Consider the following 57,671-nt stretch of genomic DNA (forward strand, 5'->3'; position numbering starts at 1 on the left):
TTTGATTTTGCTTTTGATCTACACCACTCAAGCCGGCCGGTAGGCCGCTGTGCTGTTGATCTGCTTTTGATCTTGATCTTAGGCGCCCCGTTAAACCACGCTGGCCGAACGCAGGTAGTACGGAGCGGGTAAACCGGCAGGACGCCGGTTTAGCCGCGACGGGGCAGGGACGCCCCGTCGCGGCGGCCCGCGTAGTAATACCGGAGAGAGGGCACACCGAGCCTAGGCGAGGTGCCGAGTGGTGGGGCAAGAGCGTTTTGCTTACTTTTGCGCTGTTCAAAAGTGACCCGCTGTAAGAGCGGAACCCATATCAGCCATCACCCAAATAACGGATATGCCCCCTCAATCCGCCGCATTGGCATACAAATAATCAGTCGCCAACGATGCCAACGTCCGAACCCCAACCACCAACGCCGACTCATCCACAAAGAACCCCGGATTATGATTCGGCGCCGCCTTGCTCATATCCTGATCCCTCGGCGTCACCCCCAAAAACACAAACAACCCCGGCGCTTCCTTGGCATAAAACGAGAAGTCCTCAGCCCCACCCACCAACGGGGCGTTGACCACATCGCCATTCGCCGCCCAACGCAAACTCGGCAGCATCTTCTCAGTCAGCGCCGGGTTATTAATGGTCGGATCGTACTTCTCAATGATCGTAACCTCAGCCTTGGCCCCACCACTCTCGGCGATCTTCTCCACGGTCTGGCGCACATCCGCATGCAGTTTCTGGCGAATACCATAATCGTAGGAGCGAATGGTCCCACTCATATCCACCGACTCAGGAATGATGTTGTACCGCGTACCACCGTTGATGGTGCCAATACTCACCACCGCCGGAAACGACGAGATATCGGTACGCCGGCTGACCACCGTCTGCAGCCCCACAATGGTCTGCGCCCCGACAGTAATCGGATCGATCCCGTCCCACGGCCGCCCGGCGTGCGTCTGCTTGCCCAGGATCTTGATCCGCAGGTCATCCGAGCTAGCCAGGGTAGGCCCCGGCCGATACGCGATCTGCCCCGCAGGCACACCAGCCCAAACATGAAGGCCAAACACCGCGTCCGGCTTGGGCGACTTCATCACCCCTTCCTGCACCATCATCTTCGCGCCCCAGGTGTTTTTACCATCGGGGATAAAATCGCTAGGGCCCTCTTCGGCAGGCTGGAAGTAAAACACCACGGTCCCAGGCAGACGATCACGCATACCGGTCAGGATTTTCGCCGTGCTCAGCAAGATGGCAGTGTGGGCGTCGTGGCCACAGGCGTGCATCACGTCGACTTCTTTATCGAGGTACACCCTTGGCCTTCGAGGCGAAGGGCAGGCCGGAAACTTCCTTGACCGGCAGCGCATCCATGTCGGCGCGCAAGGCAACGGTCGGGCCGGGCAGGGCGCCTTTGAGCACCGCGACTACGCCCGTGCGGGCGACGCCGGTCTTGACCTCAAGCCCCATCTCCCGCAGTTGCTTGGCTACAAGCTCCGCGGTGCGATGTTCTGTGTTGCCCAGTTCAGGATGGGCGTGGATGTCGCGCCGGGTTTCCAGCAAGGCCGGTTCCAGTACTTTCGCCTGGGCGGCGATTTCTTCACGGGCACTGTCCTGGCCGCTGCTGGCGGCGATGACCGCGCTGCTGGCGACACCGCACAGCAGGCCGAGTACCCATTGATGTGTAAGACCGGTTAAACGCATAAGGACTTCTCCATGATTATTGTTGTTGATCCTGACGTCGTCCGGGCAGCGCTTATTCTTTCTCCTGCACGCCTCCCGCCGCCGTCACCACTTGCACGCTCAAGCGCGGGGTGGCCAGGTCCAGCCCGGCCTCATCCAGGTGACGCTTGAGCGACAAGTTGAACGCCCGCGAAACCTCCCACTGCTTGATCGGCGCGGTCTTGAAGCGGGCGCGAAGAATCGCACTGCCGGACTCGAAACTTTCTACACCCTGAATCTCCAGCGGCGACCAGATGTTGCGCCGCTGCAACGGGTCGTTGCGCATCTTCTGCCCGACATCGCGCATCAGCTTGATGGCGTCGTCGATTTCCATGTTGTACGGAATCGCCACCCGGAAGATCGCGTAGCCGAATTCCCGGGAGTAGTTCTTGATGCTTTTGATTTCACTGAACGGAATCGTGTGCACGATGCCGTCGATGTCCCGCAGGCGCACCGTGCGGATGGTCAGGCCCTCGACCGTGCCCAGGTGACCGCCGACATCCACGTAGTCATCAATCGCCAGGGAGTCTTCGATAATGATGAACAGGCCGGTGATCAAATCCGCCACCAGCGACTGCGCACCAAAACCGATGGCCAAACCGATCACACCGGCACCGGCTAGCAGTGGCGTGACGTTCATGCCCATGTTCGCCAGGGCGACGATGGCGGCGATGATGAAGATGGTCACGAACAGCACGTTGCGAATCAGTGGCATCATCGTCTGCGCACGCGCATTGGCCAGGCCTTTGCGCGAACGGGTCAGGGCGTGGTGGATGGCGGTGTCGCTGAGGATCCAGATCAACCAGGCGAACAGTAACGTACCGGCGAGCCCGAACAGCTTGACGCTGATTTCATGGCCGTCGCCTTCGGTAAAGCGGATCAGCGACAGGCCCCAGACCCGCAGGCCCAGTTCGATAAACACCAGCCACACCACCAGGTGGGCGAGGGTGTAGACGAAGCTTTTCAGGCGCTCGGAGTACAGCGCATGGCGCTTGTGCCCACGCTGGGGCTTGAGGGAATGGCGCCGCACCAGGCCGTTGATCACCATGCACAACACCAGCAACACTGTGCACAACAACGATTGGCGCAGGGCGGTGCTGGTGTCTCCGGCGGAGACGAAGGTGGCGAATAGCGAGATGCCCACCAGCAGCAATGCCGGGAGGTACCAGAAGGTGCCAACGATTTCGATGGTGTCGCTCAGGGCGCGGCGGGTCAGGCGGCGGGACAGCGGCTGGTTGCGGATGAGGTGCGCAATGGGCCGGCGGAAACGCAGGATGAACACGCCGGTGGACAGCGCGGCCATGACATTGGCGATGGTCGCGGCGACATGGGACAGGTGCTGGCCCAGGCTCTCGGCCAGGCGCGGGTCGCTGACAGCTTCACCAAAGGCGGCAAAGCTGCCGATCAGCCACAACGGCCGGAAGGCCTGGTGCCGCAGGATGTAAAGCGCGCGGTGGCGGTGCGGGCCGTCGAGCACGGAAAACGCAACGACGCAGATCGCCGAGAAGCACGTGCCCACCACCAGCGCGTAGGCCAGCACCATCGCCAGGGATTTGCCGAGGGACGAGGGCAACACGTAACTCATGTAGACCGTGATCACCAACGCGATCAGCCATGGCCCTAGCTTGCGCAGGGCAAAGCGCAGCAGGTCCCAGGTCTTGGGGTGTTGGGGCAGTTCTTCGGTCAGGCCGAAGCGCTCGCGCACCCGGTGGCTGAGCCAGATCAACACGGCGGCCAGCAGGCTCCAGAGCATCAGGATCATGGCAAAGGCAAAGATGATCGGCAGCCACTCACTGGCCGGCAGCATCAGTGCCCGCAGTTCATCCTTGGCCTGGTCGAACTCGCTGGACCATCGATTGATCGGGCTGTCGGCACCGGTGAACTGTTGCTCCAGGCTGGACAGGGTGCCACCGATCAAACCGAGCACACCCTGTTCGGCGGCGGGCTGGGCTTTTTGCGTGGTTTCCCGGAGCTTTTTCAGGTCGCTCAGCAGCTTGGTGCGCTGCTGGTCGTTTTCCAGGGTCTTGATCACCTCGTCCAGGGACTGGCCCAACGGGACGTCGGCTTGCGGTTGGGTTTTGGTGCTGCTGCCCAGCAGGCCCGGCAGGCTCACGGCGTGGGCAGGCGTCATGGGCAGCAGGGTCAGCAGGCAGATAAACAGGCAACAGGGCAGGGCAAACAGACGGGCAAGCACGAGGCGGTCAACCTTAAAAACGACGAATTTGCCGAGTGTACGAGGCCGTCATGTTCAATGCGAGTGAGATTGTCATTCAGCGAGTTTGGCGAGGATCTTGTAAATCACGGTGCCGAGGATCAGCAGCATGCCGATCCACATGCCGAACACACCGAGGTTTTTGTCACGAAAGTTGAAGCCGATGGCCAGGAGGATCATGCCGGTCAGGATGGGGATGAGCATGGAGTGGAAGGCGGACAGGGTGATCATGGGGCGACGGCCTTGTCGGGTGGGAGTGGTTACAAGTCTAGGTCGATTTAGCGAAGTGCGAGTTGATCAGTGTCAGAAACGCGACAAACCCCGATTAATTTCTACACCCAATGGCTTTTTTTCGATTGGCCACGGTCAACATCCCTCAGGAACCTTTAAACCCAGGAGCATCCATCCATGAGCACACCCAAGGCACTGTTGATTCTGCACGGCAAGCAAGCCCTCAACGAGCAGGTGCGGGCGGCGGTGCAGGGCAAGCGCGACCAGGGCTGGGACTTGGCCGTGCGGGTGACGTGGGAAGGCGGCGATGCCCAGCGGTTTGTCGATCAGGCCCTGGCCGATGGCTATACGCGGATAATTGCCGGTGGTGGGGATGGCACGCTGCGGGATGTGGCCGAGGCCATGGCCCGGGCCAAGACAGAGGCCAGCCTGGTGTTGATGCCCCTCGGCACCGCCAACGATTTTGCCCGCGCCGCCGGCGTGCCACTGGAGCCCGAGCAGGCCCTGGAGCTGCTGGATGTGGCGGCCCGCGCCATCGACCTGGGCGAGGTGGGCGGCCAGATCTTCCTTAATATGGCCACCGGTGGTTTTGGCAGCCAGGTTACTGCCAATACGTCTGAAGACCTGAAGAAGGTCCTCGGTGGCGCGGCGTATCTGTTTACCGGCCTGTCACGCTTCAGTGAGTTGCGCGCGGCCTACGGTGAATTGCAGGGCCCCGACTTTCACTGGCGCGGCGAGTTGCTGGCCTTGGGTATCGGCAACGGGCGCCAGGCCGGCGGCGGCCATGTGCTGTGCCCCGGTGCGCTGGCCGATGATGGTTTGCTGGATATCAGCATTTTGCCGGCGCCGCAGGAAGTGGTCGGCACCCTGCGTAACCTGATGACGGACGGCTGGGGCCTGGACAATATGTTTGTGCGTGCGCGTTTGCCGTGGGTCGAAATCAAAGTCGCCGAGGGGCTGGCGATCAACCTGGATGGCGAGCCGCTGCAGGGTGACGACCTGCATTTCTCGGCCTTGCCCCAGGCGCTGCGGGTGCATTTGCCGGTGGATTCGCCGTTGCTGACTAATCGTCCAGGCTGATGATCTGTTCGCGCACCGCGAACAACACCAGGCCCGCCACGTCGAAAATCTGCAGGCGCTTCATGATCTGCGAGCGATGGGCTTCCACGGTCTTGATGCTCAAGCCCAGGCCATTGGCGATTTCCCGGGTGGACTTGCCGCGCACGATCAAACGCAGGATTTCCAGCTGGCGTGCCGTCAGGTTGTGGCTGTGGGGCGGCGGGTTGGCCTGGGCCTGATTGCGCACCAGCGCCTGGTTGATCACGGTGTGGGCGATGGCCGGGCTCAGATAGCGTTCGTTGTTGCTCAAGGCCAGCAACGCGTGTTCCAGCTCATTGGCGGTGGTGTCCTTGAGCAGGTAGCCATGGGCGCCGGACTCCAGGGCGCACATGATCAGTTCCGGGTCGGTGTGCATCGACAGGATCAGCACTTTGCTCTTCGGATAGGCGCGCTTGAGGGCCTTCAACGCGTCGAGCCCGCCGGTGTGTTTCATCGACAGGTCAAGCAGCACGATGTCGGGTTGCAGCGCGTCGAAGCGCTCCAGCAACTGGGCGCCATCGCTGGCTTCGCCGACGACTGCGTAGCCGGGAATATCCATGACCAGCGCACGCACGCCAGCCCTGATCAGGGAGTGGTCATCCACCAGGAGTAAGTTGCACGTCACTCTAGAACCTTATTGGGGTTGGCCCGTTCGAGGGCACGGGGCGCCCAGGGGAAAAGCGCTTCGATCCGTGTCCCAAAGCCTGGCTGGCTATTGACGGACAATGTGCCGCCCAGTTGATCAATCCGTTCGGACATCCCGGCCATGCCCCGTTGGCCTTCCAGGGCGGGGTTGATAGCGGGCGAAAAGCCCTGGCCGTCATCACTGATAAACAGCGACAGGCCTTCAGGCAGGCGTTGCAGGCGCACCAGCAGGTTACGTGCCTGGGCATGGCGCAGCATATTGGTAACGGCTTCCTGGGTAATCCGAAACGCGGCGACGGCCATCTCTTCCGGGATACCGGTCAGCCGTTGATGGCATTCCAGGCTCCAGCTCACCCGAGTGTTTTCCAGGGTCTTGAGCAGGTGCGCCCGCAGGCTCGCCTCCAGCCCCAGGCTCGCCAGTTGCCGGGGGTTGAGAATGGCGGACACGTCCTGCACCTTGGCCAGGGTTTCGTTCAGGGTGTTGCACAGCACCGCACAATGGCCCTGCAAGTCTTCTGGCAGGCGGCGCTTGAGCCATTCACTTTGCAACTTGGCGGCGGTCAACAGTTGGCCGATATCGTCGTGCAGTTCGCGGCTCAGGCGATGACGTTCGTTTTCCTGCACCTGCAACAAGCGATCGGCCAATTCCTGGGGCTGGAACTTGATGGACTTGCGTGAGCGCCACTGTTGCAGGCCTACCACCAGCAGGGTGGCCAGGTTCAATAACAACAGGGCTAAAGGGAGATCGGCCGAGCGCGTATAAGCCCACAGGCTGAACAGGCACGAGCACAGGCATAGCGCGAGGGTCATCCAGCGTGCATTGCTTCGGGACACGGACCTTGCGATGAGTGACTTCAGGCTGGCGTACATAGGAGGCGCATTTCACGTTTATATGCATCATGAAGTTGAGTCACTTCGAGCGGGGCATGGTACCACCACTATTACCGTTGGTCGCCTGGCGCCGAGCTTGATGAGGATTATTAATCATGGCAGCGCCCCGGGAGGTAGTCCCGGAGTTCAAAGAGTGGGGGAGTTGTATCATTGAAGTTGTTTTGTATCGGTATTGTCGTTAGTGGCTTATTGATATTTTTCTGCTAACGACGACGTAATGCATGATTAGTTGTGGCTGTCGTTTCTGGATAAGTCGGTCATTGAATGCGACATTTTTGTCGATTAAATGCAAAGGATACTCAAATCGCGTAAGGCATGCGGTGCTGTTGCTTATAGCCAAAATCGCTTTGCGGGATGTGTTGGACGACAGTGGCAATCAACACGGTTTGTTCCGTTTCATCCAGGCCAAGTTTTCCGGTTTTGGCGTCGATCAATTCAAGTTGCCAGGCCAGCAATGTCAGGCAGGCATTCAGGGCGTCCAGCGCCTCGTCATGCAATTGCAGCGGGCTGGCAGCATTGCTGATCAGGTACTGCACATGCCGGGAAAACTCGCCAATGGCGCGCAGGGCAAGGGCGTCTGACTTCTCCGCAAGCTTGATCAGGCTGTTTTTCATGCAGTCGACAGCGTCACTGTCGTTGCGGATCAAATGCAGGTGATTCAGGCACTCCTGGGATTTGTCCAGCAGCATTTGCGCCTCAAGGAGGAACTCGGGAAGTGCAAGTTGCCACTCTTTGCCGTCGTTCATCATGCAAGTCTCCACAACATACGGTCGGATAATGAGATGTCGCACTGGGTCAATGGCTTAAAAGTACCGCTGAAATATGACGAAGATCTGTAGGTCGCTTCCGACTTTTCAGTAGGCCTTTTATTTGAATGATGACCGGGCTCGCCCGAGCTCCCCACAATCTCCAGGGTTATTCGCACAACTTCTTCCGTTGCCAAGACGTAAGTCTTTGGGCGACCCGTGGGCCGTGGGCTTGCGGTAGCAAACAAAAGCCTGACTCCATTCATGCAATGAGAATGGCGTCACATTAATGGCTATTAGATATCGCGAATATCAGGTTGGTCCTGATTGTGGATAGGGGAATCCCTTACATGAGGGAACCTCGCGGTCACTTAGTGGTCGCGCGGTGGTGGGGAGGGGCCTTGCGTTGAAGCTGGCTCAGTTAAGCATGATGTCAGTGTGACATCAATGGATTTGCATGGCATTTTAGTGGGGTCAAGGTCCGGCGTTTACGGCCGATAACCTCTTTTAGTGACCAGCAATATCCATCCGCTTACCCCAGGAGTCTTTAATGGCCGGCATTCTCGACACGGTAGATCAACGCACACAATTGGTGGGCGAGAATCGCCTGGAGATCCTCATGTTTCGCCTGGCCGGGCGACAGCTGTTCGCGATCAACGTGTTCAAGGTGCAGGAAGTGCTGCAACTGCCCAAATTGACCCTGATGCCCCAGCGCCATCCGTTTGTCTGCGGCGTGGTCAACCTGCGTGGCCAGACGTTGCCGGTGATCGACCTGTCCCAGGCTATTGGCATGCGCCCGCTGATTCCGGGGCCCAACAGCACCATTATCGTCACCGAGTACAACCGTTCGGTGCAGGCGTTCCTGGTGGGCGGCGTCGACCGCATCGTCAACATGAACTGGGAGGCGATCCTGCCACCACCGGCCAGTGCCGGGCGCCAGCATTACCTGACGGCCATCAGCAAGGTCGACGATCAGTTGGTGGAAATCATCGACGTGGAAAAAGTCCTCGCCGAAATTGTGCCCTACAACGCCAAGGTCTCTCGCGAGAAACTCGAAGACCCAGTGCTGGAGCGCGCCCGTGGCCGCGAAGTGCTGCTGGTGGATGACTCCAACGTGGCCCTCTCGCAACTGCGCGATACCCTCGGCCAACTGGGGGTGAAAATGCATATTGCCAGCGACGGCCTCAAGGCCCTGAACATGCTCAAGGGTTGGGCCGACAGCGGCCAGGTGATGACCGACAAACTGTTGATGATCTTCACCGACGCCGAAATGCCCGAGATGGACGGCTACCGCCTGACCACCGAGATTCGCAACGACCCACGCCTGCGTAGCCTCTATGTGGTATTGCACACTTCGTTGTCCGGCAGCTTCAACGACTCGATGGTGAAGAAGGTCGGTTGCGACAACTTCCTCTCCAAGTTCCAGCCCGACAAATTGGTGGACGTGGTTCGTCAGCGCCTGATGCTGGACGAAGTTCCGGCTTGAGCTTAGGGTGACGGCTTTGCCCATCAGGAATGCAGGCCCATGCTTCGTCTCAGCGCGTTGTACCGATACCCCTTGAAGTCTGGCAAGGGTGAACCCTTGCAGCAGATCGGCCTGGATACGCTCGGGCTCGACGGGGATCGCCGCTGGATGCTGGTGGACGAAGCCAGCGGGCGGTTCCTGACCCAGCGCGCCGTGGCCAAAATGAGCCAGTTGTCGGCGCTATGGAACGGCGCCGGTGGTTTGACCTTGAGCGCCGAAGGGCAGCCGGCCATCGACGTGTCACTGCCCGGCAGCGATGCCGAATTGCGCGGCGTGACCATCTGGCGCGACACCTTGCGCGTGCCGGATGCCGGTGATGAAGCGGGCGCCTGGCTCAGCGAGTTCATCGGCAAGCCCACGCGGCTGGTGCAAGTACCGCTGGCGCGGGCGCGTACCACCGAGGCCGGTTATGGCAAGGATGATGACAAGGTCGCGTTTGCCGATGGTTTTCCGTTGCTGCTGATCGGCCAGGCATCGCTGGATGACCTGTCGCAACGCATTGGTCGCCCCATGGAGATGCTGCGTTTTCGTCCCAACCTGGTGATTGAGGGCAGCGAAGCCTTTGCCGAGGACGGCTGGAAGCGGGTGCGGATTGGCGACGTGGAGTTTCGCGTGGTCAAGTCCTGCTCACGCTGCATCCTCACCACGATCGACCCGGCGAGCGGCGAGCGCAGTGCCGACCGCGAACCACTGGCCACGCTCAAGACATACCGTGAGCAAGAGGGCGATGTGATGTTCGGTCAGAACCTGGTCAACGATGGTGTAGGCCGCCTGGAAGTCGGCATGCCGGTGACGATCCTGGAGTAAGCAGCCTTGAAATAAAAAATGCCCGTCTTGCAAGAGACGGGCATTTTTTTGGTTCAGCGAAAAGTTTAGCCGCGGTATTCGCACAGGTAGGCCGTGTCGACTGCCACTTTCAGCTGGAACTTGCTGTTGGCGGGTACGTTGAACTGGCTGCCGGCTTCGAAGGCTTCCCAGTCAGTGCTGTCTGGCAGCTTGACGGTCAGTGCGCCCGACACCACGTGCATGATTTCGCGCTGGGCGGTGCCGAATTCGTATTCACCCGGGGCCATGACGCCGATGGTCGCCGGACCTTCTGCAGTGCCGAAAGCGATCGACTTGACAGTGCCGTCGAAGTACTCGTTGACTTTAAACATGGGCGAATCCTCGGAAAAGGGTCAAGAAAGGTCGGCCAGTATGCCTTCTACACGGGCAAAATCAACGGCAGCAGCCGTGCGGTATTGCGCGCATCTTCCAGCGCCCGGTGCTGCTGGCCATGGAACTGCATGCCCGCCAGTTGCAGTGCGCCGTTGAGCCCCAGCGGCTTGTCCAGGCGCCGGGCCTTGGCGAAGCGTTGCTTGAGGTTCACGTGGGGCGTCTGGCCCAGCACGCTGCTCAAGCCATGGCGCTGCCACTCCAGCTCCAGTTGCTGGCGGTCGTAGTCGCCCCAACTCGCCCAGCCTTCCAGGCGGGCCTGGTGTTGACCGAGCCAGCGTTCGAACAGCGGCCACACGTCAATCAACGGCGCGGCAGCATCGATATTCGCCTGGGTGATGTGGGTCAACTGGCGGCAGAACGGCGTCAGCAACGGCCTGCGCAATGGCCGCACAAAACGCTGGAAATGGTCCAGTTCACGGCCCTGACGGTTGACCAGGCTCACGCCGATTTCGATGATTTCCATCTCGGTCACGGGCCAGCCGCCTTCATCCGTTGTGGCTTCAAGATCAATAATCAGCCAATGAGGCATCGCAGGTTCCCGTACTCTTCCCGTCCTGATGGGGATAGAGCGTAGCCAAGCCTGCTAGTTCCGCCCAGGGGTTACTCGATCTCCAGCAAAATCTGACGGTTCCTGACCTGATCTCCCGCAACCGCCTGGATTCGCTTGACCACGCCGCTCATGCCTGCCTTCAGTGGGTGCTCCATTTTCATCGCCTCCAGCACCAGCAACAGCTGGCCCTTGCTGACCGAATCACCTTCGCTGACCCGTACCTCCACAATCGCCCCATCCATCGGCGCCTTGACCGTGCCGTTGCTGGCTTCGGCCTGGCGGGTGGCAACGGCTTGGGTTTGGTTAGTGAGGTACGCGCCGGGCAGCCAGAGTTGGGTGCCCTGCAGGTGATAGGCGATACGGCGACGGATGCCGTTGACGACGGCTATGGCCCAGCGTCCGTCGGTGGTGAGGTCGCGTATTTCGATGGCGTGCCGGTCAATCTCGACTTGCAGGCAATTGTCTGCCAGCACACTGAGGCTGATTGCCCGGGACTCATCCTGTTCGGCCAATTGCCAGGTCCACGGCACGCTGGCGTTGTTGCGCCAGCCGGATAACGGTTGTGGATGAGCGTTGGCGCTGTGTTGATAAAACAGGGCGGTGGCCAGGGCCAGTTCATCGTTGGTGGCGTTGGTGCGGGCGATGTCGCTGAAGTGTTCGGCAATAAAGCCGGTGCTGAAATCGGCGGCGATGAATTGGGGATGCTTGAGCAGGCTGGCCAGCAGGCGCTGGTTGGTGGATACGCCGAGCAGCAGGCAGTCTTCCACGGCCCTGACTAACTTGCGCCTGGCCTCTTCACGGGTGGCGCCGTGGGCGATGATTTTGCCCAACATCGGGTCGTAGAACGGGGTGATGTGTTGGCCTTCGAATACGCCGTGGTCGATGCGCACACCGGCCGAGGGCTCCCAGCGCAGCACGTCGCCGGTTTGCGGCAGGAAGCCTTGGGACGGGTCTTCGGCGTACAGGCGCACTTCCATGGCGTGGCCGTTGAGGGTTACTTGTTCCTGACTCAAGGGCAGGGGCTGGCCGGCGGCGATGTGCAGTTGCCAGGCGACGAGGTCGAGGCCGGTGATCAGTTCGGTGACGGGGTGTTCGACCTGGAGGCGGGTGTTCATTTCCAGGAAGTAGAAGTTGCCGTTGCGGTCGAGCAGGAATTCGACCGTGCCGGCGCCGACGTAATTGACTGCACGGGCGGCCTTGAGTGCGGCTTCGCCCATGGCCTGGCGCAGCTCAAGGGTCATGACGGGGCAGGGGGCTTCTTCGATGACTTTTTGATGGCGGCGCTGGATGGAGCAGTCGCGTTCGCCGAGGTAGATCAGGTTGCCGTGGGTGTCGCCGAACAGTTGGATTTCGACGTGGCGTGGGTCGATCAGGGCTTGTTCGAGGATCAGTTCGGCGCTGCCGAAGGCGTTTTGTGCTTCGGAGCGGGCGGTGCGCAGGTGTTCCAGCAGGGTGTCGGCGCTGTGCACCAGGCGCATGCCACGACCGCCACCGCCGGCGCTGGCTTTGATCATCAGTGGGTAGCCGATGTGGGTGGCTTGTTGTTGCAGGGTTTGGTCGTCCTGGTCGGGGCCTTGGTAGCCTTTGATGCAGGGGACGCCGGCGTTGAGCATGGCGATTTTTGAGAGGCGTTTGCTGCCCATCAATTCGATGGCTTCGGGGCTGGGGCCGATGAAGGTCAGGCCTGCTTTGGCGCAGGCTCGGGCGAAGTCGGGGTTTTCGGAGAGGAAGCCGTAGCCGGGGTGGATGGCGTCGGCGCCTGTAAGGTGAGCCGCTTCCAGGATGGCCTCGATGTTGAGGTAGGACTGGTTGACTGGGGCGGGGCCGATGTTAACGGCTTCGTCGGCGATTTGGACGTGCAGGGCGTTGGCGTCGGGGTCGCTGTAGACCGCTACGGTGCGATAGCCCAGGGCTTGGGCGGTGCGCTGGATACGGCAGGCGATTTCGCCACGGTTGGCGATCAGGATTTTGTTGAACATGAGTTGGTCCTTGGTCTGTCGGTCGAGTACATATCCATTCCTGCGGTAACGGCTGCTATTGGTTTCGCTCTTACAGCGAGTCACTTTGCAAAAGCGGCAAAGTAACCAAAACGCTCTGCCCCGCCTGTCGGCGCCTCGCTTAGGCTCGGCGTACCCTCACTCCGGTATCGCGAAGCGGGCCGCCGCGACGGCCTGTCCCTGGCCCGTCGCGGGTAAACCGGCGTCCTGCCGGTTTACCCGCTCCTCAATACCTACGTTCGGCCTCGGGCTGAATGGGGCAGTCAGATCAAGATCAAAAGCAACAGCACAGCGGCCTACCGGCCGGCTTGAGTGTTAGAAGCAAGGGCCAGATCCAGAGCGAAAGCAGAGCTGCTTTTCTGTGGGAGCGGGCTTGCTCGCGAAAAACCCGAGAACGGCGCGTTCATTCAGAATGCCCGCGTCATCGTTAACGACCTTCGCGAGCAAGCCCGCTCCCACATTTGGACCGTGCCCGCTTTAGCTTTTGATTTTGCTTTTGCTCTACACCACTCAAGCCGGCCTGTAGGCCGCTGTGCTGTTGCTTTTGATCTTGATCTTGATCTTAGGCGCCCCGTTAAACCACGCTGGCCGAACGCAGGTAGTACGGAGCGGGTAAACCGGCAGGACGCCGGTTTAGCCGCGACGGGGCAGGGACGCCCCGTCGCGGCGGCCCGCGTAGTAATACCGGAGAGAGGGCACACCGAGCCTAAGCGAGGTGCCGAGTGGTGGGGCAAGAGCGTTTTGCTTACTTTTGCGCTTTTCAAAAGTGAGCCGCTGTAAGAGCGGAACCCATAGCGGCCATCACCCAAATAACGGATATACCCCCGATTCATCGCGCCCACCGAGGCTTGCGCTTCTGCACAAAAGCCTGAGTCCCCTCAATCCCTTCCTCCCCACAAACCGCCTCGGCAAACCATTCTGCAGCCTGATCCAACAACGGCCCCAAAGCCTGCTCAGCACTGGCCAACACCAGCGCCTTGGTCCGCGCATTAGCCCCCGGCGCACACCGCAAAACCTGCCCCAACACCTCATCCACCCGCTCCGCCAACGCCTGCGAATCGTGCTCCACAAAATGCACCAACCCCAACCGCTGCGCCTCAACCCCATCAAACCGCGCCGCCGTCAAAGCCAACCGCCGCGCCTGAGTCAACCCAATGCGCTTCACCACAAACGGCGCAATCTGCGCCGGCAACAACCCAAGGCTCGTCTCCGGCAAACCAAACTGCGCCTGATGATCCGCAATCGCCACATCACTGACACACACCAACCCAAACCCACCCCCCAACACCGCTCCCTGAAGCACCACAATCACCACCTGCGGCAGTGCCTCAACCTCCTGCAACAGGCTGCCAAACGCCCGATTCAACGCCTGCAACCCACCCGTGGCGCCCGCGCGAGCCATATCCTTCACATCCCCGCCCGCCGAAAAATGCCCGCCCGCGCCACTGATGACCAACGCCCGCACGCCTTTATCCCCAGCCACATCGGCCAGCACAGAGCGCAACTCGGTCACCATCTCAAGGCTCATGGCATTACGGCTTTGCGGCCGATTGAGCGTCACATGCAACACCCCGTTATGCGGCTCCAGCAACAACGTATTCACGACTTATTCCCCGGCAAGGTGCCCATCAGTTTGCAGATGATCCCCAGCATGATCTCGTCCGCCCCACCGCCAATCGACACCAGCCGCACATCGCGATAAGCCCGGGCCACCGGGTTGTCCCACATGAATCCCATGCCCCCCCAATATTGCAGGCAACTGTCGCTGACTTCCCGCCCCAGGCGCCCGGCCTTGAGCTTGGCCATCGAGGCCAGGCGCGTCACGTCCTGGCCCTTGATGTACTGCTCGGTGGCCTGGTACACCAGCGCCCGCAGGCACTCGATTTCGGTGGACAGCTCGGCCAGGCGAAAGTGGATCACCTGGTTGTCGATCAACGCCTTGCCGAAGGTCTTGCGCTCCTTGCAGTACTCGATGGTGCTGTCGATGCAGTACTCCAGGCCCTTGACCATATTGGCCGCACCAAACAGCCGCTCTTCCTGGAACTGCAGCATCTGCATCATGAACCCCGCGCCTTCATGGCCGATGCGATTGCGCTGGGGGATGCGCACGTCATCGAAAAACACCTGGGCCGTTTCCGAGCTGTGCATGCCCAGCTTTTCCAGCGGCGGGCTGACGCTGACGCCCGGCGTGTTCATTGGCAGCATGATCAGCGACTTGTTGATGTGCGGCTTGTCGTCCGAGGTGTTGGCCAGCAGGCAAATGAAGTCGGCACTGGGGGAGTTGGTGATCCACATCTTGCTGCCGTTGATCACATAGTCGGTGCCGTCCTTGCGGGCGTGGGTTTTCAGCCCGGCCACGTCGGAGCCAGCGCCGGTTTCCGAGACGCCGATACAGCCCACCTGCTCGCCGCTGATGGCCGGGCGCAGGAACTCGTCGCGCAGTTCATCGGAGCCGAAGCGCGCCAGGGCCGGGGTGCACATGTCGGTTTGCACGCCGATGGACATCGGGATGCCGCCGCAACGGATGGTGCCGAACTCTTCGGCGGCGACGATGGAATAGCTGTAGTCGAGGCCCATGCCGCCGAATTTCTCCGGCTTGGAGATGCCCAGCAAACCGAGGTCGCCAGCCTTGCGGAAGATCTCGTGGATTGGAAAACGCCCGGCTTTTTCCCATTCATCGACGTGAGGGTTGATCTCGCGCTCGACAAAGCCCCGGACGGTGCGGCGCAGTGCTTCGTGTTCCTGGGTGAAGATCATTTTTATTGTTCTCCCTATGGGGACGCGAAGCGTCCCAGGCTGCATTCCCACGCAGAGCGTGGGAACGATCAAAACCGCGCCACACCAAAGCTGTTGGGCTGTAGCTGCCGCACCTCGGCCTCATGGCAGATGTCCAGCAGGAACCCCAGCAAGGTCCGTGTATCCCGTGGATCAATCAGCCCGTCGTCCCACAGATTCGCGCTGCCGTAGAGCGCGGTGGACTGGCTGTCGAGTTTCTGTGCGGTGACCTGTTCGAGCATGTCGAGCACCTTGGGATCAGGCACCAGGCCGTCTTTCAATTGCTTGGCTTCGGTGACGATCCGCAGCACCTTGCCCGCCTGGGCGCCGCCCATCACGGCGGTGCGGCTGTTGGGCCAGGCGAAGATAAAACGCGGGTCGAGGCCACGGCCGCACATCGCGTAGTTGCCTGCGCCGTAGGAGCCGCCGACGACGATGGTCAGTTTCGGCACCCGGGCATTGGCCACCGCCTGGATCATCTTCGCGCCATGCTTGATCACGCCTTGCTGTTCCGATTCGGTGCCCACCATGAAGCCGGTGGTGTTGTGGAAGAACAGCAGCGGCGTCTGGCTCTGGTCGCACAGCTGGATAAATTGCGCGGCCTTGCTGGCGCCCTTCGGCGTGATCGGCCCGTTGTTGCCGATAAAACCGCAAGCGCGGCCCTGGATATGCAGGTGGCCGCAGACGGTGTGCGGGTCGAACTCGCCCTTGAATTCGAGGAAGTTGGAACCGTCTGCTAACCGCGCCAGGATTTCGCGCACGTCGTAGGGCTTTTTCGGATCGTCGGGGATCAGCCCCAACAGCTCTTCAATCGGGTACAGCGGCTCGGCATACGCGCGCTTTTGCAAAGGCGGCAAGCGGTCATCCCACGGCAACAGGCTGACGATCTCGCGCACGATGCGCACACCGTCAGCATCGTTCTCGGCCAGGTATTCAGCGGTGCCAGCGGTTTGCGCATGCATCTCGGCGCCGCCCAATTCTTCATCGGTGGCGACTTCGCCCGTGGCGGCCTTGAGCAGCGGCGGGCCGGCCAAAAACAGCTTGGCCTTGCCGCGTACCACCACCACGTAATCCGAAAGCCCCGGCTGATAAGCACCGCCCGCCGTGGCCGAGCCATGCACCACAGTAATCTGCGGCAAACCCATGGCCGACATTCGTGCCTGGTTGGCGAAGCTGCGTGCGCCTTCGACGAAAATCTCGGCGGCGTAGTTGAGGTTGGCGCCGCCGCTTTCCGCCAGCGTCACCACCGGCAATTTGTTCTCCATGGCGATCTGCTGCAGGCGCAGGGATTTTTTCAGGCCCGAGGGGGAAATGGTCCCGCCCTTGATCGCGCTGTTGTTGGCCACCACCAGCATGCGCACGCCGCTGACGTAACCGATGCCGGCGATCAACCCGCCGCCAGCGGCGCTGCCGTCCTTGTCATCATGCAGCTTGTAGCCGGCCAGGCTCGCCAGTTCGAGGAACGGCGCGCCGGGGTCGAGCAATAAATTGAGGCGTTCGCGTGGCAGCAACTGCCCACGCTTGTTGAACTTGGCCTTGGCTTCAGCGGCCTTGCTCAGCAGGTTTTGCTCCAGCTGGCGCAGTTGATTGACGCCTGTGAGCATCGCTTCGCGGTTCTGCGCGAATGGCGGGCTGTGGGCGTCGAGTTGCGAGTCGATCACCGGCATGGCTTATTTTTCCTCCTTGAGCACATCCGGCAAGTAAGCCCGGTGGAAACCATTAAAGGACGCACTCGGCGGTTGCGCCTTGTGCAGCGGCCAGGCGCGGCTGCCAAGGCTGGCAGCACCGTCGATGCGCAAGGTGCTGCCGCTGACGAACGCGGCGGCGGGGCTGAGCAAAAATACAATCGCCGCGCTGACTTCCGATTCGGTGCCGATGCGTTTCAGCGGTACATGCTCGCGCAAAGTTGGAATTACCGCCTTGAACGCGCCTTCGTAGGTGTCCATGCCACTGGACGCAATCCAGCCCGGCGCCACGGCGTTGACCCGCACCCCGGCGTAACCCCATTCGAAGGCGGCGGTCTTGGTGAAGTTGTCCATGCCCGAACGCGCCGCGCCGGAGTGGCCCATGCCGGGCATGCCGCCCCACATGTCGGCGAGCATGTTGACGATGGACCCGCCGTGTTTGCTCATGCACTGGTTGAACACTTCCCGGGCCATCAGGAAACCGCCCACCAGGTTGGTGCGCAACACGGTTTCAAAACCCTTCTGGTTGATCGACGCGAGCGGCGAGGGATATTGGCCGCCGGCGTTGTTCACCAGGCCATGAACCGGGCCGTGCTCCTGGAGGATCTGACTGACCAGCGCCTTGACCGCCTCTTCATCCCGGATATCGCAGGCCTGCCAGCTGGCGCGGCCGCCGTCATCACTAATTTCCGCCGCGACCGTTTGCAGTTTTTCCGGCTTGCGGCCCACCAGGATCACGTGGGCGCCGAGGGCCGCCAGCTCGTGGGCGGTGCAGCGGCCAATGCCACTGCCGCCGCCGGTAACGATGATGGTTTGCCCCTGGAACAAGTCGGCTTTGAAGATCGAGTCGAAGGCCACGGCGTGGGTCCTTTAAGTGAATTGATCGGCAATGTGTTGCGGCACGGCAATCGGGATTTCCAGCAGTTGCTGGGCGAAGGCCTTGCCTTGGGGGTCGATGCGCAGGCTGGCAATCCCGCCGCCGCCCAGGGCGTTTTCCAGCAGGAAGTTCAGGCTGTGGCTGCCGGGCAAATACCAGCGCTCGACGCGGCCGTGAATCGGGTCGAGCACGTGGCTCATCCAGTCAACGATTACTTCGGGCGTTAGTGCTTCGGCGATCCACGGCAGGTATTCGGGCTCGCGGGCGATCACGCCGATGTTGCTGTGGTTGCCCTTGTCGCCGGAGCGGGCCACGGCCAGCTTGACCAACGGCACGTTGGCGTCGGCTCGGCCTTGGGGTTGGGGCGGGTCGATCAATGCGATCGAAGTGTTCAGCGGCTCGGCCACCGGCAACTCGCAGGCATGCCGCTCACCAAGAAAGCCGACCTGCAATTCACAGGCGTTTTTGTCGATCAGGAATGAAAACAGCCGAATCAGCGGATACACCGTCGGCCGCCCACCGACGATGCCGGTGAGCCCCGGCGCCATGCCGGTGGCCGCTTGGGCAATCTCCCGAGCGAACAGCACCAGCGCTTGTTTGCTGGGGTGACGCACCGCCAGTTTCACCACCACTTCGCGGCTGTCCTGGCGTTGGGCGTGGGGGCCGTAGGTGGCTTCGCTGCCCAGCAGTTCGATGTTGACGTCGGTGTAGGGGGCCCAACCGCGCAGGCGGAACAGCTCAGACGTCTTGTTGATGATCGCCTGGCTGACCCGTTCGGCCTTGGCCACCGCGTCGATCCCCGCGATCAGGCAACTGGCGGTGCAGCGAAAACCATCGGGGTACGTGGCGCTGACCTTGTATTGATCGGTGGGCGGCAGGCCTTTGGCGCCGTGCAGGTGCACGCGGTTTTTGCCTTGTTGCTGCAGTTTTACCTGGCTGAAGTCGCAGATCACGTCAGGCAACAGGTAGGCGCGCGGGTCGCCGATTTCATACAGCAGTTGTTCGGCGACGCTCAGCTCGCTGATCAGCCCGCCGGTGCCGTCGACTTTACTGACGGTGAATTGGCCGTCGTCGCTGACCTCCACAATCGGGAAGCCGATGTGTTCGTAGTCCGGCACCTCGCGCCAATCGGTGAAATTACCGCCGGTGCACTGGGCGCCACATTCGATGATATGCCCGGCCAATGCCGCCTGGGCCAGGCGGTCGTAATCCTGCCAGGACCAGTCGAACTCATGCACCAGTGCCGCGCTGACCACCGCGCTGTCGACCACGCGGCCAGTGATGACGATATCGGCGCCCAGCTTCAGCGCCTGCACAATGCCGGGCGCGCCGAGGTAGGCGTTGGTGGATACGCACATTGGTGGCAGAGGCTCGCCGCTGAACATGTCGGTGATGCCGCGCAGTTGCTTGAACTGCGGTTGCAGGTCGTCTCCCAGTAGCACGGCGATTTTCAAGGGGATTTGAGCCTGGTCGCAGGCGGCCTGCAACGCGGCAGCGCAGGCTTGGGGGTTGATCCCGCCTGCATTGCTGATCACGCGGATGCCCTGGCGCTGGATATCGGCCAGCAGCGGCGTCAGCACGTCGACGAAATCCGTGGCATAGCCGGTCTGGGGATCCTTCATCCGTGCCCCGGCGAGGATCGACATGGTGACTTCCGCCAGGTAGTCGAACACCAGGTAATCCAGCGCGCCGCCTTGTACCAACTGCGCAGCGGCGGTGCAGGTGTCACCCCAGAAGGCGCTGGCGCAGCCGATGCGTACCGTCTTGTTCATGAGAAGTCCTTCTCTGAATGGCTGGGCTGAGACTACCAAGCAAGCGCTTGGTTTGTAAACTCTGGTCACAACTTTGTCCCAAGCGCTTGCTTGGTTGGCTGCCACGGCCTAAATTGCCGCCCAAGACGTAACCAGAAGTTAAGGAGAGCAGCATGGATGAGCAAAAAGCCCTGCGGGTGATGCACACCATGGTAGACGCCGGGCAACTGACCGACCCCGACAGTGCCCGTGGCAAGCTGCTGCAAACCGCGGCCCACCTGTTTCGCAACAAGGGTTTTGAGCGCACCACCGTGCGCGACCTGGCCGGCGCGGTGGGGATCCAGTCCGGCAGCATCTTTCATCACTTCAAGAGCAAGGACGAAATCCTGCGGGCGGTGATGGAGGAAACCATCCACTACAACACGGCCCTGATGCGCGCTTCCCTGGCCGAGGCGAACAACGTGCGCGAACGCGTGCTGGCGCTGATTCGCTGCGAATTGCAGTCGATCATGGGCGGCAGCGGCGAGGCCATGGCGGTGCTGGTGTACGAATGGCGCTCACTGTCGGCCGAGGGCCAGGCCCAAGTGCTGGCCTTGCGCGACGTGTACGAAGACATCTGGTTGCAGGTGCTGGGGGAAGCCAAGGAGGCGGGTTATATCAAGGGCGACGTGTTTATCACCCGGCGTTTTTTGACCGGCGCCTTGTCCTGGACCACCACCTGGTTTCGTGCCCAGGGCAGCATGACCCTGGAGCAATTGGCCGATGAAGCCTTGCTGATGGTTTTGAAAGCTGACTAGCCCGTTCGCGCAAGCTATTAATTGTGTGGCAGAAAGTTGTCTCGATAGACAAAAACGCCTAGCTTAGCGGGATCAAAGTTTTCGACGGTGTGTGCCTTGATGTTTTCGCCTTGGCGATTGGCTGCAGGACTCTCAATTTTGGCGCTTGGCGCACTGTGGCTGATGCCGGTTTCGGCCGCTCAATTGGTGAGGATCGGTGCTGCGCATTTTCCTCCGTACACCGTGCGCCCGGAGCAGGGCGCCGACACCGGTTTGCTGCCGCAACTGGTAGAAGCCTTGAACGCGCTGCAAACCGACTACCAGTTTGTGCTGGTGCCCACCTCGATTCCCCGGCGTTTTCGCGACTTCCAGCAAGGCCGGGTCGACATGGCGATCTTCGAAAACCCGAAATGGGGTTGGCAGGATATTCCCCACACCGCAGTCGACATGGGCCTTGAGGACGCGGAAATCTTCGTTGCCCAGCAGGAACCCGGTCGCGATCAATCCTATTTCACTGACCTGGCCGGCAAGCGCCTGGCGGTGTTCAGCGGCTATCACTACGCGTTCGCCAACTTCAACCCCGACCCCAAATACATGGCGGAGCACTTCAACGCCACGTTGACCTATTCCCACGACAGCAACCTGCTGATGGTCGCCCGGGGCCGTGCCGACATCGCCCTGGTGACGCGCTCCTACCTCAGTGACTTTCTGGTGCGCAACGCCGATACGGCGGGGCAGTTCCTGGTGTCCGAGCGAATTGATCAGGTGTACCACCACTACGCATTGCTGCGGCCCAAGGCGCCGATCACGGGGCCGGCGTTCGCCGGGCTGCTCAAGCAGTTGCGGGACAATGGCCAGTTGCTGAAGATCTTCGAGCCTTACCGCATCGATGTGATGCCGGTGCCCTGATCGTCTAAATTTTTGCCCTTGGCTCACGTCACTTGTTGAACTGTCGACGATTCGTGAGCCCATCCCATGTCCAATCTGAATGACCTGTCTGCCCTGCCATTGCCGGCGGGGCCTGCCCTGAATGCTGATGAAACTGACAGCCGGCTGAGCCTCACGCTTGAGGGTCAGCCGCTGATTCGCTTGCGCCTTGAGCGGGTCGATGAGCTGCAGGTGCATTTGCAGGAGCCCGGCAGTGTGCCGGCTGCCCGTGCGTTGTGGGCGGCCTGTTACTGGTTGTTTGCCAAAGAGCCTGGGCGTCAGCGTCTGGTTTGGCGCCTTGAGCATGCGCCGGATGATGCGTTGCGCAGTGGGCTGCTGGTGGCGACTGAGGTTGCCGGGCAGTTTTATTGTGAGCGCACGTTGTTTTGGCAATTGCCGCAACCTTGGTTGGGGCAGTCCCTCAGTGGTAGCTATCCGCAGCAGATGATCATCAGTGGCGGCAAGCGTCATCCTGCCCGTGCGCCGAAGCCGCGGGGTGAGGTTTATCGGCGGTTTGATGCGCGGTTGGGGGCGTGGATTTCACTGCGCACGGTGGAGATTGATGTTGATCTGGCGCGGTTTAATCGTTGGCAGAACAGTACGCGGGTGGCGAATTTCTGGCAGGAAAGTGGCAGCCTGGAGCAGCATCGGGAGTATTTGGACAAGCTGGAAGCGGATCCCCATGCGTTGACGTTGATGGGCTGTTTTGACGATGAGCCGTTTGCTTATTTCGAGGCGTATTGGGCGAAGGAGGATCGGATTGCGCCGTTTTATGATGCGGGGGATTACGATCGCGGGATTCATATGTTGGTAGGGGAAGAGCATCACCGGGGGCCGCATAAGGTAGCGAGTTGGCTATCGGCGTTGGTGCATTACCTGTTTCTTGATGATCCGCGTACGCAGCGTGTGGTGGCTGAGCCTCGGGCGGATAATGGGAAGATGATTGGGTATATGCAGAATCAGTGTTTCCACTGTGAGAAGGAGTTTGATTTTCCGCATAAGCGGGCGGCGTTGATGATTCTGGGGCGGGAGCGGTTTTTTGAGCGGTGTGGGTTGGTTTGACCGAGTACATATCCGTTGCTGCGGTAACGGCTGCTTATGGTTCCGCTCTTACAGCGGGTCACTTTTGAAAAGCCGGAATGCCGGCCCAGTCAAAAGTAACCAAAACGCTCTGCCCCGCCTGTCGGCACCTCGCCTAGGCTCGGCGTGCCCTCACTCCGGCATCGCGAAGCGGGCCGCCGCGACGGCCCGTCCCTGGCCCGTCGCGGCTAAACCGGCGTCCTGCCGGTTTACCCGCTCCGCAATACCTGCGTTCGGCCTCGGGCTGAATGGGGCAGTCAGATCAAGATCAACAGCAGATCAAGAACACAGCGGCCTACCGGCCGGCTTGAGTGTTAGAAGCAAGGTCAAGGTCAAGGGCCAGAGCGAGAGCGAAAGCAGAGCTGCTTTTATGTGGGAGCGGGCTTGCTCGCGAAAAACCCGAGAACAGCGCGTTCATTCAGGATGCCAACGTCATCGTTAACGACCTTCGCGAGCAAGCCCGCTCCCACATTTGGACCGTGCCCGCTTTTGTTTTTGATTTTGCCGTTGCTCTACACCACTCAAGCCGGCCGGTAGGCCGCTGTGCTTTGCTTTTGATCTTGATCTTAGGCGCCCCGTTAAACCACGCTGGCCGAACGCAGGTAGTACGGAGCGGGTAAACCGGCAGGACGCCGGTTTAGCCGCGACGGGGCAGGGACGCCCCGTCGCGGCGGCCCGCTTCGTACTACCGGAGAGAGGGCACACCGAGCCCAAGCGAGGTGCCGAGTGGTGGGGCAAGAGCGTTTTGCTTACTTTTGCGCTTTTCAAAAGTGAGCCGCTGTAAGAGCGGAACCAATCGAAGCCATCATCCAAATAACGGATATGTACTCAACAGCAGAGCCAATCAAACCCGCCGCGCAAACGTGTCGCTATGGGTCCCGGAAACCTTCCGACAATGCACCAACGCATCCCGAATCATAAAGTTCACGAGCGTCGGCGAAACCCCCAGCTCCTTGGCAATATCCTTCTGCGGCACCCCATGCAACCGGTACATCTCAAACGCATACCGCGTGCGCTGAGGCAGCTCGGTCAACGCATCCGCGATGTTTTCCAGGGTGGAGAAATTGATGTGCGAAGTCTCAGGTGAAGCCCCGTGAATAACCACATTCAAGCCTTCCTCTTCAGTGCCGGAGTACTTCAACTCCAGCGCCTGCTTGCGGTAGTGATCAATCGCCAGATTACGCACGATCTGGAACAGGTAACTGAGCTGTGCCTTGAACGACGACGTAATGGTCGGTGCCGATTGCAACCGGAAGTAGGCGTCTTGCACCACATCTTCGGCGCGGGAACGACAGCCGGTAATACGCGCTGCGATCTTGACCAGGATCAGCCGATTATCGACAAAGGCCTGGAGGAGGGGTGAGTCGCACCTGCCTGTGGATACTTGTTCCGTCATGGAAGTCACCTTGTTGCAAGAGAAGGTTGGGGGAGGGCGTCCTTGCTGAGGCCTCCTACACATCGGGCAACAAATTATGCTTAATGATAATGATTGTCAAATGAGAAGACGAACTAATCTTATGCATTATCGAGAGAGGTGAACCGCGTCTGCTGACTAATTATTTCCAGGTGCCATCCGTTCTCATGGGTGAAAGGCCAGTTAACAAACCGGCCAAGGATCAGCACCTGGAGGAAGACAAAATGGGTTTTTATCGTGTGAGCAGAGGGGTGGTCTGAAATGAACACACCGGCTCGATTACGCCTGTTTTGCCTGCCTTATTCCGGCGCCAGTGCCATGGTCTACAGCCGCTGGCGGCGGGCGCTGCCCGAGTGGTTGCAGGTGCGGCCGCTGGAACTGCCGGGGCGCGGCATGCGCATGGACGAGCCCTTGCAGCGCGACATCAAGGCATTGGCCGGGCAACTGGCCGATGAGATCAGCGCCGAGCTGGACGGCCCCTACGCCTTGTTCGGCCACAGCCTCGGCGGCCTGCTGGCGTTCGAGTTGGCCCATGCCCTGCGTGAACGCGGTGTACCGCAACCACTGGCGCTGTTCGCCTCGGGCACCGCCGGCCCGGCCTGTCGCGATGTGAGCGAATACGCCGTCGAGAAAAACGACGAGCAACTGATCGCCCGCCTGCGTGAACTCAAAGGCACGGGCGAAGACGTGCTGGCCAACGCCGAACTGATGCAGTTGATGCTGCCGATTCTGCGGGCCGACTTCCTCCTGTGCGGCAGTTTCGAGTACGGCGAGCGCGAGCCCCTGACCCTGCCGATCCACGTATTTGGCGGCAAGCAAGACAGCGTGCGCGCCGATCAACTGCTGGACTGGCAACAAGACACCGCCAGCGGTTTTTCCCTCGACATGTTCGACGGTCACCACTTCTTCCTGGTGCAGCACGAGAGTTCTGTACTGCGCTGTGTGCGGCGTTACGCCGACGAACACCTGGCCCGCTGGCGCAATGGCGCGGCGCGGCAGATGGCCCGGGCGATCGGCTGAACAAGCCACCTGGCCACACATTCCCCGATTTCCCAGTAAGCCGATTTCAGGCAGGAACCCCATGATGGACGCCTTCGAACTTCCCCGCACCCTGGTCCAGTCCCTTCAACGCCGCGCCGCGCAAACCCCGGATCAACTGGCGTTACGCTTTCTCGCCGAGACGGCCGAGCAGAGTGTTCTCCTCAGTTACCGTGACCTCGACCTGCGCGCCCGCACCATCGCCGCCGCCTTGCAGGCCAACGCCGACCTGGGCGACCGCGCGGTGCTGTTGTTCCCCAGCGGGCCGGATTATGTCGCGGCGTTCTTTGGTTGCCTGTACGCCGGTGTCATCGCGGTGCCGGCGTATCCGCCGGAGTCCGCCCGCCGTCATCATCAGGAGCGGCTGCTGTCGATCATCGCAGACGCCGAGCCCCGGTTGCTGCTGACCACCGCCAGCCTCGGCGATTCGCTGGCGCAGCTGGAAGGCGCGCCACAGTTGCTGTGCGTTGACCAACTGAGTGCCAACATCGCCACCGACTGGATGGCCCCGAACCTGGAAGACGATGACATTGCCTTCCTGCAATACACCTCCGGCTCCACTGCGTTACCCAAGGGCGTGCAAGTTACCCACGGCAACCTGGTGGCCAACGAGCTGCTGATCCGCCGGGGCTTTGGCATCGACCTGAACCCCGACGACGTGATCGTCAGCTGGTTGCCGCTGTACCACGACATGGGCCTGATCGGCGGCCTGCTGCAACCGATCTTCAGTGGTGTGCCGTGCGTGCTGATGTCGCCGGCGTACTTCCTCGGCCGGCCATTGCGCTGGCTGGAAGCGATCAGCGAATACGGCGGCACCATCAGCGGCGGGCCGGATTTTGCCTATCGTTTGTGCAGCGAACGGGTCAGTGAATCGGCGTTGGATCGCCTGGACCTGAGCAAGTGGCGCGTGGCGTATTCCGGCTCCGAACCGATTCGCCTCGACACCCTCGAACGCTTCGCCGAGAAGTTTGCCGCGTGCGGTTTTACCTCGAATAATTTCTTCGCCTCCTACGGGTTGGCCGAGGCCACCTTGTTCGTTGCCGGCGGCACCCGTGGCCACGGCATCCCGGCGCTGCGCCTGGACGAACAGGCCCTGGCCGCCAACCGCGCCGAGCCTGGGCAGGGCGCGGCGATCATGAGTTGCGGCACCAGCCAGCCTGAACATGCAGTGCTGATTGCCGAGCCCGCCACCCTGGCGACGCTCCCAGACAATGCCGCCGGTGAAATCTGGGCCACCGGCCCGAGCATCGCCCACGGTTATTGGCGCAATCCTGAAGCCACCGCCAAGACCTTTGTCCAACACGAAGGCCGGACTTGGCTGCGTACCGGCGACCTGGGGTTTATCCGCGAAGGTGAAGTATTCATCACCGGCCGCCTGAAAGACCTGCTGATCGTGCGGGGCCACAACCTCTATCCCCAAGACATTGAACAAGCCATCGAGCGCGAAGTGGAAGTGGTGCGCAAGGGTCGGGTCGCGGCGTTTGCGGTGAATGACCAGGGCCTGGAAGGCATCGGCATCGCCGCCGAAATCAGCCGCAGCGTGCAGAAAGTCCTGCCGCCCGAAGCGCTGATCAAGGCGATTCGCCAAGCGGTGGCCGAAGCCTGCCAGGAAGCACCGAGCGTGGTGGTGTTGCTCAACCCCGGCGGCTTGCCGAAAACCTCCAGCGGCAAGGTGCAGCGTTCGGCGTGCCGTACACGCTTGGCGGATGGCAGTCTCGACAGTTATGCACAGTTCCCGGGCGTGCAAGCGCAGGTCGGCGACGCGGCGCTGGAATCCGAACTGCAAAGCCGGATTGCCGCGATCTGGTGCGAGCAATTGCAGGTGGCGCAGGTCGCCGCTGATGATCACTTCTTCCTGCTGGGCGGCAACTCCATCAGCGCCACCCAGGTGGTCGCTCGCCTGCGGGAAACCCTCGGCCTGGAGCTGAACCTGCGCCTGTTGTTCGAAGCGCCAACCCTGGCCGCCTTCGCTACCAGTGTTGCGCAATTGCAGCAGGACGGCGGCGTTGCCCAAGGCGCGATCCATGCCCTGTCGCGCCAGGAAGACCTGCCGCAATCCCTCGCGCAAAACCGCCTGTGGATCAACTGGCAACTCGATCCGCACAGCAGCGCCTACACCATTCCCGGCGCCCTGCGTTTGCGCGGCGAGCTGGCTGAAGATGCGGTGCGCTCAAGCTTCCAGCAACTGATCCAACGCCACGAAGCCCTGCGTACGCGCTTCTTTGAACGCGATGGCCAAGGCTTCCAGCGGGTCGACCCCAAGGTTGATTTCGACCTGCAAGTCATCGACCTCGGCGACCTGCCTGCCGCCGAGCGTGAAGCCCGCGCGAACCAGATCCGCGAAGACGAAGCCCGCACCCAGTTCGACCTGGAGAAGGGCCCGCTGCTGTGGGTGACGCTGGTGCGCCTGGATGACGAAGATCACCAGTTGCTGGTGACGATGCACCACATCATCGCGGACGGTTGGTCGCTCACCGTGTTGATCGACGAATTCTCCCGCTTGTACGCCGCCGCCTCCCAGGGCCAAACCCTGGAGCTGCCGGCGCTGGCCCTGCAATACGCCGACTACGGCAGTTGGCAGCGCCAGTGGCTGGCCGAAGGCGAGGGCCAGCGGCAACTGGCTTACTGGAAAGCACAGCTTGGCGACGAACACCCAACCCTGAGCCTGGCCACCGATCACCCGCGCTCGGCACATCACATACGCAGTGCTTCCCGTCACAGCGTACGCGTAAGCGCGAACCTCGGCGAAGCCATTCGCAAGACCGCCCAAGCCCACGAGTCCACCCCGTTCATGCTGTTGCTCGCGGCGTTCCAGAGCCTGCTTTATCGCTACAGCGGCCAGCGCGATATCCGCATCGGCGTGCCCAACGCCAACCGTCCGCGCCAGGAAACCCAAGGCCTGATCGGCTTCTTCATCAATACCCAGGTGCTACGTGCAGAGCTGGACGCGCGCCTGCCCTTCAGCGAATTGCTGACGGCTACCCGCAACACTGCCCTTGGCGCCCAGGCCCATCAAGACCTGCCGTTTGAGCAACTGCTGGAAGCCTTCCCGCAAGCCCGGGAGCAAGGCCTGTTCCAGGTGATGTTCAACCACCAGCAACGCGACCTCAGCGCCTTGCGCCGCCTGCCGGGCCTGCTCGCCGACGAGCTGGCATGGCACAGCCGCGAAGCCAAGTTCGACCTGCAACTGCACAGCGAAGAAGACCGCAATGGGCGCCTGAGCCTGTCCTTCGACTACGCCGATGAGCTGTTCGACGTCGCCACCATCGAGCGACTGGCCGAGCACTTCATCAACCTGCTGCAAGCCGTCTGCGAACAGCCGCAACAAGCCATCGGCGATTTGAACTTGCTGCACGCCGATGAACACACCCAACAACACCAATGGAGCGCAGCGCCGTGCACGGCGGCGCAGCACTGGCTGCCGGAACAACTCAACCAACAGGTCTCGGAACGCACCGCACTGGTGTGGCAGGACGGCAGCCTGACCTTTGCGCAGTTGCACACCCAGGCCAACCGCCTGGCCCACTACCTGCGCGACAAGGGCGTGGGCCCGGACGTGTGCGTGGCCATCGCCGCCGAGCGTTCGCCGCAACTGCTGATCGGCCTGCTGGCGATCATCAAGGCCGGCGGTGCCTACGTGCCGCTGGACCCGGACTACCCCGCCGAACGCCTGGCCTACATGCTCAAGGACAGCGGCGTGCAACTGCTGCTGACCCAGACTTCGCTGCTGGAACAATTGCCTGCGGCTGAAGGCGTCTGCGTCATCGCCATGGACAGCCTCAATCTGGAAAGCTGGCCGACCCACGCACCGGGCCTGCACTTGAATGGCGACAACCTCGCCTACGTGATCTACACCTCCGGCTCCACCGGCCAGCCCAAGGGCGTGGGCAACACCCATGCCGCGCTGGCCGAGCGTTTGCAGTGGATGCAAGCTACCTACCAACTGGATGAAACCGATGTGCTGATGCAAAAGGCGCCCATCAGTTTCGACGTGTCGGTGTGGGAGTGTTTCTGGCCGCTGATCACCGGTTGCCGCCTGGTACTGGCCGGCCCCGGCGAGCATCGTGACCCGCATCGTATTGCCCAGCTGGTGCAGGAACACGGCGTGACCACGCTGCACTTTGTGCCGCCGCTGTTGCAGCTGTTTGTCGATGAACCGTTGGCCGCTGAATGCACCAGCCTGCGTCGCCTGTTCTCTGGCGGTGAAGCGCTGCCCGCCGAGCTACGTAACCGGGTGTTGGCGCAGTTGCCGGCGGTGCAGTTGCACAACCGGTATGGCCCGACCGAAACCGCGATCAACGTGACGCACTGGCATTGCCAGGCGGATGACGGCGAGCGTTCGCCGATTGGCCGGCCACTGGGCAATGTGATTTGTCGAGTCTTGGACGATCAGTTCAACCCGCTGCCGGCCGGTGTACCGGGTGAGTTGTGCATCGGCGGCATCGGCCTGGCCCGCGGTTACTTCGGGCGTGCCGGGCTGACCGCTGAACGGTTTGTCGCCGACCCGTTGGGCGAGGCGGGCGCACGCCTGTATCGCACCGGTGACCGCGTGCGCTGGAGCACCGACGGTGTGCTGGAATATCTCGGACGCCTGGATCAGCAGGTGAAGTTGCGTGGCTTCCGTGTAGAACCGGAAGAAATCGAAGCCCGCCTGTTGGCCCTCGATGGTATCGCCCAAGCGGTGGTGCTGGTGCGCGAAACCGCTGGCGGTGAGCAGTTGATCGGTTACTACACCACCAGCGAACCGCTGGATGAACACGACGTAAAAGCCGCCCTGGTCGCCGAGCTGCCGGAGTACATGGTGCCCGCGCAATTGATGCGCCTGGACACAATGCCCCTGAGCCCCAGCGGCAAACTGGATCGCCGCGCCTTGCCGGAACCGGTGTGGCAGGTGCGTGAGCACGTCGAACCGCAAACACCGCTGGAGCAGCAAATCGCCGCGATCTGGCGCGAAGTCTTGGCCCTGCCACGCATCGGTCTGCGGGACGACTTCTTCGCCCTCGGCGGCCATTCGTTGCTGGCCACGCAAATCATCTCCCGCACCCGTCAGGCCTGCGACGTCGAGCTGCCGTTGCGCACGCTGTTCGAAGCCAGCGAGCTGGGCGATTTCGCCGAGCAAGTCCGCCTGATCCAAGCCTCGGGCCAGCGCAACCAACAGTTGGCCATCGGCAAAGTCGACCGCAGCCAACCGGTGCCGCTGTCCTATTCCCAGCAGCGCATGTGGTTCCTCTGGCAGATGGAGCCCGACAGCCCGGCGTATAACGTCGGCGGCATGGCGCGGCTGCGCGGGGTGCTGGACGTGGGGCGTTTCGAGGCGGCGTTGCAGGCCTTGATCATGCGTCACGAAACCCTGCGCACCACCTTCCCGAGCATCAACGGCGTGGCGCAGCAGAAGGTCGCGGCGCAAACCGGCGTGCGCATGGATTGGCAGGATTTCTCGGCGTTCAATGAAGCCGAGCGCCAACGGCGCGTACAGCAACTGGCCGACCACGAAGCCCATACACCTTTCAATCTGGAAACCGGCCCGCTGCTGCGCGCCTGCCTGGTCAAGGCCGGTGAGCAGGAACATTACCTGGTGCTGACCCTGCACCATATCGTCACTGAAGGCTGGGCCATGGACATCTTTGCCCGTGAACTCAGCGCACTGTACGAAGCCTTTATCGACGACCGCGAATCGCCGCTGGCGCCGCTGCCGGTGCAGTACCTCGACTACAGCGTGTGGCAACGCCAGTGGCTGGAATCCGGCGAACGCCAGCGCCAACTGGATTACTGGACCGCGCAACTGGGCACTGAACATCCACTGCTGGAGTTGCCGGCCGACCGCCCACGGCCACCGGTGCAAAGCCACCAGGGCGAGCTGTACCGTTTCGATTTAAGCGATGACCTCGCTGCCCGCGTGCGTGCCTTCAACGCCGAGCGCGGCCTGACCCTGTTCATGACCATGACCGCCACCCTCGCGGTGTTGCTCTACCGCTACAGCGGCCAGACCGACCTGCGTATCGGGGCGCCAGTGGCCAACCGGATTCGCCCGGAGAGTGAAGGGCTGATCGGTGCATTCCTCAATACCCAAGTGCTGCGTTGCCAGCTCAACGGTCAGATGAGCGTCGGCGAATTGTTCGACCAGGTTCGCCACACGGTGATCGAAGGCCAGTCCCATCAAGACCTGCCGTTCGACCACTTGGTGGAAGCCCTGCAACCACCGCGCAGTGCTGCTTACAACCCGCTGTTCCAGGTGATGTGCAACGTGCAACGCTGGGAATTCCAGCAGAGCCGCACCCTGGCCGGGATGACCGTCGAGTACCTGGCCAACGATGCCCGCGCCACCAAGTTCGACCTCAACCTGGAAGTCACCGACCTCGACCATCGCCTGGGTTGCTGCCTGACTTACAGCACTGATCTGTTCGACGAGCCGCGCATTGCCCGTATGGCCGCGCACTGGCAAAACCTGCTGGAAGCCTTGCTGGCCGATCCGCAACAACGCCTGAGTGAGTTGCCGTTGCTGGAGGCTGGCGAACAGCGCTCCCTGCAAGACAGCCTCGGCATTGAAGCGGGCGAGCATCGCCTCGATCAGTGCATTCATCACCTGTTCAGCGAGCAGGCCCTGGCCCGTCCCGATGCCCCGGCGTTGACCTTTGCCGGGCAGACCTTGAGCTACAGCGAACTCGACAGCCGCGCCAATCGCCTGGCCTGGATGCTGCGTGAACGTGGCGTGGGCCCTCAGGTGCGGGTCGGCCTGGCGCTGCCGCGTTCGCTGGAAATGGTCGTCGGCCTGCTGGCGATCCTCAAGGCTGGCGGCGCCTATGTGCCGCTGGACCCGGAATACCCGCTGGACCGCTTGCACTACATGATTGAAGACAGTGGCATCGGCCTGTTGCTCAGCGATGCTGCAATGTTCGAGGCGTTGGGCGAGCTGCCTGCCAGCGTCGGCCGCTGGTGCCTGGAAGATGACCTGCCGACCCTGGCCAGCTACCCGGCCAGTGAGGTGCCTTTCATCAGCCTGCCGCAACATCAGGCGTACCTGATCTACACCTCCGGCTCCACCGGCAAGCCCAAGGGCGTGGTGGTGTGCCACGGTGAAATCGCCATGCATTGCCGGGCGGTGATCGAACGCTTCGGCATGCGCCCCGATGACTGCGAGCTGCACTTCTATTCCATCAACTTCGACGCCGCCACCGAGCGTCTGTTGGTGCCGCTGCTCAGCGGCGCCCAGGTGGTTTTGCGTGCCCAGGGCCAATGGGACGCGGAAGAAATCTGCGGGCTGATTCGTCAGCATCGCATCAATATCCTCGGCTTCACTCCGAGCTACGGCAGCCAGTTGGCGCAATGGCTGGCCACGCAAAATCAGACCTTACCGGTGCGCATGTGCATCACCGGCGGCGAAGCCTTGACCGGCGAGCACTTGCAGCGCATCCGCGCCGCGTTCAAGCCGGCGCTGTTTTTCAACGCCTATGGCCCGACTGAAACCGTGGTGATGCCGCTGGCCAGTCTGGCCCCGGACACATTGGAAGAGGGCGCCGGCAGCGTGCCGATCGGCAGCATCATCGGCGCGCGTGTGGCCTACATTCTGGATGCGGATTTGGCCCTGGTGCCGCAAGGCGCGACCGGCGAGTTGTACGTCGGCGGTGCCGGCCTGGCCCAGGGGTATCACCAGCGTCCGGGCATGACGGCGGAGCGGTTCGTGGCGGATCCGTTTGCCATGAACGGCGGTCGCCTGTATCGCACCGGCGACCTGGTGCGCCAGCGTGCCGATGGCCTGGTGGAATACCTCGGCCGTATTGACCACCAAGTGAAGATTCGAGGTTTCCGCATCGAGCTGGGGGAAATTGAAACCCGCCTGCTGGAACACGAAGCGGTGCGTGAAGCGGTTGTGCTGGCGCAGGATTCGCCGAGCGGCAAACAGTTGGTGGCCTATCTGGTCAGCGACGAAGAGCAGGGCGCGTTGCGCGAATCCCTCAAGGCGCATCTGAAAGCCCAGCTGCCGGACTACATGGTGCCCGCGCACTTGATCGTGCTGGACAGCATGCCGCTGACCGCCAACGGCAAACTCGACCGCCGCGCCTTGCCGCAGCCGGATCCCGAGGCGAATCGTCAGCATTACGTGGCGCCACGCAACGAGCTGGAGCAAACCCTGGCGGCGATCTGGTGTGCGGTGTTGAACGTGCAACAGGTCGGCCTCGACGATAACTTCTTTGAGCTGGGCGGCGACTCGATCCTGTCGATCCAGGTGGTCAGCCGGGCACGGCAGGCGGGGATTCATTTCAGCCCGCGTGATTTGTTCCAGCACCAGACCGTGCGAACCCTGGCCGCCGTGGCGACCCGCACCGAACAGGTCATCGCCGAGCAAGGCGTGTTGACCGGCGCTTCCGGGCTGACACCGATCCAGCACTGGTTCTTCGACACCGACATCCCCGAGCGCCAACACTGGAACCAGGCGCTGCTGCTGGAGCCGGCTCAGGCCCTCGAACCCCATCGCCTGGAACAGGCGCTGCTGGCGGTGCTGGAACACCACGATGCCCTGCGCCTGAGCTTCACCCGGCGCGATGCCCAATGGCACGCCGAACACTTGGCGGTGCCGGAAGGCGGCCTGCTTTTGCAAGCCCAGGTGCCGGACATGGAGCAGTGCAGCGCGCTGTTCAGCGACACCCAGCGCAGCCTCAACCTCGCCCATGGCCCGCTGTTGCGCGCCCTGCTGGTAGACGGGCCGCAAGGCCAGCGGCGCCTGCTGATCGCGATCCATCACTTGGTGGTGGACGGTGTTTCGTGGCGTGTGTTGCTGGAAGATGTGCAGACCGTGTATCGCCAGTTGAGCGACGGCCAGCCCGTCAGCCTGCCGGCCAAGACCAGCGCCTTGCGCGACTGGGCGGCCCGTTTGCAGGCTTACGCCGGCAGCGAGTCCCTGCGTGAAGAACTGGACGTGTGGCAGCAGCAGTTGGCCGGTCCCTCCGTTGAATTGCCGGTGGACCGCCCGCAAGGCTCGCTGCGCAACCGCGACGCCGATACCGTCAGCGTGCGCCTGGACGCCGAGCGTACCCGCCAGCTATTGCAGCAGGCGCCAAGCGCTTACCGCACCCAGGTCAACGATTTGCTGCTGACCGCCCTGGCCCGTGTGCTATGCCGCTGGAGCGGCCATGAATCGGCACTGATCCAGCTCGAAGGCCACGGCCGCGAAACCTTGTTCGACGAGATCGACCTGACCCGCAGCGTCGGCTGGTTCACCAGCGCCTACCCGCTGCGCCTGACCCCGTTGCACATCGAAGACGCCGCCGGGCAGGGCGCCTCGATCAAGGCGATCAAGGAGCAACTGCGCGGCGTGCCCCACAAGGGTTTGGGTTATGGCGTGCTGCGCTACCTGGCCGACGACCTGTGCCGCCAGACCATGGCCGCGCTGCCGACGGCGAACATCACCTTCAACTACCTCGGCCAGTTCGACCAGAGCTTTGGCGCCGACGCACTGTTCCACCCGCTGGACGAGTTCGCCGGTATTGCCCATGACCCGGACGCGCCGCTGCCCAACGAGTTGAGCGTCGACAGCCAGGTGTACGGCGGTGAACTGGTGCTGCGCTGGACCTTCAGCCGTGAGCGCCATGACCGCCAGACCATTGCAGAACTGGCGGACGCTTACCTGGCGGAACTGCAAAGCCTGATCGAGCATTGCCTCAAGGACGACGCGGGCGGCCTCACACCGTCGGACTTCCCGCTGGCGCACCTCACGCAGGGGCAACTCGACGCGCTGCCGGTGCCGGCCAATGCGATTGAAGACGTGTACCCGCTGACCCCGATGCAGGAAGGCCTGCTGCTGCACACCCTGCTGGAACCGGGCACCGGCCTCTATTACATGCAGGACCGCTACCGTATCAACAGCGCCCTCGACCCCGAGCGTTTCGCCCAGGCCTGGCAGGCAGTAATCGCCCGTCACGAAGCCTTGCGTGCCTCGTTCTGCTGGAACGTGGGCGAAGACATGCTGCAGGTTATCCACAAGCCCGGCAGTACGCCGATCGAATACCTCGACTGGAGCGCCGAGCCTGAAAGTGAACAGGAACCGCGTCTGCAAGCGCTGCTCAAAAGCGAGCGTGAAGCCGGCTTCGATCTGCTCAACCAGGCACCGTTCCACCTGCGGCTGATCCGCGTGGGTGAGGCCCGCTACTGGTTCATGATGAGCAACCACCACATCTTGATTGATGCGTGGTGCCGCTCGCTGTTGATGAACGATTTCTTCGACATCTACATGGCCCTTGGCGAAGGTCGCGATGCGCAACTGGCGATGCCGCCGCGTTATCGCGATTACATCGCCTGGCTGCAGCGCCAGAACCTCGCCGAAGCGCGCCAGTGGTGGCAGCAGAACCTGCAAGGCTTTGAGCGCACCACGCCGATTCCGAGCGACCGGCCGTTCCTGCGCGAACATGCTGGCCACAGCGGCGGCATGGTGGTGGGCGACTGCTACACCCGCCTTGATGTGCGCGACGGTGCGCACTTGCGCGAGTTGGCCCAGGCGCATCAACTGACGGTGAACACCTTCGCCCAGGCGGCGTGGGCCCTGGTGCTGCGGCGCTTGAGCGGTGATCGCGACGTGCTGTTCGGCGTCACCGTGGCCGGGCGCCCGGTGGAAATGCCAGAGATGCAGCGCACCGTCGGGCTGTTTATCAACAGTATCGCGTTGCGGGTCAAGCTGCCTGAGGACGATCAGAAGTTCAGCGTGCGCCAATGGTTGAACGGCCTGCTCGACAGCAATATGCAACTGCGCGAGTACGAATACCTGCCGCTGGTGACCATCCAGGAACACAGCGAACTGCCCAAGGGCCAGCCGCTGTTCGACAGCCTGTTCGTGTTCGAAAACGCTCCGGTGGAAGTCTCGGTGCTGGACCGTGCGCAAAGCCTGAACGCCACCTCGGATTCCGGTCGCACCCACACCAACTTTCCGCTGACTGCCGTGTGCTACCCGGGCGATGACCTGGGCTTGCACCTGTCTTACGATCAGCGTTATTTCGATGAAACCACCGTGCAAGGCATGCTCGGCGAATTCAAGCGTTTGCTGCTGGCGCTGGTGCAGGGCTTCCATGGCGACATGGCCGACTTGCCGTTGATTGGTAAGCAGGAACGTGAGTTCCTGGTGGACGGCTGCAACCAGAGTGAGCATGCGTATCCGCTGGAGCACAGCTACGTCGAACTGTTCGAAGCCCAGGTGGCGCAGCATCCGCAGCGCATCGCCGCCAGTTGCCTGGATCAGCAATGGAGCTATGCCGAGTTGAACCGGCGCAGTAACCGCCTGGGCCATGCGCTGGTTGGCGCCGGTGTCGGGCTGGATCAACCGGTGGCGTTGCTGGCTGAACGTAATCTGGATTTGCTGGGGATGATCATCGGCAGCTTCAAGGCCGGTGCCGGTTACTTACCGCTGGATCCGGGGCTGCCGACGCAACGCTTGAGCCGAATCATCGACCTGAGCCGCACGCCATTGCTGGTGTGCACCGAGGCTTGTCGGGAGCAGGCGGATCTGTTGCTGGAAGCGTTCGCCTGTGGCGCGCGGCCGAAGTTGCTGGTGTGGGAGGCGCTGGTTGGCTCCGAGGAAAACCCGGGGATCTACAGCGCGGCGGATAACCTTGCCTACGTGATCTACACCTCGGGCTCCACCGGTTTGCCCAAGGGTGTGATGGTGGAACAGCGCGGCATGCTCAATAACCAGTTGAGCAAGGTGCCGTATCTGCACCTGACTGAGCACGATGTGATCGCCCAGACGGCCTCGCAAAGTTTCGATATCTCGGTGTGGCAATTCCTCGCTGCGCCGCTGTTCGGGGCGCGGGTGGATATTGTGCCGAACACCATTGCCCATGATCCGCAAGGCTTGCTGGCGCATGTCCAGGCCCAGGGCATTACTGTGCTGGAGAGCGTACCGTCGCTGATCCAGGGCATGCTCGCTCAGGAACGCATGAGCCTGGACGGCTTGCGCTGGATGCTGCCGACGGGTGAGGCGATGCCGCCGGAGTTGGCGCATCAGTGGTTGCTGCGTTATCCGGATATTGGCCTGGTCAACGCGTATGGCCCGGCGGAGTGTTCGGATGACGTGGCGTTCTTCCGCGTCGACCTGGCGTCGACCCGTGGCACTTACCTGCCGATTGGCACGCCGACCGACAACAACCGTTTGTACCTGCTGGATGGCGCGCTGGAGTTGGTGCCTCAAGGTGCGGTCGGCGAGTTGTGCGTGGCGGGGACTGGCGTGGGTCGTGGTTATGTCAGCGATCCGCTGCGCACGGCCCAGGTGTTTGTGCCTAATCCATTTGGCGCGGCGGGGGAGCGGCTGTATCGCACCGGCGACCTGGCGCGTCGGCGCAGCGATGGCGTGTTGGAGTACGTCGGGCGCATCGACCATCAGGTGAAGATTCGCGGTTACCGGATTGAGCTGGGTGAAATCGAAGCGCGTTTGCATGAACAACCTGAAGTGCGGGATGCGGCGGTTGGGGTGCAAGAGGGCGTCAACGGCAAGCACCTGGTGGGCTACCTGGTGGCGGCGGATGCGCTGTTGAATCCGGGCGAGCGCCTTGACCGCATCAAGCAACGCCTAAGGGCCGAGCTACCGGAATATATGGTGCCGCTGCATTGGTTATGGCTGGATCGTTTGCCGTTGAACGCCAACGGCAAGCTGGACCGCAAGGCTTTGCCGGAACTGGAGATTGGCCAGTTGCACAGCCAGGATTATCTGGCGCCGCGTAATGAGCTGGAGCAGACGTTGGCCGGGATTTGGGCTGAGGTGTTGAAGGTTGAGCGGGTGGGTGTGCAGGACAACTTCTTTGAGTTGGGTGGGCATTCGTTGCTGGCCACGCAGATTGCGTCGCGGGTGCAGAAGACGTTGCAGCGGGATGTACCGTTGCGGGCGATGTTCGAGTGCAGCACGGTGGAGGCGTTGGCGGGGTATATCGAGGGGCTTGCGGCGAATGAGATCAGTGCAGGGACGGTGGATCGGTTGAGTGATTTGATGGCGGAGCTGGAGGGGTTTTAAGTCGGTCAGGTGCTCGTCCGGTGCACTATCGGGCTGGCTACCGTTGATCGGGTTAGTGCCCCTGCGGGGGCAGAACTGTCAATTCTCACAGTAGGCAAGGTTCCAGTTCAGCGCGCTAGATAACCCAGTCGTTACGGCTTGCCGGTAGAGCGGCCAATGGTTATCCCTTCCTGAACAGGAGTTCTTGTCGTGGTTAAAAAAACACTCCCCGAAACCACAGCCGTCCTATCAGACGCTGCCAACCCTGAATTGCCTTACGTACAGATTCAATACGCGATCAACAACAGCTTGCTTTATCCCATCGATGCCAGGGATGGCACGCTTGCGACGATCACCGTGCCGAACATGCAGGCTGCCCCCGTCACGTTGTATTGGGCAATCAAGGACCAGCCGGAGCCAGCGTTCGAACCGATTGAAGTCCCCGGCAGCACCGACGGCCATGTTGAGATCCCGGTTCCCTGGCAATGGGTCAGCACCTGCATCGGGCATACGGTGCTGATCTGGTACACCGCTACGGTGGCCGGTCGGCTTGAGGAATCACTGGTGCTGGAGTTGGAGATCCAGGACGTCAGGGAGGCTGATCTTCGCGTGTCATTGCCAGTGTTCCTGCATTCCAGGCTGGAATGGAGCACATGGTGGCTGAACATGTACGAGTTCCAGGGCGACGAAACCATCCAGATCAAGGCATGGCCCATGATCCAGGCCGGTCAGCGGTTATTTGTCACCGTCGCCGGTGACCAGCACATTGTGCCGTATCAATTTATCTGGGTGGCCTATGACCATGTCGTGACCGCCGCCGAGGCACATGTCGACCATCTGTTCGAGTTCAGGCTGGCTCGCGGTTGGATGTCGCGCCGGGAAGACTATTCAGCCCTGACAACCCATATGGGGGTCATCTGGGACGGTACTGCGCCGATACTTCCGACACCGGATGATCCCGTTCATGAGAATCCGCTGCCTATCAATGCCCAGGATTTTCACCTGCGCACGACTACGCTGTTGCGGGTTGACCCGGCACTGGACTTGCCACCGCCGCATCTTAAGGAGTCCACGGAGTTCAACGGCAGTTGGGTAGTCAACCCGACCAACACCTTGAACGGCGCACACATAGTGATTACCTACGAGGGTATACATGCAGGTGATCGTGTTTGCCCCACGTTTTCCGGCACGCCTGGCCTGGGTTCGCCAGCGATTGAATGCCGTACCGTGCAAGCGGGCGAAACCTCGTTGGAGTTCCGGGTGCCACCCTCGGCGATCAGCGCCAATTTCGCGCAGAACGTTACGTTGACCTATACGGTATCCCACAGTGGTACTGGCCCTTGGTTATCTCCACCGCGGGTGGTGAATATCCTCGATGTCGCCGGGCTGCCCTCCCCACAGGTGGAGCAAGCTACGGGTAACACGCTAGACCTTAATACGTTCTCTGGTGACGCCGATTGCACGGTCATAACCTGGCCTTACATTGAGTTGGGGCAACGCTGCTGGTTATGGGTAACCGGCAAACTTGAGGACGGTAGCACCTACAGCTTCCAGGTTTTGGAGGGTGAGCCTGTGACCGAGCAGTGGCTGGGGAGTGGCGTCAACACTCCCTTGCCCCGTAGCGAACTGAAGAAGCTGGCGGATTGCAGCGAGTTCGAAGTGCATTTTGCGGTGAACTTTAATGGCTTGGCCGATAAGGCCTCCGCCAAGAAGTTTCCGGTACTGACATTGGGGATTGTCCAGGAAGATTTGGTGCTTGATGCACCCACCGTGCGCGAAGCGGTAGGGTCACAGTTGACGGTCTACAACGGTCGCGACGGGGTGACCGTGCGGGTGGCATACGAGGGGATCAATCCGCTTCAGACCATCAACGTGTGCTGGACACAACCGGACGGCAGTTGTTTGCCCCTGGCGTCGAAACCTGGCACCAGCAATCCCAAGTACGTCGACTTCCAGATCCCGCGTGAAGCCGTGATCGAGGGCAGCGGCAAAACGGTCACGATCAACTACACCGTTATCAGCGCGTGCAAACATGCCACTTCTGAAGATCTGAACCTGCAGATCAGCGTACCGGTGCGTTTGCCCACGCCGGTAGTGCCAGAGGCTACACCGCCGGCCACCCAGGGAGGCATTCTGGACCTGCGAACCTTTAACGGGGATGCGCATATTACCGTGGAGAAATGGTGGTTCATTTTGGCGGGCCAGGATGGTTGGCTGGACTGTATCGGGACCAAGGATGATGGTTCTGCCTACACCATCAGGGTGATGATTGGCGAGCCGATTACCGATAGCGATGTGGGAAATGGCCTGTCCCGAGTGCTCAAGCGCGAAGAGTTGGAGAAACTGCGTAATCAAACTTCCTTGCTCGTCGTATTCAAGGCGACGACGCAGATCGGTGGCACTTTATCTAATTCGATAGAGTTTCCAACCTTGCAGTTGGAGTTTGGCAAGCGCTTCAGAGACGAGACGGACTTTGATCCCGATTACAAGGGATGGAACAACTGGCAGAAAGGGGCGGGTGCTACGGACCCGAGGGACCTGGAACTGAAATATGGGGCAGGCCCGCAATCGACACCGGTTTACTACTTGCTCGATTGGGGCTACACCGACACGAGCAACCCGGTCACTCAGCGGGAGAAGCTGTACAAGGTGTTTACCGAGCTGGAGTCGGGGCGTAATTACAGGTTCAGCGCCTGGGTTCGTGATAACAGCGGCGTAGGCAACAAACCTCGGATGGTGCTGGTTGCTCAAGGGATTGAAGTCACTCCCGTCACAGAGCCGGGTACAGCCTGGCAACTGCTTCAGGGCGTGTTCGTTGCCACTTCAAATACGATGCGACTCAGCGTTGATAACCTTCGAATGGGAATAGCGCCCGGCAACGACTTTGACGTGACGTTACTTATCGTGGAAGAGGTGTGATCGGCTTGGGCCGAGGCGTATAAACGAAAAGGCCTCCAATTTTCGGAGGCCTTTTCCTGTTTATTTCGGGCCGAGAATCTTCACCAACTTATCCGGCGACGGCGCCCCTTGCTGTTGCTGCAACCCACCCTTGTCATCCAGATAGAAAATCGCCGGCGTCGCCGACAACTCCAGCTCATCCATCAACTTCATATTGGCATCCAGCTTGGCCTGGATATCTGCCGGGATCTTCTCCAGCGGCTGCAACTTGCTGCCTTTACCGGCTGACTCATGAGCCTCAAGAGCCTGCTGCTGGTCCTTGGCTGCAAACAGCGCGGCCGACTTGCCCGGGCTGTCCTCACGAATAATCCCCACCATGATATGCCGCAACTGCACCTTGCCCGACTTCACCCACGGCCGCGCCTGTTCCCAGAACATATTGCAGTACGGGCAGTTCGGATCGCTGAACAGATACACGATACGCGGCGCATCCTTGTTGCCGTCCTGAATCCAGTTGCTGTGTTCCATCTTGGCCCAGACTTCCTTGGCCATCGGCGCATACACGAGCTTTTCTAGTGGCGCGGTGCTCAAGTCATTGCCGTCGGCATCGTACAGGTTGCCGGCGATCACACTTTTGCCATCGGCCGTCAGGTATAGCGCCATGCCACGGTTCTGGTACTGCGCCGCATAACCCGTGAGACCGCTGGGCGCATCGAACTTGCCGATGATCTTGGCGCCCTTGGCCTCGATGTTCTTGATCGGCGCCGGCCAGTCTTCGGCCTGGACGAGCGTAGCAGCCAGTGTCAGGGGCAAGAGGGTCAGCAGGTGGCGGAGGCGGAGCATGGCGAATTCCTTGTGGTAGCCGGATGGGCAGTGGGGGCGGCTGTCGGTTCGAAGCGCTCCATGGCGCGGGCCAGGCTGGCCTGGGACAGTTCGCCCAGGTGGCTGTTGATCAGGCGACCGTCAGGCTGATAAAACAGCGTGGTGGGCAAGGCCATCGACCCGACGGCCTGGCCGAGTCGGCCGCTGGCGTCGAATAGCACGTTGTCCAGGTTCAGGCCCTGGGTCGCCAGGTAGGTGCTGACGCTTTGCATGCTTTCGGCCTGGTTGACGAACAGGAAGGTCACGTCCGGGCGCTGGCGCTGGGCGCTTTCCAGTACCGGCATTTCGCGACGGCACGGCGGGCACCAGGTGGCCCATAGATTGATCACCAGCGGGCCGCCCTTGTAGTCGGCCAGTTGCACGGTTTCGCCATTGGCGTTGCGCAGGGTGATGTCTGGCAGATGGGTGCCTTTTTCGTAGAGGGTCAGGGACAGGCTGGTCAAGGCCCAGAATGCCAGGCCGGTGATCACGCCGGCGCTCAGTGGCTTGCGCAACAGCGGGCGGCGCCAACCGTAGATCAAGGCGCCGAGGACCAGCGCGATAACGCCGGGCCAGGCGAGAAAGCCGCCGTCACGCAGGTCTACGATTTGCAGCGGGTCATTTTTATAGTACGCCCAGTACATCAGCACGAAGCTGACGCGTGCGGCGAGCATGCCCAGAAGAAACAACGTGAACAGCACCGACTCCGGGTTCTCGCCGCCGCGCTTGGCCACGCGCCAACCCACCAGGGTGGCGAGGATCAACGCCGTGATCAGCAGCAAGTGATTCAGGGCGATGGCGAAGGTGCCGATGGTCAGTGTCAGCATCAGAGGGCTTCCCGGGTCAGGTTCCAGCGTTGCAGGAATGCCTCTGCGTCGACTTCGCCGGTGATGCGCTGGGCGCGGCGCTCTTCACCGTTGGGGCCGATCCAGACAAAGCTCGGCGGCCCCGGGACTTTGTAGCGGCCCAGCAGCTCGCGGCTGGCGGCGTTGTCGGCGGTCACGTCGAGGCGCAGCAGGCGTACGTCCTTGAGGGCGTCCAGTACTTCGGGTTTGGCGAATACCTGTTTCTCCATGATTTTGCACGACACGCACCAGTCAGCGTAGTAGTCCACCAGCACCCATTGGCCCTGCGCTTTGGCGCTGTCGAGCTGGCTTCGCAGCACGGCCGGGTCATTGATGGTCATGAAGGCTTCGTGGGCCGTGGGTGCACCGGCAACCCGCGAGCCGCTGTAGACCTTCAGCGGTTGCCACGGGTCGTCGCTGCCGCCGGCCGCGCCGATCACCAGTACGCTGCCCCAAAGGCCCAGTACCAGCGAGCCGGCACCAAACAGCATGGCGGTACGCCCGAAATCGTGGGCCAGGCGCCAACCGCAATAGGCCATGACCAGCGCCAGCACACCCCACAAGCCGAGCCACAGGGTTTCGCCTACAACCGGGCGAATCATCAGCACGGCGGTGGCGAGGAACAGGAAGCCGAAGATGCCCTTGAGGATGTTCATCCAGGTGCCGGGCTTGGGCAGGAAACGGTTGCCCACGGTCACCAGTAGCAACAGCGGCACGCCGATGCCGATGCCCATGGCAAACAGGATCAGGCCGCCGTGCAGGGCATTGCCGCTTTGGGCGATGTAGAGCAGGGCGCCGGCCAGGGGCGCGGTCATGCACGGCCCCACCAGCAAACCGGACAAGGCGCCGAGCACGCCGGCACCCATTAGGCTGCCGCCGCTTTGTTGGCGGCTGACGTTGTCGAGGCGGTCGCGCAGGAAGGTCGGCAGTTGCAGCTCAAAAAAGCCGAACATCGGCAGGGCGAGGATCACAAACAATGCCGCGAAGCTGCCGAGGATCCACGGCGTTTGCAACAGGGCAGCGAGGTTGCCGCCGAGCAGCGCGGCCAATACGCCGAGCGCGGCATACACCAGCGCCATGCACACCACGTAGCTGGCGGCCAGGGCAAAGCCGCGCCGTGGGCTGGCGCCGCTGCCTACGACAAGGCCGGCGAGGATCGGCAACATCGGCAGGGAACAAGGAGCAAAGGCCAACAGCAGGCCCAGGCCGAAAAACACCAGCAGGCTCCATCCCAGGCTGCGCTGTTGCAGGCCGCTGGCCAGGCTTTGGTCCTGGGCCTGGCCGGTAGCAGCCACGGCAGGGTTACCGCCAAGGTCCACGGTGATCGATTGCGGCGGGTAGCACAGGCCTGCATCAGCGCAACCCTGCCAGCCGAGCTTGACCTGGCCGGTGGCGCCGGCAGGAATCTTCACTTCCAGGCCTTGGCGATAAACCTGCTGCTCGCCGAAGAACTCGTCGCTATGGGCTTCGCCCTGGGGCAATGTCGGCTTTTCGGCCAGGCCATCGAATTTCATGCGCTGCTGGTACAGGTAATAACCGTCGGCAATCTGCCAATACAGCTGGGTTTCGCCGGAGGCCAGACGCTCGGAGGTAAAGGTGAAGGCGTTGCCTACCGGGAGGAAATCAGGTTTGGTCTCGAAAGGATTGCTGCCAGGCGCGGCCTGGGCAAATCCAGCAAACAATACCAGCAGGAAAATAAACAGATGCCGCATGATCAAGCCTTAGTTCGAAGCAAGTGGGACACACAATGTGTGGCGTTGATTAACCGATGATTAACCGGGCTATCCTAGAAAGGAGGGATTATCCGGGTTTACGCGCGCTGGCGGCATAATGCGCGCTTAATCCGCTGCCTTTTTAATTGGCCTCACATTTTGCAAAGGGTTCACCATGCACGTACTGGTCTGTGAAGACGACGAACTGATCGCCAGCGGCATTGTTGCCGGGCTCAGCGCCCAAGGGCTGACCGTCGAGCGCGTCGGCACTGCCGCCGCTGCCCGGGCGATGCTCAAGGTGGCGGAATTCGACGTGATGGTACTCGACCTCGGCCTGCCGGATGAAGACGGCTTGAAGCTGTTGCAGCAATTGCGCAGCCAGGGCCTGGAAATTCCGGTGCTGATCCTTACCGCGCGGGATTCGGTAACCAACCGCGTCGACGGCCTGCAGGCCGGTGCCGACGATTACCTGCTCAAGCCCTTCGACCTGCGTGAACTCGCCGCGCGCCTGCACACCCTGCTTCGCCGGGTGGCCGGGCGCAGCGTCAACCTGATCGAACACGGGCGCCTGACCTACAACCCCAGCAGCCGCGAAACGTTACTGGGCGGTGAGTCGGTAGACCTGTCCCGCCGCGAGCAGGCGCTGTTGCAAGCCTTGCTGCAAAACCGTGGCCGGGTGCTGTCCAGCGAGCAGCTCAAAGACAGCGTCTACGGGCTGAACGACGAGCTGGAAAGCAACGCCCTCAACGTGCACATCCACCACCTGCGGCGCAAACTCGGCAACGGCATCGTCGAAACCGTGCGCGGCCTGGGCTATCGCCTGGGCCCGGCTGACGGTGGAGAGGACGCTTCGTGATGAGCCTGCGCCTGCGGCTGACCTTCAAGCTCGGCGCAGCCTTCGTGCTGATCTGGGCACTGGCCGCCGCGTGGATGCTCAACGACCTGCGCAACCAGATGATGTTTTCCCTGGACCAGCGCCTGGTGGCGTCGGCGCGCATGGTCGCCGGGCTAATGGAGCAGATGCCGGGCTTGTCCAGCACGGGCGAGGGCGCGCATTTCAGCGCCGAACAATTGAATGTGCCGGGTGGCATGGCGTGCCAGGTCAGCTCCTTGCGCGGGGTGATTCTTGCCCGCAGCCACACCACCCCGGACCAGGGCCTGGAGTCGCGCAAGAGCGGTTTTCGCGACCAGATGATTGATGGTGTGGGCTGGCGCAGCTTCACCCTGTCCCGTGGCGATTTGTTTATCACCACCGCCGACCGGCAGGTGGAGCGTGAAGCCTTGAACCTGTCGATCCTGCTGGCTGCTTCGGTACCGGTGGGCGTGGCGCTGTTGGGCTGCCTGTGCCTGTTGTGGCTGGGGATCGGCCAAAGCCTGTTGCCGCTCAACCGCATGCGTGACGCCCTGATGCGCCGCAGTGCCGACTCCCTCGAGCCCTTGCAGATCAGCCCGCTGCCCAGCGAACTCAAGCCGCTGCTCGATACCCAGAACCAGCTGCTGCAGCGCATCGCCAAGACCATCGAGCGCGAACGCCGCCTGACCGGCGACGCCGCCCACGAACTGCGCAGCCCGCTGACGGCAATCAAGACCCACTTGCAAGTGGCGCGCATGACCGAAGGCGCCGCCCGTGACCAGTCCCTGGCCCATGCCGAGGAGGGCGCCGACCGCTTGCACCGCACCCTTGAGCAGCTATTGCTGTTGGCGCGGGTCGAAGGCAGCCTGTCGTTTGATGACGGCCTGCAATCGAGCGCCCAGCAAGTAGCACAACTGGCGATTCAGGATGCCAATGGCGGCGACAATCAGCGCATTGACCTGATCCTGGCGGACGACCTCTCCGACAAACCGGTGGAAATGCCGGTTGGCCTGGCCGTCGCCGCCTTGCGCAACCTGCTGGACAACGCCCTGCGCCACACACCGGCCGATACCCGGGTGGAGCTGAGTGTGTCCAGTGCTGGCGAGAACGTGGTGTTTCGGGTGCGTGACCACGGCGCGCCGATTTCCAGCGAAGACTTGCAACACCTGACCCAGCGCTTCTGGCGCAATGGCAACAGCCCCGGTTGCGGCTTGGGGCTCGCGATTGTCCAGGCGATCGTGCAGCGCTGCTCGTGCTCGCTGAAATTCGACAGCCAGGCTGATGGCCTGCGCGTCGACCTGGGCATGCCGTTGCGCCGCTGAAACCTTCTTTTCATGGCACAAATAACTACCGCCATCTTCAAGCGCAACGCTTCAGGATGGCGGTCATTTTTTTGTGTTTGAACGGGCTGAATGACTCAGCCTGTGTTGAAAAGGACAGCGCCCATGTTGGTTATCGATTCCACTTATCCCGCAAAAGACTTTAACGAGCGCAATGGCGAAGCCGTGCGCCAGGTGATTGTGCATTACACCGCCGCGCCCTTTGCCTCCTCCTTGCATACCCTCACCTGTGACGGTGTCAGCGCCCACTATTTGCTGGCCGATCCCCGTGACCCGAGCTATCACGCCGCCGGCTACGACGAGCTGCGGGTATTGCGCCTGGTGGACGAGGCGCAACGTGCCTGGCATGCCGGCGTCAGCCATTGGGCCGGGCGCGACAACCTCAATAGCCGCTCCATCGGCATTGAAATCGTCAATCAGGCCCGGGATGACGCCGGTGTGTTTACCTTTCCCGCGTATGGAGTGGAGCAGATCGACGTATTGATTGCCCTGGTTCGTGACATTCAGGGGCGTTACCCGGCGATCGGCCCTACCGATATCCTTGGGCATTCGGACATTGCCTATTGGCGCAAGAGTGATCCGGGGCCGAGTTTGCCGTGGCGTTGCCTGTTCGAGGCGGGCGTGGGTGCCTGGTATGAGGAGGCGGCCAAGACGGCCTATCAACGCCGGTTCGACATTGGCCTGCCGCCAGAGGTTGAAGTCGAACGGGCGTTTCAGCGCTACGGTTATGCGCCGGCGAAAAATCGCCTGGGTTTTCAGCAGCGTGTCCGCGCGTTCCAGATGCATTTTCGTCCCTGTGAATACAGAGGGCGGCTGGATGCAGAGACCTGCGCGATCCTGTATGCGTTGAATGAAAAATACACGGGGGTTGCCGGGTAAATCCGCTAAAGCTGTTTTTAACGACCACAGGTGTAAATCCTCCCCTCGCTGATGCGTTTCCAGAACAGGAAATCCGTGCGCTGCCCTTGGGCCAGACGCTAACGGGTTGGCAGTTTGGTCACCATCATCAGCGTATTGAGGGATCGAGAGATGTCAGTCGCTACCAGCCGTATTGAAGAGACCCAGGCGGTCCCTGCGGAAACGCTCTACCAGTTCGATGAAACCCCGCTGCTGGCCCGTCAGCGCCAGCAGGAATCCAATGCCCGCAGCTATCCACGGCGCATTCCCCTGGCGCTCAAGCGTGCCCGCGGGATCTACGTCGAGGACGTCGAAGGCCGCAGCTTTATCGATTGCCTGGCCGGCGCCGGCACCCTGGCGCTGGGGCACAACCACCCGGTGGTGATCGAGGCGATTCGCCAAGTGCTGAGCGATGAATTGCCATTGCACACCCTGGACCTGACCACGCCGGTCAAGGATCAATTCGTGCAGGACCTGTTCGGCCTGCTGCCGCCGGCGCTGGCGCGGGAAGCCAAGATCCAGTTCTGCGGGCCCACCGGTACCGACGCGGTGGAAGCCGCGTTGAAACTGGTGCGTACCGCCACCGGGCGCAGCACCGTGTTGTCGTTCCAGGGTGGTTATCACGGCATGAGCCAGGGCGCGCTGAGCCTGATGGGCAGCCTGGGGCCGAAAAAGCCACTGGGTGCCTTGCTCGGCAATGGCGTGCAATTCCTGCCATTCCCTTACGACTACCGTTGCCCGTTCGGGCTCGGCGGGGCACAAGGGGTCAAGGTCAACCTGCACTACCTGGAAAACCTGCTCAACGATCCCGAGGCCGGTGTGTTGCTGCCGGCGGCGGTGATTGTTGAGGTGGTGCAAGGCGAGGGTGGCGTTATCCCGGCCGACCTCGACTGGCTGCGCGGCCTGCGGCGCATTACCGAACAAGCTGGCGTGGCGTTGATCGTCGACGAAATCCAGAGCGGCTTTGGCCGTACCGGCAAGATGTTTGCCTTTGAACATGCCGGCATCATCCCGGACGTGGTGGTGCTGTCCAAGGCCATCGGCGGCAGTCTGCCACTGGCCGTGGTGGTGTATCGCGACTGGCTGGACACCTGGCTGCCGGGTGCCCATGCCGGGACCTTCCGTGGCAATCAGATGGCCATGGCGGCGGGGTCGGCGGTGATGCGCTACCTCAAGGACCACGATGTGCCCGCTCATGCGGCGGCCATGGGCGAGCGGCTCGGTGAGCACCTGCGCATCCTTCAGCGTGACTTCCCGCAGTTGGGAGACATTCGTGGCCGTGGGCTGATGCTCGGTGTGGAGCTGGTGGACCCCGCAGGTGCACCCGATACCCAAGGCCACCCGCCGGTGCATCGTCAGTTGGCGCCGCTGGTGCAGCGTGAGTGCCTAAAGCGCGGGCTGATTCTTGAGCTGGGCGGGCGCCATGGCAGCGTCGTGCGTTTCTTGCCACCGCTGGTGATCACCGCCGCAGAAATCGACCGCGTGGCCGAGATTTTTGGTCGTGCCCTGGCGGCAGCCGTCGCCAGCCTCTAATTTTTTACCGGGCTGGCACGTTCCTTCTTACATCAGCTGTGCGTGGTGCGCAGCCAGCCTTACACCGACGGAGAACAGCAATGACCTCAGTATTCGACCGCGAAGACATCCTGTTTCAGGTAGTGGTCAACCATGAAGAACAATATTCCATCTGGCCGGACTATAAGGCTGTGCCGGAAGGCTGGCGCACCGTGGGCAAAAGCGGGATGAAGAAAGAGTGCCTGGCCTACATCGAAGAGGTGTGGACCGATATGCGCCCGCTGAGCCTGCGCCAGAAGATGGACAGCCAGGCGCTTGCGGGCTGATCCAGACCTCGGGCATAACATAGATCCAAATGTGGGGGCTTGCTGTGGTGAGCGGGCTTGCCCCGCGTTGGGCTGCGAAGCAGCCCCATCAATCTGTGGTGAACCCGACGGGGGACAAGCCCCCTCACCACAGCAAGCCCGCTCCCACATTTACTGTGTTTTGCCTGTAAGCGAAGAGTTACAGCGCCTTGATCACCTGATCTACGTTGCCCTCCAGCTCCGCCACCGGGTCTGCGCCATCGGTGCCCAGCACCAGCAGCTTCGCCCCGCCTGCCGTGACTGCTGCCTGTACCGCATCGCTTGGTTGGCGATGATGCAGCACCACCGCCACCTCATTCTCCTTCAAGCCCGCACTCAGTTGCTGCAACGCTTCGGGCGTCCAGTCTGTATCCGCGCGCGCATCGGTGCTGACCAGTTCCAAATTCAAACCGCTGATCAGGTAACCAAAGTGATCGCTCAGGCTGACCACCGTCAGGTTGTCGGCCTTGGCCAGCCGCGCCTCGCTGTCGGCAGTGAGCTTGAGCAGGCGTTGCTTGAGGCCGGCCAGGTTGGCTTCGATCTGCGGCTTGGCCTCGGGTGCCAGGCGGCTCAGGTCGGCGGCCATCACATCAGCCATGCGCCCCATGTTGTTGCTGGATTGCCACGGTTGACTGTTGAGGCCATCGGTGGCGCCCGGTTGCACCGCAATCCCCGGCAAGCCACCATCCACGGGGCGCGCCGCGTCGACTTCAACGATACGGATATTGCTGCGCCTGGCCACCGGATACAGCGGGTCGTCCGGCCATAACGAGCGCAAGCCGATGGCCGCGTCGGCGTCCAGGGCCAAAGTGTTCAGCGCCTGCGCACCGCGCCCGGTGAAATAGGCAACTTGCCGCGAGCCAGGCAGGTTGGCCGGTGCGGCGCGTTCAAGCTGCACGTCGGTGCCTTTGAGCAGCACCTGCGCCAAGCCATAAGTAATCGGCAGCGCGGCGAGTACGTTCACCGGTTTTGTCGCGTGGGCCTTGTTCAAGGCGGCGTGTCCGATGCCTTGGTTGGCGGTGATCTGCAACGGCTTGACGCCGTCGGCAGCGAGCGCCGGTGTGGCAATGGCCAGGGCCAAAAGCAGGGGTCGAAAAATCGGGCGCATTATCCAAGATTCCCTTTCAGGCTGGGGACCGTGCCGCGAGCAATGGCGGCGAGGGCGAAGGCGATACCGGCGACCAGAATGATTGCGGCACCGGACGGAATCGGCAGGTCAAAGATGATTGGCAGCAGGATCCCGCACAGGGTGCTGACGGTGGCGATCACCACCGAGATCCAGAAGAAGCCCTTGAGCGATTGGCTCAACAGGCGCGCGGCGGCGGCCGGAATCACCAGCAACGCACCCACCAGGATCGCGCCGATCACCTTGACTGCAGCAACGGTGATCAGCGTCACCAGGATCACAAACAGATAATCCAGGGTCTTCACCGCCACCCCGCGCACCGCGGCCAATTGCGGGTTGAAACTGGCGAGCATGATGCGGTTGTACAGCGGCAAGGCCAGGGCCATCACCAGCGAGCCGACAATCGCCAGCACCAGCAGGTCGTTGCCGTTCACCGTCAGTACCGAGCCGAACAGTACGTTTTCGAGGATGTGCACGTTGATCTTGCCCGCCAGAATCAGCAGCAGGCTTGCGCCCAGGGCCAGGGACACCGACAGGAACACCCCGATCAGTGTGTCGGGTGCCAGCCCCGTGCGGTTGCGCAGGTAGTTGAGCAGGATGCCGAACAGCAGGCAGTAGCCGAACAGGCTGCCGTAAGGCCCGGTGTACGGTTCGCCCAGCAGAATGCCCACGGCCACGCCGGTCAGCGCGGCATGGCCCACGGCTTCGGAAAAGAACGCAAAGCGCTTGACCACCACCAGGGTGCCCAAGCCGCCCAGTACCGGGCCAATCAGCAGCCCGGCGAGCAGCGCGTTGACCACAAATCCATAGGCCAGCGCTTCCGGCAAATACCCGGAAGACGCCCAGCCCTGGACCATCAAGCGAAAGGCTTCGTAGCTCATAAGGCCGGGCTCCGTGGGTGGGTGGAGAACAGGGTCAGCAGGCGGTCCGGGGTCAGCGCTTCCTTGGGCGTGGCGTCGAACAGCACGCGGCGGTTCAGGCCGGTGACGCGATCAGCCAGGCGGCCGACGGCTTCCAGGTCATGTTCGATCCACAGCACGGTGATTCCCGCCTGGCGCCAGTCGTTCAGCAGCCGCTCGAACACCTGGATACCGGCTTCATCCAGCGCCGACATCGGTTCGTCCAGCACCAGCAATTGCGGTGCCGGGATCAAGCCCTGGGCGAGCAGCACTCGCTGGCGTTCACCGCCCGACAGCGCGCCCATCCGCCGTTTGCGCTTGTCCTGCATGCCGACCCGCTCCAGCGCCTCGCCAATCGCGGCGGCGTAATGCTTGGACAGACCGAGAAACGCCGGACGCCGCTGGCACATCGCGGCCATGAAGTCGTCGACGGTCATCGGCAAGCCCCGGTCGAACTCCAGCGCCTGGGGCACATAGCCGATGGTGCCGGGTGCGTCGGGCCAGTGCAGGCTCAGTTGGCCCTGGTGCGGCGTTTGCCCCAACAGGGTCTTGATCAACGAGCTTTTGCCGCCGCCATTCGGGCCCACCAGCGCGTGGATGCTGCCGGGCTGCACCTGGAAACTCACCGCGTCGAGGATCACCGTACGGCCCAGGGTCAGCGCCACGTTATTGAAGTCGAGGGTCGGGCCAACGCTGGCCACGCTCAAGTGTTCCGCCGCTGTCATGCCCCGGACTCCTGAATCGCCCGCACCACGGTGTTGAGATTGCCGGTCATTTCCACTTCGTACTTTTGCGCGCTGTAGTCGCCATAGGAAATGTGCGACAGCGGGTACAGCTTCACCCCGGATTCACGCTGGATGGTGTCGACGTAGCTGGACGGAAAGTCCATCTCCGAGAAGATCACTTTCACGTCCAGCTCCCGCAGTTGGTCGATGGTTTTCTTCAACTGGCTGGGGCTCGGCTCGATCCCGTGGGCCGGCTCCACCACGGCGGTAACTTCCAGGCCGAATTCCCGCAGCAGGTAGTCGTAAGCGGCGTGCACGGTCGCTACCCGCAGGTCCGGGTTGGGCGCGCTGGTGAGCTTGGCCAGGGCGTCGGCGCGCATCTGGCGCAGGCGCTTGCCGTAGGCGCGGGCGTTCTGGGTGTAGGTCTTGGCGTTGTCCGGGTCGAGCTTGCCCAGTTCCCGGGCGATGTTGTTGACCTGGGCAATGGACGCGCTGATGGACAGGAACGTGTGCGGGTTGACCACCTTGCCGGCACCGCGCGCGGCGTTGCCGGTGGCGGCCAGCAGCGGCACGTTGGCGTTGGCTTCGATCACCGGGATGCCGGGGCGCTCGCTGGTGGCGATCATGCGGTCGGCGAAATCGTCATGGCCGACGCCGTTAAGCACGATCACATCGAGGGTGCCGATGCGCTTGATGTCTTCGGCGCGGGGCTCGTAGGCGTGGGGGTTGAAGCCAGCCGGGATCAGCGGGACGACTTCAGCTTTGTCACCCACGATATTGGCCACGTAGCTGTAATACGGGTGCAGGGTAATGCCGATGCGCAGGCGTTTGGCAGGGTCGGCGCTGGCCATTGGTGCCAGCAGCAAAGTGAACAAACCTGCGAGCACCAGGCGTAATAATGGAGATGAAATAGACATGGTTTTCTCTCGGCTACAGCGTGAATTCAATGACGATGCTGGCGGGTGACACCGGCATCGAATTGCGCGACCACCTGCTGCCAGCCCGCGTTAATCAGCGCTTGGTCAGTGAGGTCGGTAGGAACCGCCAGATGGGCGCTGCGGTTGAGCCAGATATCCGGCTCGGCGCCACTGATGCGCATCAGCAGTGAACCGCTGAGGTCCGGTGTCTGGCTCAGGCCCACATAGGCCGCGTCCAGCAACTGCCAGCGGTGGTCGCCACGGCTCACCGAACTGGCGTCCTGGGCGAAGGGCGCAAAGCCTTCTTCGGCCAGTTGCGCAGGCGTCGGCAGGGCGCTGTGTTCCTCTTGCAGCAAGTTGATTTCATCCAGGGTCACCCGCAGGTCGGCGTAAATGCCTTGCTCGGCGGCGCTGAGGTCGCGCCGGGCGTCCAGTTGGTGGCTGGGCACGGCCGCGATCTCCTGGCGTTCACCGCGCAAGGCCACCACCGTTCCGGCAACGGCGAGGATGATCAGGCACAGCAGCAGGACATACAGGGTTTCGTGCCCGGCACCGGCCGGGCGCACGACTTGGGTTGTACGGCTCATTGGGGCTGGATATCCGCTTGGTCGATTTCCACAACGTGGCCGGGGCCGGCATCAAACAGTACGTAGAACTCGGCGGACGGTTTCTTGAAGGTCAGCTTGGAGTCTTCGCCCAGCTTGCCGGGCACCAGGATCGTTTCGTCGTAGCCGATCACGTCCAGGGTCACGCCCGGTGCGCCGCTGCCATCGGAGAAGCCGCCGGTGCACTGGATCTGCTCGCCGGCGATTTCCTTGCATTCGCACATCGGGTTGTGGGCGAGGGTAACGGTACTGAAACCGGCGCCGAGGATCAGCGCGCCACAGGTGCGGGCCAGTTGTTGCAACGTCATGGTTTTACTCCTCGTGTGTTCAGCCAGGCGATAGTGGCCGGCGATGCCTGGCTCAAGGGAATGGAGGCCTGGTGCATGGTGCCGTCCCAGCCTTCCATGGTGATCCACAGTTCGGCGTCCAGTGGCGTGCGTTCAGGAATCGGCAGCGCAGCACCCATGCGGTACGGGGTGCCGAAGAAAATCACTCCGGCAGCCCGCAGGCTGCGGGGCTTGCCGATGCGCAGGTAGGTCGCCTTGACCTGATCGGTGCAGGCGGTGCACAGGGCGGCATTGAAGGATTTCATCGGGCCCGCCGGGTCGGGGCGCGGAGGCTCATTACGCAATTCGGCGAGCTTCAGGCTCCAGGGGCCGACCTGCACGTCGCCGATCTCCCGTTCACCCAGGCCGCTGTCACCGCGAAACAGCGCCGCGTCGGCAAAGTACTTGGGCATGAAGCCCAGGGGCACCAGCAACAGCAGGATATTGATGTGGAAGCGCCATTTGAGCCAGAAGGCCCGCAGGGGCGAGGGCGGTTGAACCGTCATGGCTTTGTTCATTGGTTGACCTGCGTGGTTTCAGCCTGCAAGGCGGGAAGCCGCGCCGGTTGCCGGGGCGCTTTGGTGCTGCGCTTGAGGGCGTTGAGGGTGGCCAGGGCCGTGCGTTTGGTCCAGATCAGCAGGCCGCTCAAGACCATCATGCTCAGCACCAGGCCGAAGAAGGCCCAGATCAGCTTGATCCAGATCCCGCCGAAATCCCCGGTGTGCAGCGGGCGCATGGATTCGGTGACGAACTCCAGGGCCGAGCGGTCGGACAGCAGGTGCGAAGCGGCGATTTCGCCGTTGTAGGGGTTGATTTGGGCCGTCTGGAACATCAGCGGGTACCAGCCACGCCCGCCAATAAGCAGGTGGCTGTAGGCGTTGCTTGGCAGGCTCACAAAGCTGGCCTCAAGCCCCGGAATACGCTGGGTGGCGATGCTGATCGCCTCGTCCAGCGGAATCTTGGGCGCGGGTACGCCTGGGGCGGACATCGGCACTTTGTCGCGGGCAATCGCCGGGACGATCGGCTCGCTGGAAATAGTGATCTGGTTATCGCCCAGGATCGCCTGGATCAGGAACCAGGTGCCGGTGATGGAAATCACCGCGATAAACCAGATTGACCAGATGCCGCTCAACCGGTGGAAGTCGCCCCAGAAGATCCGCGCGCCATGGTTGAAGCGCAGGGTCGGCTTGAAGAAACCTTTCCAGAAGCGTTTGTAGACCACCAGACCCGTGACCAGCGAGGCCAGCAACGGCAAGCCCAGCAGTGACACCAGGTACCAGCCCCAGCTAAAGCCGTTGGTGAAGGGCACCAGCCACCAGCCATGCAGGGCGCGGGTAAATTGTTTGAAGTTGAATGACGGGCTGATGCCCTGGATCACCCCGGTGTAAGGGTTCACGTAAACCTCCAGCGAGCGCCCGTCGGGGTAGCTGAGGTCGGCGCTGAGGGCGAAGTGCGACTCGTCCGGACGGCTCAGGGACTCGACAATCACCTGTGGTTCGGCGCGCTTGATGGCGCCGATCACCTGGTCGTAGGTGAGCGGTTCGGCATCGTCCGACGGCTTGCTGGCGCGGATGTCCGGGTTGGCCAGCCAGACGATTTCCTGGCTGACCACCGCCAGGGTGCCGGTGACACAGACGATCAGCACAAAGAACCAGATGGGCAATGCCAGCCAGCTGTGCACGAGAAACCAGAGTTTTGAGCGCGACTTCTTCGACATGTGAATGAGGGTCTTGATCGGAGGGAGGCGGTAAAGGCCCGGAAAACGCCGCCCGTAGCTTTTGCTGACGCGAGCGGCTGTATCTAAGTTAAGACGGATGAGAAACGCAAAACCCTAAGGCGGATATGAAAGGAAATGTTTCAGATACTCATTCATGCAACACGAAACATGTTCCGAGTCATCACCAAGGCGGGATTGATGGGGCGGGGGCGCTGCCTATGATGGAGTCATACCGTTGAGCGAGCCCAATAATGACTTCTGCCAGAACCCTCTACGACAAACACATCGACTCCCACACGGTGTGCCGCCTGGATGACCAGGGCCATGTGCTGCTGTACATCGACCGCCAGGTGATCAACGAATACACCAGCCCGCAAGCCTTCAGCGGCTTGCGCGAAGCGGGCCGTGGCGTATGGCGCCCCGGCACCGCGCTGGCGGTGGTCGACCACGTGAACCCGACCACGCCCAAGCGCATCGCGGCCATGCCAGATGCCGGCGGCGCGCGCCAAGTGTCGTACCTGGCGGAAAACTGCCGGGACTTCGGCATTGAGCTGCTGGACATCCTCGACAAGCGCCAGGGCATCGAACACGTGATCGCCCCCGAGCAGGGCTTTATCCTGCCGGGCATGGTGATTGCCGCTGGCGACAGCCACACCACCACGTATGGCGCGTTGGGCGCGTTCGGCTTTGGCATCGGCACATCGGAAATCGAGCATTTGCTGGCCTCGCAAACCCTGGTCTACAAACGCCTGAAAAGCATGCGTGTGACGGTGGACGGCGCGTTGGCCCACGGCCTGACTTCAAAAGACGTGATCATGGCGCTGATCGGCAAGATCGGCGCTTCGGGCGCTACCGGCTACGCCATTGAGTTTCGCGGTTCCACCATCGATGCCCTGAGCGTCGAGGCCCGCATGACCATCTGCAACATGGCGGTGGAAGCGGGCGCACGCGGTGCCTTTATGGCGCCGGATGAAAAAGTCTTCGCCTACCTCAAGGGCAAACCCCGCGCGCCGAAGGGCGAGTTGTGGGAGCGCGCGCTGGTGGGCTGGCGCCAACTGCACTCGGATGCCGACGCGGTGTTCGACCTCGAAGTGCAACTGGACGCCACCGCCCTGGAACCGATGGTCACCTGGGGCACCAGCCCTGACCAGGCGGCGCCCATCGGTGCCCGCGTGCCGGACCCGCAAGACGTCAGCGACCTGATCCTGCGCCAGGACATGCGCCGCGCCCTGAACTACATGGGCCTGGAAGCCGGCATGCCGCTGAGCGAAATTGTCATCAGCCATGCGTTTATCGGTTCCTGCACCAATGCACGCATCGAAGACCTGCGCGACGCCGCCAGCGTGGTGCGCGGCAAGCACGTGGCCGACCATGTACGGGCGATGATCGTGCCGGGCTCCACCGAGGTGCGTGACCAGGCCGAAGCCGAAGGCCTCGCCGCGATCTTTATCGACGCCGGGTTTGAATGGCGCCAGTCGGGCTGCTCGATGTGCCTGGCGATGAACGACGATGTGCTGGAGCCGGGCGACCGTTGCGCCTCCAGCACCAACCGCAACTTCGAAGGCCGCCAGGGCGCGGGTGCACGCACGCACCTGATGAGCCCGGCCATGGTCGCCGCCGCCGCCATTACCGGCCGCCTGACCGACATTCGCCACTTTGGAGACCGCACATGAGCCTGCAACCCTTCACCCGGGTCACCGGCAAGGCTGCGCCGATGCTGGCGGCCAATATCGACACTGACGTGATCATGCCCAAGCAGTTTCTTAAAGGTATCGATCGCAACGGGCTGGATCGCGGGTTGTTCTTTGACCTGCGCTTTTTGCCCTCGGGCGAGCCCAACCCGCAATTCGTGCTGAACCAGCCGGCCTGGCAGGGTGCGAGCTTTATGGTGGTGGGGCCGAACTTCGGCTGTGGATCCAGCCGGGAGCATGCGGTGTGGGGCTTGAAGCAGATGGGCATTCGGGCGCTGATCGGCAGCAGCTTTGC

The 57,671-nt window shown here is 62.0% G+C and carries 40 protein-coding genes and 2 pseudogenes (1 of these 42 running past the window's edge); 16 read left to right on the top strand and 26 right to left on the bottom strand.

Annotated features, from left to right (window positions below; genetic code table 11):
- Window positions 1-342 precede the first annotated feature (342 nt).
- From CEC48_RS18940 to CEC48_RS31600, 3 genes and pseudogenes are all read right to left on the bottom strand, one after another.
- A pseudogene (locus CEC48_RS18940) lies at window positions 343-1,687 on the bottom strand (amidohydrolase).
- A gap of 52 nt (window positions 1,688-1,739) precedes the next feature.
- A complete protein-coding gene (locus CEC48_RS18945; protein WP_088425128.1) occupies window positions 1,740-3,899 on the bottom strand; it encodes a mechanosensitive ion channel family protein in 2,160 nt (719 codons plus the stop codon).
- Between the two features lie 72 nt (window positions 3,900-3,971).
- On the bottom strand, window positions 3,972-4,148 hold the full coding sequence (locus CEC48_RS31600; RefSeq protein ID WP_176438735.1) for a hypothetical protein: 177 nt from the start codon (window positions 4,146-4,148) through the stop codon (window positions 3,972-3,974).
- A 177-nt stretch (window positions 4,149-4,325) separates the two neighbouring features.
- Between CEC48_RS31600 and yegS the strand changes: the two are divergent.
- Window positions 4,326-5,250 (top strand): annotated as a pseudogene (yegS, locus tag CEC48_RS18950) (lipid kinase YegS); the annotation flags it as partial.
- Here yegS and CEC48_RS18955 read toward each other — a convergent pair.
- From CEC48_RS18955 to CEC48_RS18965, 3 genes are all read right to left on the bottom strand, one after another.
- On the bottom strand, window positions 5,212-5,871 hold the full coding sequence (locus tag CEC48_RS18955) for a response regulator transcription factor (RefSeq protein WP_088425175.1): 660 nt from the start codon (window positions 5,869-5,871) through the stop codon (window positions 5,212-5,214). The pseudogene yegS and the gene CEC48_RS18955 sit on opposite strands and share 39 nt — an antisense overlap.
- Window positions 5,868-6,761, bottom strand: a complete 894-nt coding sequence (locus CEC48_RS18960; RefSeq protein WP_088425129.1) for a sensor histidine kinase — start codon at window positions 6,759-6,761, stop codon at window positions 5,868-5,870. Before CEC48_RS18960 ends, CEC48_RS18955 begins: the two co-directional genes overlap by 4 nt.
- 320 nt (window positions 6,762-7,081) lie before the next feature.
- Window positions 7,082-7,528 carry a hypothetical protein gene (locus tag CEC48_RS18965; RefSeq protein ID WP_088425176.1) on the bottom strand — a complete coding sequence of 149 codons (447 nt, stop codon included), beginning with the start codon at window positions 7,526-7,528 and terminating at the stop codon, window positions 7,082-7,084.
- A 550-nt stretch (window positions 7,529-8,078) separates the two neighbouring features.
- Between CEC48_RS18965 and CEC48_RS18970 the strand changes: the two genes are divergently transcribed.
- Together CEC48_RS18970 and CEC48_RS18975 are read left to right on the top strand one after the other, a co-directional pair.
- Window positions 8,079-9,014, top strand: coding sequence for a chemotaxis protein CheV (locus CEC48_RS18970; RefSeq protein WP_088425130.1), 936 nt, complete (start codon window positions 8,079-8,081; stop codon window positions 9,012-9,014).
- Between the two features lie 39 nt (window positions 9,015-9,053).
- Window positions 9,054-9,860, top strand: a complete 807-nt coding sequence (locus tag CEC48_RS18975; protein ID WP_088425131.1) for an MOSC domain-containing protein — start codon at window positions 9,054-9,056, stop codon at window positions 9,858-9,860.
- A 65-nt stretch (window positions 9,861-9,925) separates the two neighbouring features.
- Here the strand turns inward: CEC48_RS18975 and CEC48_RS18980 are convergent, their stop codons facing one another.
- The 8 genes from CEC48_RS18980 to CEC48_RS19020 form a co-directional block, all read right to left on the bottom strand.
- Complete coding sequence (locus CEC48_RS18980; RefSeq protein WP_088425132.1) at window positions 9,926-10,210, bottom strand: pyrimidine/purine nucleoside phosphorylase; 285 nt, start codon at window positions 10,208-10,210, stop codon at window positions 9,926-9,928.
- Between the two features lie 47 nt (window positions 10,211-10,257).
- Window positions 10,258-10,800, bottom strand: a complete 543-nt coding sequence (locus tag CEC48_RS18985; protein WP_088425133.1) for an exonuclease domain-containing protein — start codon at window positions 10,798-10,800, stop codon at window positions 10,258-10,260.
- 71 nt (window positions 10,801-10,871) lie between these two features.
- The gene (locus CEC48_RS18990) at window positions 10,872-12,800 is read right to left on the bottom strand and encodes an acetyl/propionyl/methylcrotonyl-CoA carboxylase subunit alpha (protein ID WP_088425134.1); all 1,929 of its coding nucleotides are present in this window, start codon (window positions 12,798-12,800) and stop codon (window positions 10,872-10,874) included.
- An 847-nt stretch (window positions 12,801-13,647) separates the two neighbouring features.
- Window positions 13,648-14,421, bottom strand: coding sequence for an enoyl-CoA hydratase/isomerase family protein (locus CEC48_RS19000; protein WP_088425136.1), 774 nt, complete (start codon window positions 14,419-14,421; stop codon window positions 13,648-13,650).
- The gene (atuD, locus tag CEC48_RS19005) at window positions 14,418-15,575 is read right to left on the bottom strand and encodes a citronellyl-CoA dehydrogenase (protein WP_088425137.1); all 1,158 of its coding nucleotides are present in this window, start codon (window positions 15,573-15,575) and stop codon (window positions 14,418-14,420) included. Before atuD ends, CEC48_RS19000 begins: the two co-directional genes overlap by 4 nt.
- A gap of 68 nt (window positions 15,576-15,643) precedes the next feature.
- The gene (atuC, locus tag CEC48_RS19010) at window positions 15,644-17,260 is read right to left on the bottom strand and encodes a geranyl-CoA carboxylase subunit beta (RefSeq protein ID WP_088425138.1); all 1,617 of its coding nucleotides are present in this window, start codon (window positions 17,258-17,260) and stop codon (window positions 15,644-15,646) included.
- A 3-nt stretch (window positions 17,261-17,263) separates the two neighbouring features.
- Window positions 17,264-18,136, bottom strand: a complete 873-nt coding sequence (locus tag CEC48_RS19015; RefSeq protein ID WP_088425139.1) for an SDR family oxidoreductase — start codon at window positions 18,134-18,136, stop codon at window positions 17,264-17,266.
- Window positions 18,137-18,148: 12 nt separating this feature from the next.
- A complete protein-coding gene (locus CEC48_RS19020; protein ID WP_088425140.1) occupies window positions 18,149-19,927 on the bottom strand; it encodes an acyclic terpene utilization AtuA family protein in 1,779 nt (592 codons plus the stop codon).
- A 152-nt stretch (window positions 19,928-20,079) separates the two neighbouring features.
- Between CEC48_RS19020 and CEC48_RS19025 the strand changes: the two genes are divergently transcribed.
- From CEC48_RS19025 to CEC48_RS19035, 3 genes are all read left to right on the top strand, one after another.
- The gene (locus CEC48_RS19025) at window positions 20,080-20,703 is read left to right on the top strand and encodes a TetR/AcrR family transcriptional regulator (RefSeq protein WP_088425141.1); all 624 of its coding nucleotides are present in this window, start codon (window positions 20,080-20,082) and stop codon (window positions 20,701-20,703) included.
- A gap of 99 nt (window positions 20,704-20,802) precedes the next feature.
- Entirely contained in the window at window positions 20,803-21,591 is a 789-nt protein-coding gene (locus CEC48_RS19030) for an ABC transporter substrate-binding protein (protein WP_088425142.1), read from the top strand.
- Between the two features lie 66 nt (window positions 21,592-21,657).
- Window positions 21,658-22,671, top strand: coding sequence for a GNAT family N-acetyltransferase (locus CEC48_RS19035; protein ID WP_088425143.1), 1,014 nt, complete (start codon window positions 21,658-21,660; stop codon window positions 22,669-22,671).
- Window positions 22,672-23,533: 862 nt separating this feature from the next.
- Here the strand turns inward: CEC48_RS19035 and CEC48_RS19040 are convergent.
- Window positions 23,534-24,085 (bottom strand): RNA polymerase factor sigma-70, encoded by a 552-nt coding sequence (locus CEC48_RS19040; protein WP_076953019.1) that lies wholly within the window; start codon window positions 24,083-24,085, stop codon window positions 23,534-23,536.
- Window positions 24,086-24,364: 279 nt separating this feature from the next.
- Between CEC48_RS19040 and CEC48_RS19045 the strand changes: the two genes are divergently transcribed.
- The 3 genes from CEC48_RS19045 (at window position 24,365) to CEC48_RS31605 (ending at window position 41,027) form a co-directional block, all read left to right on the top strand.
- Window positions 24,365-25,123, top strand: coding sequence for a thioesterase II family protein (locus CEC48_RS19045; RefSeq protein ID WP_088425144.1), 759 nt, complete (start codon window positions 24,365-24,367; stop codon window positions 25,121-25,123).
- A gap of 61 nt (window positions 25,124-25,184) precedes the next feature.
- A complete protein-coding gene (locus CEC48_RS19050) occupies window positions 25,185-38,129 on the top strand; it encodes a non-ribosomal peptide synthetase (RefSeq protein WP_088425145.1) in 12,945 nt (4,314 codons plus the stop codon).
- 189 nt (window positions 38,130-38,318) lie between these two features.
- Entirely contained in the window at window positions 38,319-41,027 is a 2,709-nt protein-coding gene (locus CEC48_RS31605; protein ID WP_176438736.1) for a hypothetical protein, read from the top strand.
- 60 nt (window positions 41,028-41,087) lie between these two features.
- On the opposite strand, the gene dsbG is transcribed toward CEC48_RS31605, so the two are convergent.
- From dsbG to dsbD, 3 genes are read right to left on the bottom strand one after another with little or no spacing between them, the layout of a single operon-like run.
- Window positions 41,088-41,849, bottom strand: coding sequence for a thiol:disulfide interchange protein DsbG (dsbG, locus tag CEC48_RS19060; protein ID WP_088425146.1), 762 nt, complete (start codon window positions 41,847-41,849; stop codon window positions 41,088-41,090).
- Window positions 41,825-42,694 carry a TlpA disulfide reductase family protein gene (locus CEC48_RS19065; protein WP_088425147.1) on the bottom strand — a complete coding sequence of 290 codons (870 nt, stop codon included), beginning with the start codon at window positions 42,692-42,694 and terminating at the stop codon, window positions 41,825-41,827. The genes dsbG and CEC48_RS19065 overlap by 25 nt, the downstream gene beginning before the upstream one ends.
- Window positions 42,694-44,424: a protein-disulfide reductase DsbD gene (gene dsbD, locus CEC48_RS19070; protein WP_088425148.1), complete on the bottom strand. Its 1,731-nt coding sequence runs from the start codon at window positions 44,422-44,424 to the stop codon at window positions 42,694-42,696. The genes CEC48_RS19065 and dsbD overlap by 1 nt, the downstream gene beginning before the upstream one ends.
- A 175-nt stretch (window positions 44,425-44,599) precedes the next feature.
- On the opposite strand from dsbD, the gene CEC48_RS19075 reads away from it, so the two are divergent.
- The 5 genes from CEC48_RS19075 (at window position 44,600) to CEC48_RS19095 (ending at window position 49,352) form a co-directional block, all read left to right on the top strand.
- On the top strand, window positions 44,600-45,280 hold the full coding sequence (locus tag CEC48_RS19075; protein ID WP_003209011.1) for a response regulator: 681 nt from the start codon (window positions 44,600-44,602) through the stop codon (window positions 45,278-45,280).
- Window positions 45,280-46,599 carry an ATP-binding protein gene (locus CEC48_RS19080; protein WP_088425149.1) on the top strand — a complete coding sequence of 440 codons (1,320 nt, stop codon included), beginning with the start codon at window positions 45,280-45,282 and terminating at the stop codon, window positions 46,597-46,599. Before CEC48_RS19075 ends, CEC48_RS19080 begins: the two co-directional genes overlap by 1 nt.
- A gap of 123 nt (window positions 46,600-46,722) precedes the next feature.
- Window positions 46,723-47,496, top strand: a complete 774-nt coding sequence (locus CEC48_RS19085; protein WP_088425150.1) for an N-acetylmuramoyl-L-alanine amidase — start codon at window positions 46,723-46,725, stop codon at window positions 47,494-47,496.
- A 150-nt stretch (window positions 47,497-47,646) separates the two neighbouring features.
- A complete protein-coding gene (locus tag CEC48_RS19090; RefSeq protein WP_088425151.1) occupies window positions 47,647-49,047 on the top strand; it encodes an aspartate aminotransferase family protein in 1,401 nt (466 codons plus the stop codon).
- 80 nt (window positions 49,048-49,127) lie between these two features.
- Entirely contained in the window at window positions 49,128-49,352 is a 225-nt protein-coding gene (locus tag CEC48_RS19095) for an MbtH family protein (RefSeq protein WP_003209001.1), read from the top strand.
- A 178-nt stretch (window positions 49,353-49,530) separates the two neighbouring features.
- On the opposite strand, the gene CEC48_RS19100 is transcribed toward CEC48_RS19095, so the two are convergent.
- The 8 genes from CEC48_RS19100 to CEC48_RS19135 are packed head-to-tail and all read right to left on the bottom strand — an operon-like array spanning window position 49,531 to window position 55,685.
- Window positions 49,531-50,478, bottom strand: coding sequence for a metal ABC transporter solute-binding protein, Zn/Mn family (locus CEC48_RS19100; protein ID WP_088425152.1), 948 nt, complete (start codon window positions 50,476-50,478; stop codon window positions 49,531-49,533).
- Window positions 50,478-51,377, bottom strand: a complete 900-nt coding sequence (locus tag CEC48_RS19105) for a metal ABC transporter permease (protein WP_029300631.1) — start codon at window positions 51,375-51,377, stop codon at window positions 50,478-50,480. Before CEC48_RS19105 ends, CEC48_RS19100 begins: the two co-directional genes overlap by 1 nt.
- Entirely contained in the window at window positions 51,374-52,120 is a 747-nt protein-coding gene (locus CEC48_RS19110) for a metal ABC transporter ATP-binding protein (protein ID WP_088425153.1), read from the bottom strand. Before CEC48_RS19110 ends, CEC48_RS19105 begins: the two co-directional genes overlap by 4 nt.
- A complete protein-coding gene (locus CEC48_RS19115; protein ID WP_088425154.1) occupies window positions 52,117-53,037 on the bottom strand; it encodes a metal ABC transporter substrate-binding protein in 921 nt (306 codons plus the stop codon). Before CEC48_RS19115 ends, CEC48_RS19110 begins: the two co-directional genes overlap by 4 nt.
- Before the next feature lie 26 nt (window positions 53,038-53,063).
- The gene (locus CEC48_RS19120) at window positions 53,064-53,624 is read right to left on the bottom strand and encodes a DUF6162 family protein (RefSeq protein WP_088425155.1); all 561 of its coding nucleotides are present in this window, start codon (window positions 53,622-53,624) and stop codon (window positions 53,064-53,066) included.
- Window positions 53,621-53,950: a hypothetical protein gene (locus CEC48_RS19125; protein ID WP_088425156.1), complete on the bottom strand. Its 330-nt coding sequence runs from the start codon at window positions 53,948-53,950 to the stop codon at window positions 53,621-53,623. Before CEC48_RS19125 ends, CEC48_RS19120 begins: the two co-directional genes overlap by 4 nt.
- Complete coding sequence (locus CEC48_RS19130) at window positions 53,947-54,486, bottom strand: thiamine pyrophosphate-binding protein (RefSeq protein ID WP_088425157.1); 540 nt, start codon at window positions 54,484-54,486, stop codon at window positions 53,947-53,949. The genes CEC48_RS19125 and CEC48_RS19130 overlap by 4 nt, the downstream gene beginning before the upstream one ends.
- Entirely contained in the window at window positions 54,483-55,685 is a 1,203-nt protein-coding gene (locus CEC48_RS19135) for a PepSY domain-containing protein (protein WP_088425158.1), read from the bottom strand. Before CEC48_RS19135 ends, CEC48_RS19130 begins: the two co-directional genes overlap by 4 nt.
- 251 nt (window positions 55,686-55,936) lie before the next feature.
- Between CEC48_RS19135 and leuC the strand changes: the two genes are divergently transcribed.
- Complete coding sequence (gene leuC / locus CEC48_RS19140; protein ID WP_088425159.1) at window positions 55,937-57,358, top strand: 3-isopropylmalate dehydratase large subunit; 1,422 nt, start codon at window positions 55,937-55,939, stop codon at window positions 57,356-57,358.
- On the top strand, window positions 57,355-57,671 hold the 5' portion of the coding sequence (gene leuD / locus CEC48_RS19145; protein ID WP_088425160.1) for a 3-isopropylmalate dehydratase small subunit. Its footprint extends 298 nt past the window's final position; only the first 317 of its 615 coding nucleotides appear in the window; it begins with the start codon at window positions 57,355-57,357; its stop codon lies off the right edge, out of view. The genes leuC and leuD overlap by 4 nt, the downstream gene beginning before the upstream one ends.

The sequence above is a fragment of the Pseudomonas sp. K2I15 genome (assembly GCF_002204795.1).
In the GTDB taxonomy this organism is placed as follows: domain Bacteria; phylum Pseudomonadota; class Gammaproteobacteria; order Pseudomonadales; family Pseudomonadaceae; genus Aquipseudomonas.

Coding starts and splice junctions, on each gene's coding strand:
- CEC48_RS19130 (WP_088425157.1), bottom strand. CDS start 54,486: ATGAACAAAGCCATGACGGTTCAACCGCCCTCGCCCCTGCGGGCCTTC.
- CEC48_RS31600 (WP_176438735.1), bottom strand. CDS start 4,148: ATGATCACCCTGTCCGCCTTCCACTCCATGCTCATCCCCATCCTGACC.
- CEC48_RS19025 (WP_088425141.1), top strand. CDS start 20,080: ATGGATGAGCAAAAAGCCCTGCGGGTGATGCACACCATGGTAGACGCC.
- CEC48_RS18960 (WP_088425129.1), bottom strand. CDS start 6,761: ATGTACGCCAGCCTGAAGTCACTCATCGCAAGGTCCGTGTCCCGAAGC.
- CEC48_RS18990 (WP_088425134.1), bottom strand. CDS start 12,800: ATGTTCAACAAAATCCTGATCGCCAACCGTGGCGAAATCGCCTGCCGT.
- CEC48_RS19115 (WP_088425154.1), bottom strand. CDS start 53,037: ATGTCTATTTCATCTCCATTATTACGCCTGGTGCTCGCAGGTTTGTTC.
- CEC48_RS18970 (WP_088425130.1), top strand. CDS start 8,079: ATGGCCGGCATTCTCGACACGGTAGATCAACGCACACAATTGGTGGGC.
- CEC48_RS19100 (WP_088425152.1), bottom strand. CDS start 50,478: ATGCGCCCGATTTTTCGACCCCTGCTTTTGGCCCTGGCCATTGCCACA.
- CEC48_RS19085 (WP_088425150.1), top strand. CDS start 46,723: ATGTTGGTTATCGATTCCACTTATCCCGCAAAAGACTTTAACGAGCGC.
- CEC48_RS19050 (WP_088425145.1), top strand. CDS start 25,185: ATGATGGACGCCTTCGAACTTCCCCGCACCCTGGTCCAGTCCCTTCAA.
- CEC48_RS19030 (WP_088425142.1), top strand. CDS start 20,803: ATGTTTTCGCCTTGGCGATTGGCTGCAGGACTCTCAATTTTGGCGCTT.
- CEC48_RS19020 (WP_088425140.1), bottom strand. CDS start 19,927: ATGAACAAGACGGTACGCATCGGCTGCGCCAGCGCCTTCTGGGGTGAC.
- CEC48_RS19105 (WP_029300631.1), bottom strand. CDS start 51,377: ATGAGCTACGAAGCCTTTCGCTTGATGGTCCAGGGCTGGGCGTCTTCC.
- CEC48_RS19095 (WP_003209001.1), top strand. CDS start 49,128: ATGACCTCAGTATTCGACCGCGAAGACATCCTGTTTCAGGTAGTGGTC.
- atuD (WP_088425137.1), bottom strand. CDS start 15,575: ATGATCTTCACCCAGGAACACGAAGCACTGCGCCGCACCGTCCGGGGC.
- CEC48_RS19125 (WP_088425156.1), bottom strand. CDS start 53,950: ATGACGTTGCAACAACTGGCCCGCACCTGTGGCGCGCTGATCCTCGGC.
- dsbD (WP_088425148.1), bottom strand. CDS start 44,424: ATGCGGCATCTGTTTATTTTCCTGCTGGTATTGTTTGCTGGATTTGCC.
- CEC48_RS19065 (WP_088425147.1), bottom strand. CDS start 42,694: ATGCTGACACTGACCATCGGCACCTTCGCCATCGCCCTGAATCACTTG.
- CEC48_RS18980 (WP_088425132.1), bottom strand. CDS start 10,210: ATGTTTAAAGTCAACGAGTACTTCGACGGCACTGTCAAGTCGATCGCT.
- leuC (WP_088425159.1), top strand. CDS start 55,937: ATGACTTCTGCCAGAACCCTCTACGACAAACACATCGACTCCCACACG.
- CEC48_RS19090 (WP_088425151.1), top strand. CDS start 47,647: ATGTCAGTCGCTACCAGCCGTATTGAAGAGACCCAGGCGGTCCCTGCG.
- CEC48_RS18985 (WP_088425133.1), bottom strand. CDS start 10,800: ATGCCTCATTGGCTGATTATTGATCTTGAAGCCACAACGGATGAAGGC.
- CEC48_RS19135 (WP_088425158.1), bottom strand. CDS start 55,685: ATGTCGAAGAAGTCGCGCTCAAAACTCTGGTTTCTCGTGCACAGCTGG.
- CEC48_RS18965 (WP_088425176.1), bottom strand. CDS start 7,528: ATGAACGACGGCAAAGAGTGGCAACTTGCACTTCCCGAGTTCCTCCTT.
- CEC48_RS19080 (WP_088425149.1), top strand. CDS start 45,280: ATGAGCCTGCGCCTGCGGCTGACCTTCAAGCTCGGCGCAGCCTTCGTG.
- CEC48_RS19035 (WP_088425143.1), top strand. CDS start 21,658: ATGTCCAATCTGAATGACCTGTCTGCCCTGCCATTGCCGGCGGGGCCT.
- atuC (WP_088425138.1), bottom strand. CDS start 17,260: ATGCCGGTGATCGACTCGCAACTCGACGCCCACAGCCCGCCATTCGCG.
- CEC48_RS19120 (WP_088425155.1), bottom strand. CDS start 53,624: ATGAGCCGTACAACCCAAGTCGTGCGCCCGGCCGGTGCCGGGCACGAA.
- CEC48_RS19110 (WP_088425153.1), bottom strand. CDS start 52,120: ATGACAGCGGCGGAACACTTGAGCGTGGCCAGCGTTGGCCCGACCCTC.
- CEC48_RS19045 (WP_088425144.1), top strand. CDS start 24,365: ATGAACACACCGGCTCGATTACGCCTGTTTTGCCTGCCTTATTCCGGC.
- CEC48_RS19075 (WP_003209011.1), top strand. CDS start 44,600: ATGCACGTACTGGTCTGTGAAGACGACGAACTGATCGCCAGCGGCATT.
- CEC48_RS19040 (WP_076953019.1), bottom strand. CDS start 24,085: ATGACGGAACAAGTATCCACAGGCAGGTGCGACTCACCCCTCCTCCAG.
- dsbG (WP_088425146.1), bottom strand. CDS start 41,849: ATGCTCCGCCTCCGCCACCTGCTGACCCTCTTGCCCCTGACACTGGCT.
- CEC48_RS18975 (WP_088425131.1), top strand. CDS start 9,054: ATGCTTCGTCTCAGCGCGTTGTACCGATACCCCTTGAAGTCTGGCAAG.